Below are 52482 nucleotides of genomic sequence, written 5' to 3'. Positions count from 1 at the left end.
CCCGGGCCCCAGGGGGGGTGGGGGGGGGCGGGGGGCGTTGGCCCGCTGCTGGCCTGGCCCCCCGCCTGGAGGAGCTGTGGGTGCGCGGCGGCAGCGGCCTGGAGTTCCCCGCCACCCGGCACGAGGCGCTGCGCAGGCTGGTCGTGCAGGCCGGCGGCCTGCCCGGGGTGCTCGCCTCGGACCTGCCCGCCCTGGAACACCTGGAACTGTGGTTCGGCGTCGAGGACTACGGCGGCACCACCGAGGTGGGCGACCTCGCCCCCCTCCTGGAGGGGAAGGCCTTCCCGAACCTGCGCAGCCTGGGGCTGCGCAACGCGGAGTGGGGCGACGACCTGGTCCGCCGCCTGGCCGACGCGCCCGTCACGCAGCGGGTGAAGGTGCTGGACCTGTCCGGCCACGTGCTCACCGAGCCGGGCGGCGAGGTGCTCGCCGCCGCCCCCGCCTTCCGCGGACTCGACCGCCTGGTCATGCGCTACCACTTCGTCCCCGAACCCGTCCTGGAGCGGATCCGCCAGGCGCTGTCCGGAGTCGCCCTCGACCTGGACGACCCCCAGGAACCCGACCACGACCTCGACGACGACGGCGCCGAGGTCCCCGTCTACTTCCCCGAGGTCACCGAATGAGCACCCCGCCCCTCGCCGTCGTCGCCGTTCCCGGCAGCCGCAGGCTGCGCCTGTTCACCGAGGCGGTGCGCGCCGCCGGACTGCCCGACCCGGTGCTCCTGCCCTGGCCGGAACTGGCCGCCGGGCACGTGCGGGTGCCCCCCGGCGCGCTGGTGCGCGTCGACTCCCCCGGGGAGGACCCCGAGACGGCGCGGCTGCTCAGCGGCCTCGACCAGGCCCCCGACCCCTACCGGGTGGAGGGCCGTGCGGCCTTCCACGCGGGCCTGCGCGCCGCCCTGGACCGGCTCGCCGAAACCGTGGCCGAAACCCCGGGAGCCCGGCTGCTCCAGGACCCCGACGACCTCGCCGTCATGTGCGACAAGCGGCGCTGCCACGCCCGGCTCGCCGCCGCCGGGGTCCCGGTGCCGCCCGCCCTGGACGGGCCGGTCGGCGACTACGCGGAGCTGCGCGCACGCATGGCCGAACGCGGCTGGGCCCGGGTGTTCGTCAAACCCGTGCACGGCTCCTCCGCCTCCGGGGTGGTGGCGCTGGCCGCCCGCCCCGACCGGGTGCACGCGGTCACCTCCGCCCACCTGGTGCGCACCCCCGCCGGGGTGGAGCTGTACAACAGCCTGCGCATCTGCACCTACACCGACGAGGCGGACGTGGCCGTGCTCGTCGACACGCTGTGCGCCGAAGGGGTGCACGTGGAACGCTGGCTGCCCAAGGCCGGACTGCACAACCGCACCATCGACCTGCGGGTGCTGGTCGTGGCGGGCCGCGCCACCCACGTGGTGGTGCGCGCCTCGAAGTCGCCCATGACCAACCTGCACCTGGGCAACGCCCGCGGCGACCTCGCCGCCCTGCGCGACCGGATGGGCGAGGCCGCCTGGCAGCGCGCGATGCGCACCGCCGAGGCCGCCGCCGCGTGCTTCCCCCGCACCCTGCACGCGGGGGTGGACCTGCTGGTCTCCCCCGACTGGCGCAGCAACGCGGTGTGCGAGGTCAACGCCTTCGGCGACCTGCTGCCCGGCATCCTGCACGAGGGCCGCGACACCTATGCCGAACAGGTCGACGCGGTGTACTCGGGCAGGTTCACCCCGGCCGGGCCGCCGGGCCGGACGACCGGCGGCAGGGCAGCAGAGGAGGCGGCGGTGGGCACGGACTGATCCACGCCCCGCCCCGTCCGGGGGCAGGCCACCCCCTACTGAGGAACCGCGAAGAAGAGTCTGCTCGCTGTCAAGTCCCCACGGCAAGCAGACCCGCACCCCCTGTGGACAACTCCGCGCGGCCCGCGCCCCGGCCGCACACCTCGCCGGGAGTGCGGCCCGCCCCGCGGGCGGACGGCGGCCCGGCCGCACCCGCCCGGACACCCCCAGACCCCGGCCCGCCCAGGGCCGCCCGACTCCCCACGGAGCAGCCGATGGACTCCCGACCCGACATGAACGAGGTGGTCGGCACCCACGACATCCTGCTGGTCACCCTCGACACCCTCCGCTACGACGTGGCGGCGCGCCTGCTCGCCGAGGGGCGCACCCCCAACCTCGCCGCGGTCCTGCCCGAGACGGGATGGGAGCGGCGGCACGCCCCCGCCAGCTTCACCTACCCCTCCCACCTGGCGATGCTCGCCGGCTTCCTGCCCACCCCGGCCGCCCCCGGCCCCCACCCCCGGCTGTTCGCGGCGGACTTCCCCGGCAGCGCCACCACCGACGAGCGGACCTGGACCTTCGACGCCCCCGATCTGCCCACCGCCCTCGCCCGCATCGGCTACCACACCGCGTGCGTGGGCGGCACCGGCTTCTTCAACCGGCTCTCCGCGCTCGGCTCGGTGCTCCCCGACCTGTTCGCCGAGAGCCACTGGGAGCCCTCCTTCGGCGTCGCCGACCCCGCCTCCTTCGAACACCAGGTGGCGCGCGCGGTCGACGTCATCGCGGCCACCCCCGCCGACCAGCCGCTGTTCCTGCTGGTGAACGTGTCCGCGCTGCACCAGCCCAACTGGTTCTACCTGCCCGGTGCCACCCGCGCCGACGGCGACTCCCCCGCCAGCCACGCCGCCGCCCTGGAGTACGTGGACCGGCACATCCCCGCCCTGTTCGACGCGGCCGCCTCGCGCCGCCCCTGCTTCACCATCGTCTGCTCCGACCACGGCACCGCCTACGGCGAGGACGGCTACACCGGCCACCGCCTCGGCCACGAGACGGTGTGGACGGTTCCCTACGCGCACTTCGTCCTGCGACGCTGACCTGCGCCGCCCGAGCCCGCCCGACCACCGCACAGAAGGACCGACGGCCCGTGACCCTCCTGTACAGCCACCCCGTAGCCGCGCCGCCCGCGGACTCGCCGTACCGCTCCTACGTCTACGGCTACCCGCACAAGACCGCCTACCGGCCGCTCGCCGACCCCCCGACCCTCGCCGACGTGTGGCGCGACGAGCCCACCGACGCCCTGTTCCTGTACTTCCACATCCCGTTCTGCGAGGTGCGCTGCGGGTTCTGCAACCTGTTCACCCGCGCCACGCCGCCCGCCGAACAGGTCACCGCCTACCTGGAGGCGCTCACCCGCCAGACCGCCGCGGTCGCCGAGGCGCTCGGCGGCAGGGCCCGCTTCGCCCGCGCCGCCCTCGGCGGCGGCACCCCCACCTACCTGACCGCCGACGAGCTGCACCGCCTCTACGACCTGGCCGACAACCTCCTCGGCGCGGACCTGGCGGCCATCCCCACCTCCGTGGAGACCTCCCCGGCCACCGCCACCCCCGACCGGCTGGCGGTGCTCGCCGCGCGCGGCGCCAGCCGGATCAGCATCGGCGTGCAGAGCTTCGTCGACGCCGAGGCGCACGCCGTGGGACGGCCGCAGCGCCGCGCCGACGTGGACCGCGCCCTCGCCGCGATCCGCACCCACGCCCCCGCGGCCCGCCTCAACATCGACCTCATCTACGGCATCGCCGGACAGACCCCCGACAGTTGGCGCTACTCCCTGGACGCCGCGCTGGAGCACCGGCCCGAGGAGATCTACCTGTACCCGCTGTACGTGCGCCCGCTCACCGGGCTCGGCAAGACCGGGCGCGCCTGGGACGACCAGCGCCTCGACCTGTACCGGCGGGGCCGCGACCACCTGCTGGAGCACGGCTACCGGCAGGTGTCCATGCGCATGTTCGAACGGGCCGACGCGCCGTCCGTGGACGGCCCCGCCTACTGCTGCCAGACCGACGGCATGGTCGGCCTGGGCTGCGGGGCCCGCTCCTACACCCGCGGACTGCACTACTCCTTCGACTACGCGGTGGGCATCACGGCGGTGCGCGCCATCCTCGACGACTACGTCTCCCGCGGGCCGGGCGGCTTCGACCGCGCCGAGGTCGGGTTCCGTCTCGACGACGACGAACGCCGCCGACGCCACCTGCTGCAATCGCTGCTCCAGGCCGACGGCGTGGACCCCGGCCTGTACCGGGCGCGGTTCGGCTCCGACCCGCGCACCGACTTCCCCGCCGAGTTCGCGCTGCTCGACGAGCGCGGCTGGGTCGCCGACGGCCCCGGCCCGGTGCGGCTCACCGAGGGCGGGCTCGCCCACTCCGACGCGGTCGGGCCGCTGTTCTTCTCCGAGCGCGTCAACCGGCTGATGGCGGAGTACGACGCGCGATGAGCCTGCCGCCCACCCTGACCCTGCTGTACCGGGGGCCGCTGGCCAGTTGCGACTACGACTGCCCGTACTGCCCGTTCGCGAAGCGGCGCGACACCCCCGAGCAGTTGCGCGCCGACCGCGCCGCCCTGGCCCGCTTCGTCGACTGGGTCGCCGCCCAGGCCGAGCAGAGCCCCGGCACGCGCCTGTCCGTGCTGTTCACCCCGTGGGGCGAAGGGCTGGTGCGGTCCTGGTACCGTGCCGCGATCGTCCGGCTCAGCCACCTGCCGCACGTCGAGCGGGTCGCCATCCAGACCAACCTGAGCGGCCGCGTCGAGTGGCTGGCCGACTGCGACCGCGCCACCGCGGCGCTGTGGACCACCTTCCACCCCACCCAGACGCCCTACGACCGGTTCCTCGCCAAGTGCCGCCGCCTGCGCGACCTGGGCGTCCGGTTCAGCGTGGGGATCGTCGGACTGCCCGAGCACCTGGCCCGGGCGCGCAGGCTCCGCGCCGACCTGCCCGACGACGTCTACCTGTGGGTGAACGCCGCCGAGGGCCGCACCTACACCGACGAGGAGGCCGCCGACTGGCAGGCCCTCGACCCCCTCTTCCCCTACAGCCGCCACCCGCACCCCAGCCGGGGGCTGCCGTGCCGCACCGGCGACACCGTCGTCTCCGTCTCCGGTGACGGCACGGTGCGCCGCTGCCACTTCCTCCCCACCGAGCTGGGCAACCTGTACGACGGCTCCTTCGCCAGGCGGCTGCGGCCCCGCCCGTGCCCGGCGGCGACGTGCGACTGCCACATCGGCTACGTCCACCTGGAGCCCCTCGGCCTGTACGAGGTGTTCCGCGGCGGGGTGCTGGAGCGCATCCCCGCGGGCTGGGGGAGCGGCGGGGCGCGCTAGCCGGCCGCGGGGCGCTCCACCGCCACGCCCAGCGCCGCGATCACCTCCAGCAACCGGTCCCGCAGCACCTGGCCGCGTTCGCTGAACACCCGCTGGGTGGCGGCGTACTCGGCCTTGCCCTCGGGGGTCTCGACGCACACCGGGGCGTACCCGTGCGCGGACAGGTCGTAGGGGGAGGCGCGCATGTCCAGCTCCCGCACGTCGCGCGCCAGCTCGAAGCAGTCCAGCAGCAGCTCGCCGGGGACGGCGGGGGAGAGCTTGTAGGCCCACTTGTAGCAGTCCATGGTGGCGTGCAGGCAGCCCGGCTGGTCGAGGGCGATCTGGGTGTCGCGGGTGGGCTGGAGCTGGTTGAGCGGGCGCGCCTCGGGGGTGAAGAAGCGGAACGCGTCGAAGTGCGAGCAGCGGATGCGGTGCGACTCCACCACCCGGTCCGTGGCCTCCGCGCCCAGCCGCAGCGGAAGCGCGTGCCGCCGCTCCTCGGGGGACTGCCGGTAGACCATCGCCCACTCGTGCAGTCCGAAGCAGCCGAAGTTCGCGCTGCGCGCCCGGACGGCCGACAGCAGGTCGGCGACGAACCGCAGCGCGCGCCCCCGGTCGGCGACGAAGGCCGCGACGTCCAGCTCCACGCCGGTGTGCGGCGTGCCCGAGGCGTCGGGGACCGTGACCGTGCGGTACCAGCGGCGGAACTCGGCGCGCGCCGACTCGCCCAGCAGCACCACCCCCGGACCCGGGTGCCAGCGGCGCAACTGGGCGGGGCGGTAGCTGTAGTAGGTGAACAGGAAACTCTCCACCGGCCGCGCGGCGGGGCGCTGGGCGCTGCGGACGAACTCCTCGGCGCGTTCGGCGTGCCGGGCGGCGCGCTCCCGCCACTCCTGTTCGGTGAGGACGGTGCGGGTCGCGGGGATCGGGGAAGGGGCGACGCTGTCCATGACAGCTCCAGGGTAGGACGTCGCGAACGCCGGATGTGTCCGGGGCTCGACGGGAGCGGCCACGGCCCCAGGTGGTGTGATCTGCGCCACTTGCTTTTTCGGGGAGGTGGCGCGAAGAAATCCGACAAACCGCGGAAGGCGACCGGAAAAAAGGGAGAAAAGCGTCGGGGTGCGGGACGGGGAAAGCCCGGGGAAAGCACCCCTGCCGCGATTTCTCGCCCCGGACGGGGACGGAGTTTCCTACTCTCGGTCGGGTGACGGAACGACAGTATGGGCAGTGGCGGGTCGCTGCGGCCCGGAACACGAGGACAGCGGGACGGGAACGGGAGTCGCACCGGGGGGCGTGGTCCGGCTACGTCACCCTTCCCTTCGTCGGCGTCCTCGTTCTCGGCCTGTTCGCGTTCTCGGTCGCCCTGTTCCCGCCCCAGCGGCCCAACCGCGACGCGGCCGCCCCCGCGCCCGCGGACACCCCCGCGGAGACCACCGGGAAAGCGGTCCGCAAAGAAGCCGATCTGGCCGCAAGAAAAGAAGAAACAGCGAAAACCGCAGGTGAGGGGGAGGCGGCCGAGTACCGGGAGAAGGAGAACACGGCGGAGGAAATCACCGCGGTGGTCCACTTCTCCCACAACGGCACCGAACTCACCTATGAGGGAATCGTCGAACTGCAACGTTTCGCCGAGGAGGCCGCCCAGGCCGACGTCGCCTGGGTGCGCGTCGACGGATACGGCGACAGCACCGGGAGCCCCGAGGCGAACCTGCGGGTCTCGCTGCAACGCGCCGAGGAGGTGGTGGCCTTCATCCAGGAGCAGATGCCGACCGAGGGGGTCGCCTTCATCACCGCGGGGCACGGCTCCGCCGACCCGGTGGCCGACAACAGCACCGTGGAGGGGCGCGCCCGCAACCGCCGCATCGAGGCGACAGCCGGTGTCGGGGCGCCCGCGGCCGACCTGCCCGGCCGCGCCCTCCCGCCCACGGCGGCGCACGGCGGAGCCGACGTGACCGCTCCGCACAGCGGAGGAGCGCTGCCCCCGGGCGGCCACTGACGCCCCCCGGCGGGCGGGCACCCCGCGCCGCCGGAGCGCGGCCCCGGCCGGGGCGGGCTCAGTTGGTGCTGTGCACCGGCAGGTGGCGACCCAGGTACCCGATGTAGATCCGGTTGGTCCGCCCCGGCCCCAGGTCCGGGTAGTAGTACAGGCGCGGGCAGATCCCGTACTCGGTGTCCAGCTTGATGTGCGCGAACATCGGGACCTCCCCGTCGGGGTGCACCTCGACGGGGACCCGGAAGACCCGCTTGCCGCTGAACTTCGCCCGGTTCTGCACGGTGTCGCTCTCGTGGGCGGCCATCCGCTTCACCGGGATGGTGGCATAGCCCTCGGGCTGTTCCCGCAGGTAGTCGTGGAGCGTCCGGCCGTTGCCGGGATGCGTCAACTGGTAGCGCACGTAGTCGTTGAGGGCCCGCAGCGCCTCCCACGCCTTGGTCGCCCACAGCCGCTCCTTCCGGTTGCCGCTGAGCTCCCGCACGTCGTCGAGCGAGTCGTCCATCGTCACGCACAGGTAGGGGAAGGGCACCCCGTCGGTCATGCGCTCCAGCAGCTCCTCGAAGTCGTTGGGCGGCTGCTCGCTCGGCACCACGGGAGGGCGCGCGGCGGCCAGCGCGTACTGGCCGAGGCCGCGCAACTGGTCGCGCAGCCAGGCGACCTCGTGGCGGGCCGCGCGCGCCTCCTCCAGGCAGCGGTCCCGCTCCTCCACGGTCTCGGCCAGCTCGGCGATCAGGTGCTCGCGCTCCTTCTCCAGTTCGGCGATGCGCGCATTGCGCCGTTTGATCTCGGCGGTCAGCTCGGCGGTGCGGTCCGGGTCGGGAGGGGGCACGGCGGGGCGCCGGGCGGCGGTGGCGGACTCGGTGCGGTAGACGACCGTCGAACCGGAGCAGGGGACCGGCACCGCGGGGGAGGCCGACAGGTCCGCCTCCTCCTCGTTCAGCAGCGCGTCCAGGGATCTCAGCTCCCCGGGGAGCGGGGCGTCCAGGATCACCTCGCGCACCGACTGCGCCAGCGCCCGGCCCACCCGCGGGCGGATCATGCCGCCGGTGCGGGCGGCGTCCATGCTGCGCGTGCTGAGCCGGGGATGCCGGCGGTGGTCGTCGGGGTCGGTCAGCCGCACCCCGGGACGGAAGGTGCGCGCCCCGCCCACGGGGATGTCGAAGTCCTCGGGCAGCCGCGCGGCCACCCGCTCCTGGGCGGCCCGGTCCAGCACGTACCCGGAGTACATGCCGCACGCGAACTTGAGCACCTGCCCCATGGCGGCCCGCCACCCGACAACGGTGAGGTCGGCGGGCGCCCCTGTGGCGATCACCGCCATGCGCCGGGAGTCGTCGCGGATCGCCGCCAGCAGCGCGTCCACCGCCTGCTCGTCGCGGCCCCGGACGATCACCGGGGCCGCGGTGAGCACCGCCGCGCCGTCGAGGCACCGCGCCGTGTTCAGGAACAGCCGCACCAGCTTGGGGCGGACCACCTCGATCCGGTCCAGCACGTCCTCCTCCCCGGGCGGGATCGCGACCATGTCGATCCACACGGTCCGGTCGGAGGCGCGCCCGGGGTCGGACACGGCGGTCAGCACGGTCTGCCAGACGGTCCCGCTCCGCTCGTGCACGGACTCGGTCCGAAGCCGCAGGAAGCGGACGTTCTCGTCGGGGTTCTCGTGCCGGACCACCTTCACGGTGTAGTGGTGGTCCAGCGCGTGGTGCCCCGACCGGCTCACGTCCACGGTCCTGCCGCCGAACTTGTGCGCGAGCCAGCTCGAGAAGGTGTCGAGGCTCAGTTCGACGGCGTCGCACGGCGGCGAGACGGTGAAGATGGTGCGGTAGACGAGCGGCAAGCGGTGTTCTCCAGATCGGTCCTCGCGGGCTGCGGTCCGGCGTCGGCCGGACCCGGTCTCTGACAGAGCTCGGGTGGGGCGACGCTGCCCCGAGCACGCGAAGCGGCGGGGGAGGAACCGACGCGCGCCCTGACACCACTGTGGCCGACCGACGCCGGATACGCCACCAGCCGCGGCCGACTGTGGACAACCCCCGGCGGAGACGGCGGACAGCAAACGGGGGATTTCGGCATCCGCCACTATGGAGCGGAGAACCGTGTCGTTGGGCCCGAATGGATGAGGAACCGGACGCGGCGGCGCAGTAGCGTCACGGACATGTCCAAACGTCCGTTCTGGCTGGCCGGGTCCGCTACCACCGGCGACAGAGAACTCACCGTCACCAACCCCTACACGGGCCGGACCGTGGCCACCGTCGCGGTTCCCACCCCCGAGCAGATCGAGCAGGCGGTCGCCGCCGCCCACGGCGTCCTCGACGAGGCCGCGGCGCTGCCCGCGCACGTCCGCGCCGAGGCCCTCGCCCACGTGGCCCGCCGACTCAAGGAGCGCTCCGAGGAGATCGCCCAGACCATCACCGCGGAGAGCGGCAAGCCGATCCAGTGGGCGCGCATCGAGGCGGGACGGGCGGTCTCCGTGTTCACCTGGGCGGCCGAGGAGGTCCGCCGCGACAGCGGACGGATGCAGCGGCTGGACACCGACCCGGGAGGAGTGGGCCGGGTCGCGCTGATCCGCCGCGTGCCCAAGGGCGCGGTGCTGGCGATCTCCCCGTTCAACTTCCCCCTCAACCTGGTCGCGCACAAGGTCGCCCCGGCGATCGCGGTGGGCGCCCCCATCGTGGTCAAGCCCGCCCCCGCCACCCCCCTGTCCGCGCTGGTCCTCGGCGAGATCCTGGCCGAGACCGACCTGCCCGCCGGGATGTTCTCGGTGCTGCCCATGCCCAACGAGCTGGCGCAGCCGCTGATCACCGACGAGCGGCTGCCGGTCATCTCCTTCACCGGCGGCCAGTTCGGCTGGGAGCTGCGCAGACTGGCCCCGAACAAGCACGTCACCCTGGAGCTGGGCGGCAACGCCGCGGCCGTGGTGCTGGCCGACGCCGACCTGGACTGGGCGGCCCGGCGCATCGCCCTGTTCGGCAACAACCAGGCCGGCCAGGTCTGCATCGGCGTGCAGCGGGTCGTCGTCGAGGACGCCGTCTACGACGAGTTCGCCGCCAAGCTGGTGCAGTACGTCGAGGAGCTGGTCACCGGCGATCCCGCGGACGAGGCCACCCAGGTGGGTCCGCTGATCAACGAGGCCGCCGCGATCCGGGTCGAGCAGTGGGTGAACGAGGCCGTCGAGGGCGGCGCCACCCTGCTCACCGGCGGCACCCGCGACGGCGTCAACGTCGCCCCGACCGTGCTGGCCGACGTGCCCGACGACGCCAAGGTGGTGTGCGAGGAGGTGTTCGGCCCCGTCCTGGTGCTGCGCCGGGTCAGCGATGTGGACGCGGCGTTCGCCGAGGTCAACAATAGTGACTACGGCCTTCAGGCGGGCGTGTTCACCCGCGACCTGCACACGGCCTTCCGCGCGCACCGAGAACTGAAGGTGGGCGGCGTCATCATCGGCGACGTTCCCTCCTACCGCGCCGACCAGATGCCCTACGGCGGCATCAAGAAGTCCGGCGTCGGCAAGGAGGGCGTCCGCTCGGCGATGGACGACCTCACCGACGAGCGGGTACTGGTCCTCACCGGAGTGCTCTGACCAGTACCTTCACCGCGGCTTCGGGTCCGGTCTCCGGTCCCGGACACCAGAGCCGCGGATCGGCTCCGTCCCGGCGGCGGCTGGGCGCCCGACGCCGGGACGGAGCACGCCACGCCCCAGGCCCGGGGCGAGCGGGGCGTGGGGGCTTCGCCCGACCACTGCAGCCCGGGACGCGCCGCACGCTTCAGGGGAGGCCGAACGGCAGCGCCGCCAGGAGCAGCGGCACGGGAAGTGCAGACGTCGGCGGGGTGTGTGATCCTCCGGGCCCCGGGAAAACGGCCCGCAGGAGGCCAGGACCAGCACCGCGGTGCTGGTCGGCACCCCTGTCACGACCGCGTCCTCGAGACCGCTACGTCCGACAGCGGCATCGACGGTCCAGCGTCAACAGAAGTCGAAGCCGTCGGCTCGAGCTCCTACCGTGGTGGGGCGGTCCCCGTCTGCTCCTCGCCCGGGGCACGGAGGTCGGTTGTGCTCCCTAGGACCGTCCAGCAGCCGTGGCGCGCCACTCGTCGTCGAGGATCGAGTGGACCACGGAGTCGCGCCAGGCCCCTCGTGTCCACAGGTGTCGGCGGATACGTCCTTCCTCGATCATTCCGGCGCGGAGCATGACCCGCCGCGAAAGCTCGTTGTCAGGAGAACGGGCACCCCAGACGCGCTTCAGTTCGAGGGTGTCGAAGGCGAGGCGGAGCAGAAGGCCCACCATTTCTGAACCGAGACCCCTGCCCCACAGGTCAGCACGGAGCGCAAAGCCGATTTGCGCGCTGTGCGGCCGTTCGTCGACAGCTAGGCGCGCGGCCCCCACGACCCGGTCATCGTCGGCCGCTACGGCGAGCATGTACACGGTCCGCGGATCAGCCTCGGCGTCTCTGATCGCGCCTTGCACTATGGCATTACACTGCTCGGCTGTCCGTGGGGTGAAGGAAAGGTGTCGGACGGTCTCCTCGTCCCCGTACACCCGCAGCAGGTCTTCGACATCGGAAGAACGGAACTCCCGCAACCGAAGGCGGTCACTGGACATATCGATACGCACACTCTGAGCTTAACGTCCTGAAGCTAGGGATGAAGCGGAGTGTTGACTGTACAGCTCGATCTCGCGCTTTAGCTGTGACACAGAGTTGTTGCTCTTAGTGTTTCGAAGAGTGCCGTGAATACGCATCACACTGGCGACAATGCCAGCCGTGCGCTGCTCAACCGGAAGTTCTAGAACAGGGATGAGTGCCTCGTGGGCTCCCTCGATCTCCCCTTGACTGATCCGCGCGAAACTCAGATCGGCTCGTGCGCCTGCCTCGTCCCCGTAAGCCCAGTCGTCGGAATTTTTCTCTGCAGCTTCCTCGTAGGCTCGTACTGCGGTAAGCGCAGTTTGCTCCATCTCTATCTCATTTCCGGGAAGCCAGACCAAGGTCTCGGCTTCATAGTAAAGCCGCCGGCAGTCTGTGAATCGCATCAGTCCGCCCAGCCTGTCCAGGTCACTTTCCTGTGTCTGGTCTCGAAGTGTGGTTACAACCGACAATTCTTTTAAGGCCCGTTCCCGGTCGCCCAGTGATGCCCAGGTGCGCGCGCTCTGAGCTGCAAGCCAGACAGTGGCGCTCCCGGCGCTTCCCGCCGGGATACTCTGTGCAAGTTCGATGTAACGTGCTGCTTCAGTATTCCAGCTTGCCCAGTAGGCGGTTAATGATTGCTGTACGCGAATTCTGAGACGTAGGCCGTTGTGCTCGGCGTTGTCTGCGCAAATATAGGCAGTGCGGGCTTGTTTCATTGCAGACTTCGGATCGCCGATGTCGTGGCTTGCTTTCGCGAGCATGAAACAGATTATTCCGCCAAGTAGGTAGAGATCCCGGGTCTGGCTGGGACGTTGGCGTCCTTCGAGGAGAGTGAACACAACATTCTGGGCCTCGATTAAATCATCGAGAAGCCGAGAAAGTGCCACCCTGGGATAGAGAGAGCACAATCGTTCGGCCTCTTCGAAGAGCTGTTGAACTGTCTCGCTGCCAACGTTTCCTCCTTCGGCGATAGAACCGAATTTCAGTGCGCGTTGCGCTGCTGTCTCCATTTTGCTTTTCGGTGTTACAAGGTTGTCTGGAGCCCAGCTGTCCGTCTCGAGTTCTCGAGACAGGGGAGGTTGTGTCGGAGTGTTGCCTGAGAGACTCGCTCGAAGAAGGACATCTCGCTCAGAAGGGTCGAGATTTTCTAACCCCTCCGGGCAGAGAAGACGCAACGGTGATGTTCCGTACAGCGACGCCAGAGCGATGATCTGAGCTGCTTTCGGAGAACGACCACCAACCTGCGGCCACAGTTCCAGTCTGCTCAGAGATGCCTGATCGAGAAACAGGCCCGGGGAGTGCTCGCGGTACCGATCGGCAGCTTCTGCCTGACTCCAACCATGCAACCTTCGGTAGGCGGCCAAGCGGGAACAGCCGCATCGGTAGCGGATCTCATCAGCGATGTCGTCGTCACTTCTCCCCTGCTTACGCATGCGTTCGCGGAGCTGAGTGATCTGCCGTTTTGTCCATCCCATCCGTGGATCTCCTCCAAGAACCCGGTACCACGATCTCCCAGAGTCGGCAGAGACGCAACAGCGGAGCCGGGTAGCGGAGTGCCTAAGTGACATAGAAATCCTGGTCACCGTCCATAAAGCCAGATCAGAAAGATTTCCATGACATAAGAAGCATGTCGCTGGACCTGGTGACTGGGGGACGTCGAAGGTGTTCTATTGGATCGGAAAGGGATCCCTTGCAGTCGCCGTGAGGGAGAACAGTCCGACTTAAAAGGAGCAAAGAGTGGAGAACGACTCTTTTGGGGAGTATGAGCCTCCAGTTGTTCTGGTGGGCCTCGAGCAGGAGCAGCTCGCTGGAAGCGTGCCTGAAGACCTGAGTCCACACGTGCACACAGTCCAGAACAGTTGATCTGAGTAGAACAGAGGTCCGCAGAGCTCCTGTTCTGCGGACCTCAGGAGGGAAGAATGCGTTACAACACACTTGGAATACAGGTGACCAATTCCTGCAACATGGAGTGTGCTCACTGCATCACGAACTCCTCCCCAAGAGCTCGCGGAGATCTTCCCTGGGAAAAGATCGATGCCGCTGTCCGTAGCTCTGCTCCGTACATCGATGGGGTGTGCGTCACTGGCGGTGAACCTTGGCTGCGCCGTGACACCACGCTGAAGACCATTCGTCTCGCACACAGTCTCGGCTTGGTTGTCTCCATGATCAGCAACGGCTACTGGGCACGTACCGAAGAGGAAGCCCGAAGAGTCTTCTCAGAGCTCAAAGAGGCCGGGCTCGATAGACTTGCAATTTCGTTTGACAGCTACCACAAAATTCATGAGCGTCTGACTAATATTCATATGCTGGATCGTCTTCTTGCTTGTGGCAGCGATGCTGGAATTCGGCTCCAGGTGCAGTACTGTGGAAATAGTGAAAATAAAATTTATGAACAATTGAGGAAGATTGTAGATGTCCATCAGGTGCCGTTGCTCTCCTCCAGGGTCCTTCCTTTTGGGAGAGGGCGTAACTTGGCGGTCATGCGTAACCCCAGCATTGATAACGTACCCGGTGATGCCTGCGGAGTCGTGGTTCGCCCGGTTCTGACTCCTGAAGGTGACCTCTACACCTGTTGCGGTCCTGCCAGGGGAGCCTCTCCGAATTCTCCCCTACGTCTGTCGATCACCTCTTCTGCACAGGTGGGTGAGGCATTAAGGTCAGCGGCTTCCAATCCGCTCCTCAATTTGCTTCACATTCAGGGGCCGCGTGCTCTCTACGACCGACTGTCTCCCAAAACGCAACAACGAGTCGCAGAGCGACTCCTGGACGAGTCCTTCTGTTCGCTCTGTCGAGCTATCACAGATGACGCGGATGCGGTGGCTGAACTTGAGGAGAAATTGGCAGATAATCGATTCTTCCTCTTGGCGGCAACGGGATTTATGCAGATCCGATCATCTCAGCAGAAGAAAGAAACGACATGACGGCACTGGTGGCGCTTGCTGGCTCCTGGCCAGAAGGTGCGCTGAACACGATGCAGGACGCTCTCGCTTACCGGGCTTCCCAGTGGGATCAGCGGAGTCTGGATGGTATTACCGCTGCTGGAGGCAGGAATGTCACTTTTGAAGGGAGCTTGCTTCTGCCCTTCGAAAAGGGAGACGGTTTTGCGATCATCGATGCCCCAGAGTGGTTGCGTAGGCGTCTTTCTCCGCCTTGTGCGGCGATGTTGTCTGCTAGCGCCGATGCTACGAGGTGGTTGGCAAATCTGACAGGAGACGCTCACGCGGTCGTGGTTCTTCCCGGCCGCACTCTTGTCGCCTATCGGGGACCGCTATCGGCACGTCCCCTGTTCTACGCAACTGGTCCCGATGGTCAGGTGGCTGTTGCAACCTGTTCTGACGCGCTCACCTGTCTACTTCCGGCGAAGGTGGACATCGCCGGCCTGGCTGCTTATCTCGTCCCCCAGCTGTGTGATCCACACGGCAGTCCTTGGCGAGGAGTGCGACGCCTGCCCCCTGGACACAGCCTGGTATGGAGCAACGGGGAGACCAACTGCTTCCCGTTGACCCGCCTCAGACCTCAGGACGTCACTGGAGCAGATGATGAACAACTTGTCGGGATGTTTCGAGAAGCTCTTTTCACCGCTGTGGAGAGATGCTCAGGGGCTTCTGATGCATTGTTGCTCAGCGGTGGTATCGACTCTTCCAGTTTGGCTGGAGTGTACGCGGCCACAGGGCTGCAACCGGTACGTGCCTACGGTCTGACTTACACCGAGGCGCTACCAGCATGCGATGAGCGCTCCTATGCTCGCGATGTGGCGATGGAAACCGGATTACTCTTCGAGGAGCTGCCAGCTGACAAACTGCTGCCACTGTCAGCGTCCTATCCGGTGAGACACGAGCCTGAGGCCTGGCCTTATGCCGGACGGAACTGGGCGATGCTCAATCATATTGCCCACAGTTCCGCTTCGCCGACCACAGTCATCGCTGGAGAAGGCGGAGACGAGCTGTTGCTCGGGCAGGTCTTTGCCATAGCAGACCGGATCGCTTTGGGGGATACCAGCGGGTGGCGAGAAATCGATACTTTTCCTCGTCCCAATCGGGTACGCCGTGTTGTCAATCATCTTCTGGCAGGGGACTACGACGCTCCCCGAGCGCGTCTGGAACGTGCTCTGAAAGATATACCGCCGTGGTTCACCCAAGAGTGGATGGATAAAGCGGACCTTCTGAGTAAGCTCATCGACGGCTACCCTGTTCTGGGGGAAGCCGGAGGAATGACGAAAGTTTATTCACAGAGCTTGTTTGCGGAAGCCGGGGCAGCTGGCCGAGCTCAATGTGGAGGATGGTGGGAGGACGCTGGCCGCCGGGCAGGAGTCACGATCGTCTATCCCTTCTTCGATCCGGATCTCGCCTCAATTACCTGGGCACTGCCCCCTCACATGTTTCGGAATAACGGACTGGAGAAGGTGATTCTCCGTCGGGCGCTGGACATGTTTCTGCCTTCTTCTGTCATTTCCAGAGCAGACAAAGCTGAGGCCTTGATGATTCTAAACTCTGGTCTCCAAGACAATCAGAGCAGGCTTCGCTCAATCGGTAAGGACAGTCCACTTATCGACCTGGGAATCCTCGACCCAGTTCGCTACAAGTCGGCCTTGATCCGATATCAGAATGGTGATCGCCGTCACGCTCCTGCTCTGTGGGCTCTCCACTCTGTTGATGATTGGCTTCGTGCACATGAAAGGCACCTTCCATGATTCCGACCTCACGTCCTTGTCTTGTTCCGTCCAGGATTCAGCACACCGGACAGTATGCGATCGTCGTTCCTGAAAACATGGACGTGCGTGTACTGGTGATCAACCCAACTGCGGCCGAAGTGCTGAAGCTGTGCGACGGAACAGTTACCGTAGCGGGAATCGTCGATCGTGTGGCCAGTCAACACAACGTTCCACGCGCTCAGGTGTACGAGGACGTGGTGGCCTTCCTGGTCAGTGTCGACCGTCAAGGGTTGCTCGATTCAGGGCTCTCCCAGGAGGACACACTCCTGTCGCACGGTGGCAGCCACTGAACGTGCTGTTGGAGGACGCAACGGCGGATAGGATCAGCTCTGTGACTGACGCGCATGACACCAATAACGACAATCTTCCTGAACAGGTACGAGTCCGGCGGCAGAAGCTGGAGAGGCTGCGTGAGAAGGGAATCGACCCCTTCCCCGCCACCTTCCCCCGGACTGTTCTGATCAAGGACGTGCGCGACAAACACGCCGACCTGGCACCGGATACGCATACCGGAGAAAAGGTCTCCATCGCGGGTCGAGTGATGCTCTACCGAACCGGTGGAAAACTGTGCTTCGCAACGCTGCGGGACGGGACCGGCGACCTCCAGGTCATGCTCTCGCTGGACAAGGTCGGCCAGGACAGCCTCGACTCCTGGAAGGCGGACGTCGATCTCGGCGACCACGTCGGTGTGGAGGGCGAGGTGATCACCTCCCGCCGCGGTGAGCTGTCGGTCCTCGTCGACTCCTGGACGCTGACCGCCAAGTGCCTGCGCCCGCTGCCCGACAAGCACAAGGGGCTGACCGACCCCGAGGCGCGGGTCCGGCAGCGCTACGTGGACCTCATCGTCAACCCCGAGGCGCAGAGGATGGTGCGCAGCAGGGTACGCATGGTGCGTGCGCTCCGCACGGAACTGGAGATGCGGGGGTTCGTCGAGGTCGAAACCCCCATGTTGCAGACGGTGCACGGAGGCGCGACGGCCCGGCCGTTCACCACGCGCATCAACGCCTACGGCATGGACCTGTACCTCCGGATCGCCCCCGAGCTCTTCCTCAAGAGACTCGTGGTCGGCGGCCTGGAGAAGGTCTTCGAGATCAACCGGAACTTCCGCAACGAGGGCGCGGACTCCACGCACAACCCCGAGTTCACCATGCTGGAGTTCTACCGGGCCTACGCCGACTACAACGACGGCGCGGAACTCACCCGGGAGCTGGTCCAGGGGGCCGCCCGGGCGGTGTTCGGCTCCACCGTGGTCCGGCGTCCTGACGGGGAGTGGGACCTGGGCGGCGAATGGCCGCACATCACCCTGTACGGGTCGGTGTCCGAGGCGCTCGGCGAGGAGGTCACCGTCCGCACTCCGGTGGAGCGCGTCCGCCGGCTCGCCGACGCCCGGGGGGTCGAGTGGAACCCGGCGTGGGGGCCGGGCAAGCTCGTGGAGCACCTGTTCGAGGAGCTGGTCCAGCCCGCCCTGGTCCAGCCCACGTTCGTCCGGGACTTCCCCGTGGAGACCAGCCCGCTGACCCGCCAGCACCGCGACGAGCCGCTGCTCACCGAGAAGTGGGACCTGATCGGGTTCGGCATGGAGCTGGGCACCGGGTTCTCGGAGCTGATCGACCCGGTCGAGCAGCGGCGCCGCCTCACCGAGCAGTCGCTGCTGGCCGCCGGGGGCGACCCCGAGGCGATGCAGTTGGACGAGGACTTCCTGCGCGCCCTGGAGTACGGGATGCCGCCCACCGCCGGAGTGGGGATCGGGATCGACCGGCTGCTGATGGCCTTCACCGGCAAGGGGATCAGGGAGACCATCCTCTTCCCGCTGGTCAAACCGGCCGGAAACTGACGGGCAGCGGGCGGGCCCCGGGACCTGGCTTCCCGGGGCCCGCCGGTGACCGCGGCCCGGGGCGGCGGGAGGCCGGAGCAGGTCCCCCGGGCGCGGTCGTCCGGTTACAGGGTCTGTGCGGCCTGGTAGACCCGCCGGGCCTCCTCGCCGAGCCGGGGGCCGTACTGGACGTCCGGGTTGTCGGCGTACTTGAAGCTGATCAGCGAGGTGATCGTGCCGATCCCGGTGGAGGGGTCGAAGTTCGCGAACCACGGGCCGCCGCTGGAGCCCTGGGTCATCGCGCAGTCCATCCCGGAGCCGTGCGTGCCGTTGCGGTCGGGGTGGGTGGGGCCGGCGCAGTAGTAGAGGTGGCGGCCCGAGTAGGGCGACGAGGAGGGGTAGCCGAAGGCGTAGACCCGCGGGGCGATGTGCCCGTCGAAGGAGACCTGCTGGCTGCCGGTGCGGTCGGCGACGTGCCGCCCCAGGAGGTCGGTGTTGAGCACCACCAGGCCGAAGTCGTAGCTGTCGTCGCCCTGGCGGGACCACTTCGGCGAGACGAGCATGTCCCGGGCGGAGTAGCGGCCGTAGGGCTCGCGTCCGTCGGTGTAGCCGGGGACGAAGATCCAGTTCTCCGCCCACGAGCCGGTCTTGTCCTTGAGGCAGTGGCCCGCGGTGAGCACGGTGTCCCGGTTCTCGGCGTCGATCACCGAGGCCGTACAGGTGTAGTCCACGCCGTCGAGGGTCAGGTACACCCGTCCGGTGGTGGCCGCGACCAGGCCGCCGCCGGTCCAGCGGCGGACCGAGCCGGAGCCGCGGCCCGCGTCGGCGCTCTCGGGGGAGCGGGGGGAGGCGAACAGCGGCACGTCCAGCTCCCCGATCCCCCGGGAGAGGGGGGTGGCCGAGGCCATGCGCTCGGTCGTCCAGTACTCCAGGACGGAGCGCCGCTGCTGCGGGGTGGTGGCGGCCGACTGGCGGACCACGTGGGGGGAGGAGGCGGTGGCCGTCCCCTCCGGGGCGGACGGTTCGACGGCCGATGCCGGAGACGCTCCGAGCACGGCGAGCGTGAAAGAGGCGAGGATCGAGTAGACGATGGACCGATTCATGCCCCCGGATCATGCCACACTCTCCGTATTGGTGTGACTCCTTTCAGTTATTTCCCCTGGGTGGCTGAGGGGAGTCCCGGACAAAAGGGGAGCGGCCTCCCCGGTGCACGGGGAGGCCGCGATCAGGCGGGGTGTCAGGCGGTCGGGATCCGCAGCCAGGACGGGGAGGCGGCGGGGGAGCTCACCGTGACGGTGGCGCCCACCCCGTTCTCGCTGCCGTAGCGCAGGTCCTGGCCGTCGACGACCAGGGCCAGGCGGTGGCCGGAGGGGACGCGCCAGACCACCGGCTCCAGCGCGATCTCCACCGTCTGGGCCTTGCCCGGGGTCGCCCCGCGCAGGGTGTAGGGCTTGTGCGTGACGAGCGCCCCCGTGCCGGTGGAGTCCACCGCGTACAGGTAGACGAACAGGGAGGCGTCGGAGCGGTTGGGGGTCACGGTCAGGCGGACGCGCGGCGTTCCGCTCACCGTGACGCCGTTGAGCGCCGGGCCGGTCCACACGCCCGCGTAGACCCGGCTGACCAGCGGCAGCGAGACCCCGGTGGGGATGTCGGCGAACTGCTGGACGGCGCCGCTGAGCATCAGCGCCCCGCTGTTGGCGGCGGTGCCGAGCGCGGTGCGGATCTGGTAGCTCCACCCGGTGGCGGGCTCGGCGGCCAGGCCGCCGGTGGTCCGCCAGTTGGTCCAGGTGGCGGCGGGCTTGGTCAGGTGGTAGACGGTCTGCGACGCCGTCACCGACGGCCAGTCGGGGTAGCCGGTCCACGTCCCGCCGCCGCTGTTCGGCTTCACCTGCACGGGGGGTTCGGCGTCGATGCCGTTGTCGACGCCGCGCAGGTGGTGGTCGAACCAGCGGGTCAGGGACTCCCAGGTCTCGTCGGGCAGACCGAAGGCGCCGAACGCCTCCTGGGTGGCGTGGTCGCCGGGGGCCAGCATCAGCCGCTTGGGACCCCGCAGCGCGGTGTAGAAGTCGGTCATCTGGCTGGGCGGGAAGATCCCGTCGTTCCAGGCGTGCGCGATCATGACCGCGGTGCCGTTGGCGTTGAGGGCCTCGACCCTGGTCGCCGGGGATCGTGCGGGGGCGGCGTCCAGGGCGGGCTGGACGTCGCCCCTGCGGTAGCCCCGCTCCATCTCTTGCAGGGTGCTCCCCGGGCGGCCGGTCAGGTGGGCGGAGGAGAGCAGCAGTTCGATGGCCTGGGTGCTGAGGGTCTGGTTGGGGTAGACGGAGGCGGCCAGGTCGGCCCAGCCGCTCATCGCGCCCACGGCCCGGACCCGGTCGTCCTCGGCCGCGGTGAGCAGGCTGATGCCCGCGCCGTAGGAGATGCCCGCCATGCCGATGCGCTCGGGGTCGGCGTCGGTGTTGGCGAGCGCCCAGTCGATGACCGCGCGGGCGTCGGCGACGTCCCGGGGGCCGGCGACCTCGATCGTGCCGCCGGACTCGTTGAAGCCGCGGGAGGTGTAGCTGACCACCTGGTAGCCGGACTCCCGGGCGAGCTTCCAGGCGGCTCCCACGTACAGCAGCTTGTTGGTGGCCCACGCGGAGGGCATGACCAGCAGCGGGTGGGGGCCGGGGGTGCCGGTGGGGGTGATGACGAGCGCGCTCAGCTTCACGCCGTCGTCGACGGTGATGCTGACCCGCCGGGTGGTGGAGCCGACGGAGGCATGGGCGGGGGGTGACAGCAGTGTTGCGGTGAGTAGCGTGACCAGTGCAGCGCCGATGACTGCGGACAGTCGTCTCATGGGACCTCGTTCCGGAATGAGCGGGAGTGACGGCTGGTCGGCCGTCGCATCCCGGTGGGGCCACGGGGGTTCCCGGCGGGGAGCCCTTGCTACTGTGAGGTAAGTTACTTTGGCGTTAAGTTAAGGCAGGGATAAGCGGTTTGTAAAGACTCTTCTGTGAAGCGGGTCACTTTTCCTGCGGCGGCTGTCGCGGGCGCCCGAGGGGCCGGAAAGGGCCGCGGCCCCCGTTGCGCGCATCCGGGCCGAACGAAGCGGGCGCTACGCCACAATGGGGACGTGACCACTGCTGCTCAGCCCCACGAGGCGTTCGTCCCGCCGCCCGCACCCTCCGACCAGGCCCCGCGCGAGGTGGTGATCCTCGGCTCGACCGGCTCGATCGGCACCCAGGCGATCGACGTGGTCCGCCAGGCGCCGCGCCGCTTCGACGTGGTCGGCCTGGCCGCCGGGGGAGGACGCCTGGACCTGCTGGTCGACCAGGTCTGCGAGCTCGACGTCCAGGCGGTCGCGGTCGCCGACCCCGCCAAGGCCCCCGAACTGCGCGACCGGCTCGCCGAACGCGGCAGCGCCGCCAAGGTGCTGGTCGGCCCCGAGGGCGTCGCCGAACTCGCCGCCTGGGAGTGCGACGTCGTCCTCAACGGCATCACCGGGGCCCTGGGCCTGGAGTCCACCCTCGCCGCGCTGCGCGCCGGACGGCTGCTCGCGCTGGCCAACAAGGAGTCGCTGATCGTCGGCGGCCCCCTGGTCCGCGAGATCGCCGCCCCCGGGCAGATCGTGCCGGTGGACTCCGAGCACCACGCGATCGCCCAGTGCTTCCCCCGCCTGCCCCCCGACCGGCTCACCAGCCTGGCGCAGGGCGCCGTCGCCGCCCGCCGCGACCAGGTGCGCCGCCTCGTCGTCACCGCCAGCGGCGGCCCGTTCCGCGGCCGCTCCGCCGCCGAACTCGCCGACGTCACCCCCGCCGAGGCGCTCGCCCACCCCACCTGGAGCATGGGGCCGGTCATCACCGTCAACTCCGCGACCCTGGTCAACAAGGGCCTGGAGGTCATCGAGGCGCACCTGCTCTTCGACATCCCCTTCGACCGGATCGAGGTCGTCGTCCACCCGCAGTCGGTCGTCCACTCGATGGTGGAGTACACGGACGGTTCCACCATCGCCCAGGCGAGCCCGCCCAGCATGCGCATCCCCATCGCCCACGGCATCGCCTGGCCGGACCGGGTCGCCGACGCCGCGCCCGCGGTCGACTGGACCCGCGCCCAGCAGTGGACCTTCGAGCCGCTGGACCATGAGGCGTTCCCCGCGGTGCGTCTGGCCTGCGAGGTCGGCGCGGCGGGCGGCACCGCCCCGGCCGTCTACAACGCCGTCAACGAGGAGGCCGTCGCCGCCTTCCTCGAGGGACGCCTCGCATTCCCGGCGATCCTGGACACCGTTGCGCGGGTAGTCTCTGAGCACCGGGGAGAGGCCCCAGGAACCACGCCTCGGCTGGAGGACGTCTACGAGGCCGACGGGTGGGCTCGGCGCCGGGCCGGCGAGCTCATCTCCCGACAGGGGTGAGGAGACCTACATGGTGGCGCTGCTGACCGCGCTGGGGATCGTCGTCATGGTCCTCGGCCTGCTGTTCTCGATCGCCTGGCATGAACTGGGGCACATGGTGCCGGCCAAGCTGTTCGGCATCCGCTGCACCCAGTACATGGTGGGCTTCGGCAAGACGCTGTGGTCCTTCCGCCGCGGCGACACCGAGTACGGCATCAAGGCGATCCCGCTGGGCGGGTACGTGCGCATGGTCGGCATGATCCCGCCCGCCAAGGAGCGCCCCGACCCCGGCAAGCCCATGTCGCGGTGGCGCGCCATGATCGAGGACGCCCGCGAGGCGTCCTTCGTGGAACTGGAGCCCGGGGACGAGGACCGGCAGTTCTACCAGCGCCCGCCGTGGAAGCGGCTCATCGTCATGGTCGGCGGGCCGTTCATGAACCTGGTCCTGGCGGTCGTGCTGTTCGCCGTGCTCCTCATGGGCATCGGCGTCTACCGGCCCACCACCGTGGTCGGCGCGGTGCACAAGTGCGTGGTGCCCGCCACCGCCTCCACCGCCACCTGCCCCGAGGACGCCGAACCCTCCCCCGCCGCCCAGGCCGGGCTGCGCCCCGGGGACCGGATCGTCGCGGTCAACGGGCAGCCCACCCCCGAGTGGGAGGACGTGCAGGCCGCCATCCGCGCCCACGTCGGCCCCGGCACCCTCCAGGTCGTCCGGGACGGCCAGGAGCTGACGCTCACCGCCGACTTCATCGAGAACCAGGTGGTCAAGCGGGACGAGGACGGCAACACCGTGCTGCGGACCGACGAGGACGGCAACCCGGTCCTCGACGAGGAGGGGCGGCAGATCCCCGAGACGGTCACCGCCGGCTTCCTCGGGTTCGTGCCCCAGGAGCAGCGCCAGACCCTCAGCGCCGCCGAGACCGCGACCTTCTTCGGCGACACCATGGTCTCCGTCGGCAAGGCCATCGTCACCCTCCCGGCGAAGATCCCCGACGTGTTCGCGGCGGCGTTCCTCGGCGCCGAGCGGGCCCCCGACTCCCCGGTCGGCGTCGTGGGGGCCTCCCGGATCAGCGGCGAGATCCTCGCCATGCCCGCGCCGGTCCTGGACCGCGTCGCGATGATGATCAACCTGCTGGCCGGGATCAACCTCTTCCTGTTCGCCTTCAACATGCTGCCGATCCTGCCGCTGGACGGCGGGCACATCGTCGGCGCGCTGTGGGAGTCGCTGCGCCGCAACACCGCCCGGCTCTTCCGGCGCCCCGACCCCGGGCCCTTCGACGTGGCCCAGCTCATGCCGGTGGCCTACGTCATGGTCGCCTGCTTCCTCGGCTTCAGCCTGATCCTGCTGGTCGCCGACATCGTCAACCCGGTCCGGCTGATCTACTGACCGCCACCTGCGGCGACCCGGCGGTGACCCTCCGGTGAACGTGCGCGGACGGCCCGCAGCGGCCGTCCGCAACCCCTCCGGAGGTGGCGGGAACCGCCTCCCGCTCCGGGTAGCCTTGTGGCACACGAAACCAACGGCGAGGTCTTTCCCCCCGTTCTGCGCCGCGGAGCCCGTCTGCGCCGCGGCAGTTCCCCCGGTAACCAGTAAGTCGAGCGATGCCGTCGGTCGTCCCGGCGGCCAGCGAGGTGAAATCGCGTGTCCGTCGATCTCGGAATGCCCGTTGCTCCTCCGCAGCCGCTGGCGCCGCGCCGCAAGTCGCGGCAGATCATGGTCGGCACCGTGCCCGTGGGCGGGGACGCTCCCGTGTCGGTGCAGTCGATGACCACCACCGTGACCGCCGACGTCAACGCCACGCTGCAACAGATCGCGGAGCTGACCGCCGCGGGCTGCCAGATCGTGCGGGTCGCGGTGCCCAGCGCCGACGACGCCGACGCGCTGCCGATCATCGCCAAGAAGTCGAAGATCCCGGTGATCGCCGACATCCACTTCCAGCCCAAGTACGTGTTCGCCGCGATCGACGCGGGCTGCGCGGCCGTGCGGGTCAACCCGGGCAACATCAAGAAGTTCGACGACAAGGTCGGCGAGATCGCCAAGGCCGCCAGCGAGGCCGGGATCCCGATCCGCATCGGCGTCAACGCCGGGTCGCTGGACAAGCGCCTGCTCGCCAAGTACGGCAAGGCCACCCCCGAGGCGCTGGTGGAGTCGGCGCTGTGGGAGTGCTCCCTGTTCGAGGAGTACGGCTTCCGCGACATCAAGATCTCGGTCAAGCACCACGACCCCGTCGTCATGATCCAGGCCTACCGGCTGCTCGCCGAGCGCTGCGACTACCCGCTGCACCTGGGCGTCACCGAGGCGGGGCCGGCCTTCCAGGGGACCGTCAAGTCCGCGGTCGCGTTCGGCGCGCTGCTGGCCGAGGGCATCGGCGACACCATCCGCGTCTCGCTGTCGGCGCCGCCCGTCGAGGAGGTCAAGGTCGGCACCCAGATCCTGGAGGCCCTCGGCCTGCGCCAGCGCGGCCTGGAGATCGTCTCCTGCCCCAGTTGCGGGCGCGCCCAGGTCGACGTCTACACGCTCGCCAACCGGGTCACCGCGGGCCTGGAGGGCCTGGACGTGCCGCTGCGCGTGGCCGTCATGGGCTGCGTGGTCAACGGCCCCGGCGAGGCCCGGGAGGCCGACCTGGGCGTGGCCTCCGGCAACGGCAAGGGCCAGATCTTCGTCAAGGGCGAGGTCATCAAGACCGTGCCGGAGTCGCAGATCGTGGAGACCCTCATCGAGGAGGCCATGCGCATCGCCGAGGAGATGCGCGCGGCGGGCGTGCCCTCCGGGCAGCCCAGCGTCGACGTGGCGGGCTGAGCCCGCGCGACCCGGCCCGCGGGCCGCCGCACCCCGGCCGGGGCGGCGGCCCTTTTGCCGCCCACAGCCCGACGGTTTCTGTCGCCGACCGAAAACAGAGCGTGAGTGTCGCTTCCCGGCTCCGCGGCCCGGCCTCGGCAGAATTCCCCTGAACTGCTGGTTGTGGGGAAGGCGGAGCGGATGCGGCATGCGGCGGCCAAGGCGGCCGGGACGGTTGCGGCGGGAGTTCTGGTGGCCTGCGGGGCCGTCGTCCCGGCCGCGGCGGGCGGGACACTGCGGTGGACCGAGTGCGCGGACCTGGCGGCGGAGGAGGGGCTCGGCCTGGAGTGCGCCGAGGTGCGGGTGCCCATGATCCACGAGGACGGCCTGGAACCGGGGGGAACGGTCGTCCTCGCGCTGTCGCGGGTCCCCGCGGCCGGGCAGCGCCAGGGCACCCTGCTGGTCAACCCGGGGGGACCGGGCAGCCCTGGGCGCGAGTGGGCGGCCGTGGTCGCCGAACGGCTGCCCCCGGACCTGCGCGCCTCCTACGACGTGGTGGGCTTCGATCCGCGCGGCACGGGGGCCTCCACCCCCGCCGTCGCCTGCGACCCCGGCTACTTCGAGCCGGTGCGCCCCGACACGGTCCCCGCCGACGAGCAGGCCGAGCAGGTGCTGCTGGAGCGGGCCGCCGCCTACGCCCGCGCCTGCGAGGAGCACACCGGCGAGCTGCTGCGCCACGTGACCACCGTGGACCACGCCGCCGACATGGAGCACATCCGGCTCGCCCTCGGCGTGGAGCGGATCGACTACCTCGGCTACTCCTACGGCACCTACCTGGGCGCCGTCTACGCCACCCGCTACCCCGACCGGGTGCGCCGCCTCGTCCTGGACAGCGTCGTCCACCCCGGCCTGCCCTGGTACGAGGGGAACCTGGCGCAGAACAGGAGCCTGGACGCCGCGGCCCGCAACTTCTTCTCCTGGACCGCCCGCCACCACGACGTCTACGGCCTGGGCACGACCGGCGAGCAGGTCGCGGAGCACTACTACGCCACCCGCGAGGAGCTGGCCGCGCAGCCGGCCGCGGGCACGGTCGGCCCCGCCGAGCTGGAGGAGGCCTTCATCCTCGCCGCCTACGCCAGCGCCGTCTGGCCGCCGCTGGCCCAGGCCCTGTCCGACCGGGTCGTCGGCGGCACGGACGCCACGCTGCTCGCCGTGTACCGCCGGTTCGGCGAGGACCCCGACAACGACCGGACCTTCGGCTCCTACCTGGCCACCGAGTGCACCGACTCGCCGTGGCCCGCCGACTGGGAGACCTGGCGCGCCGACACGGTCAAGACGCACGCCGAGGCCCCCTTCGTCACCTGGAACAACACCTGGTACAACGCTCCGTGCCGGACCTGGCCGGTCCCGGCCCGCCCCTGGTTCCAGGTGGACGGCACCGCGGTGGGCGGCGTGCTGCTCGTCCACGCCACCGAGGACGGGCCGACACCGCTGGCCGGGGCCTACGCGATGCGCGACCGTTTCCCGGGCGCCCGGCTCGTCGTCGAGGACGGCGGGGTGGACCACGGGGTCACGCTCAGCGGCAACCCGTGCGTGGACCGGGTCTTCGCCGACTACCTGCGGTACGGGACCCTGCCCGCGGCCGGAGGCGGGGCCGACGGCGCGGACCTGACCTGCGGCGCGCGGCCCCAGCCCGATCCGCGCCCGGCAGCGGGGGACGGGGGCGGTGAGCACGCTGGACGCGCCGCGCCGCGGCCGCCCGGCGGGTCCGCGAAAGCGACGGTTTGTGCGTTTCCACCACCGGTGCTGCGGCTACGATTGCCCTAAAGCGGTGGCCGATCCCGCCCCTGGAAGCTCGCAGGTGAGGTGATACGGATGCTGCGGACCTCGCCGATACGGGTGCTCGGGGAACGAGACCACGCGGAGGTGCACGCGCTCCTCGACCAGGACCCGGTCGGCAACGTGTTCGTCGCCTCCCGGCTGCGTGCCGTGGGCCTGGACCCCGGGCAGCTCGGCGCGGAGCTGTGGGGCTACGTCGAGCACGGCTCCATCACCGCGCTGTGCTACGCGGGCGCGAACCTCATCCCGATCAACGCCAACGCCGACGCGGTCCGGCACTTCGCCAGCCGGGCCCGCTGGCAGGGGCGGCGCTGCTCCTCCATCGTGGGGCCGATCCCGGCCGTGACCGACCTGTGGCGCCGCCTGCGCCCCTACTGGGGACCGGCCCGGGCCATCCGGGCCAGGCAGCCCGTCATGGCCACCTCGCAGGAGCCGCCGGTGCCCGCCGATCCGCTGGTGCGCCGGGTGCGGCCGGAGGAGCTGGGCATCCTGCTGCCCGCCAGCATCGCCATGTTCACCGAGGAGGTGGGGGTGCCGCCGGACTCGGGCGACGGCGGCGCGCTGTACCGGGCCCGGGTCGAGGAGCTGATCCGGCTGGGGCGGGCCTTCGCCCGGATCGAGGACGGGCGGGTCGTGTTCAAGGCCGAGATCGGTGCGGTCACCCCGCACGCCTGCCAGGTGCAGGGGGTGTGGGTGCACCCGGACCTGCGCGGCCGGGGCTACTCGGTGGGGGGCATGGCGGCCGTGGTGCGCTACGCGCTCGCCGAGATCGCGCCCACGGTCACCCTCTACGTCAACGACTTCAACACCCCGGCTCGCGCCGCCTACCGCAGGGTGGGCTTCCGCGAGATCGACGAGGTGATGTCGATCCTGTTCTGAGGGCCCGGCGGAGAAGAGGACCGGGGCGGGGAGGTCCGTCCACCTCCGCCCCGTCCCGGGGCCGTCCCCGCCCGCCCGCGGGGGCCGGGGCGGGAGCAGTCCGCCGCCCGGCTGCTCCCGCCCGGTACGGCGGCCGGTCCTCGGGGCGTCTGCCTTCGGCGGCGCCCGTGCCGTTGCCGATCCGGACCGTGCGATGCGGCGTTCCAGGAACTCCTCGGCCTCGGCGAGGGCGGCCCGCGGACGCCGGTCGCGCCGGTGGCCACGACCCCGGCCGCGCGCGGGCCGAAGCCCGTTCCGGCGAGTTCGCCGACCAGGTCGCACGGGGCCGCGTGACGGGACGGGGACACCCCGGTTCGAGCAGGAGAAGTTCTTTTCTAATCATAAGAACTGTTGGCATTTTTGGGGTGCGGCCGCCGGGGGAAGTCGGGAACCGCTTGGTGGTGCGGTGTGTCTGCCGTTTCGGATATCTCCTGCGGCATCGACAAAGACAGGAAAACACGATTGTCCCGAACGGGACAGCCGATGCGAAGTCCGACTAATTGGAGCAAGGTTCTATAAGTATGGAAAATGTGATTGATGCCGCATATCCTGGTAGGCCCGAGGGAGGTGGCTCAGGCGGCCCCGGCTGGTATCCTTCGCGGCTCTGGCGCCCGCCTTGACATGACTCAGACCGACAGGCGCGGTAAGACAAAGAAGTCCACATCGCTCACCGGTTTTCTCGCCGCCACGGTTCTCTCGTCCCTCTTCATCGCCCTGTGGCAGGAGTTCATCGGTCAGACCCTCGGAGCGCTGCTGGGAGACCTCCTGTGGATCAGCGCGATCCTCCTCCTGCTGGGATCGCTCATCCTGCTGATCGCCCACGCACAGCGCGGCGCCCCCTACGAGCCGCTCCGCCTGATCGTCAGGATGCTGCCGAACTCACCGGTCACCGGCTACGTCCTCACCGTGGTCGCGGGCCTGAGCGCCGCGGTCCTGATCGCGCCCCTCGTCTGGCCGGTGCTGAGCCCGTCCTGCCCCCTGCCCACCCAGCTCATCGTGGTCACCGCAGCCGACAGCGAGGCGGTGCTGCGGGAGGCCGCCGACGTCTACGAGACCGAGCGCCGCGAGGAGAACGGCGGCTGCCGGCCGGTCGACGTCCTGGTCTACGCCGCGGGGACGACGGAGACGGTGCGCCAGACGCTGGCCAACGGCTGGGAACTGCCCGCGAACACCACCGAGATGGGCGCCGGGCCGCCCGGACGCAGTTATCTGGTCGACCGTTCCCTGGGCGCCAGACCCCACTACTGGATTCCTGAATCCACCGTCGAATTTCTCGAATTGGTGCCGCCGGAGGACGGGCGCGTCAACAGCAACGGGAAACTCGGCGACGCGGGTCTCGACTATCTCGGCCCCACCCGCATGACCCCGCTCGTGTGGGCGGTTCCCGACGCATTCCCGCCCGACGTCGAACCGGGGATTCTCCCCGACGGTCCCGACCTGGAATGGGCGCGTCCGGGATTGCGGTGGACCTCGGTGGGGCGGCTGCACGGCGCCCACCAGGCCCGCCTCCTCGCCGAGAGCGGCCGCGCGGCCGAGCAGGTGCAGGCGGAGGCCCGCTTCCTCGGCGAGGAGGGGGCCGACAGCAGCCTGGCGCTGCTGTGCCGGGTCGGGAAGTGGGCCGACACGGTGGCACTGGTCAGCGAGGCCGCGGTCTACCAGGCCCGCAGCGCCCTCGACAGCGCCTCCCCCGACTGCCCCGAGGGGATGCGGACCGACCTGTCCCCCCGCTACGGCCCCGGCCTGCCCTTTCTCGACCACCCGCTGGTCCGGGTGCTCTGGGAGGACGAGGAGCCCTCGGACCTCACGGCGGAGCGCCAGGAGTTCGAGCGGTTCCTCCTCGACCTCGCCGAGGACGAGGACGCCTACGCCGCCGACGGGGTCTACGCCGGGTACCGCTCCGTGACGGGGCAGGGCCGGGCCGCGGAGGCCATGGCCGCCGAGCACGACGCCGCGCACGGGCCGCAGGTCTCCGAGTGGGCGGCCCGGTTCGACCCCGTCCAGTGGTGGGAGTGGGCGCTCCAGGCCGACGAGGCGCACCGGGAGGCGAGCGAGCCCGCGACGATCCTGCTCGCGTTCGACCGGTCCACCTCCATGGCCTCGGTGCCGCAGCAGTTCGACGCCGCGCGCACGGCCGCGACCACGATCATCGGCGACCTGCGCGCCCAGGACCGCTTCGGGCTGTGGTCCTACCCGGCAGGCGACAGCGGCCGGGAGGCCACCGCCGCGACCACGCTCGTGTCGACCACCCACCGCGACAACCTCCCCGAAGAGCTCATCGCCACCGTGGAGGGCCTCGCCCCGACGCACCGCCCGACCCCGCTGCGGGAGGTCATCCGCGCGGGCGTGCTCGCCCTGGAGGAGGACGCGGCCCCCGGCGCAATGCTGGTCGTCGTCACCGACGGGGTGCGCATCCAGGACGACCGCGGGCTCAGCCAGGAGGAGCTGGACCGGGTGCTGGACGGGACGGACGTGCGGGTGCGGATCATCGCGGTCGGCGGCGGCGCACAGCAGGCGGCCGACCAGGCCGCCTGCGAGGTGGGCATCCTGCCCCAGCTCACCGGGCACCCGCGCGTCGAGTGCCGCGACGCCGACCGGGGCAGGGCGGACGAGAGCGCGCGCGGCGTGGTCGAGGAGGCGCGCGGTGGGAGGTGACCGGTTGTTCCGGAGGACGGCCGTCGCCGCGGCGGCACTGTGCCTGGCGGCGGCCTGCACGGCGCCCGGGGCGGACGAGGAGCGCACCATCTACGTGGCGACCGGCCAGGACGTCAGCGGCAACGACCTCTACCTGAACCTCATCCAGGAGTGGAACGCCGCGCAGGGGCCGGACGGCTACCGCGCCTACCTCGTGGTCCTGCCCGGCAGCGCCGACCAGCAGTACGCCGAGATGGTGCGCGACGTCCAGAGCGGCGACCCCGAGTACGACGTCATCAACATCGACAACCAGTTCACCGCCATGTTCGCCGAGGCCGGATGGATCAGGGAGATCGGCCCCGGCTGGGCGGAGGCCGCCGGGGTGGCCCCGGACGGGGACTCCGACAGCGTCCTCACCCAGGTCTTCCAGGAGAAGCCGAGCCAGTCGGTGACCTACCGGAACCGGGTCTACGCGGTCCCCTTCACCGCGGACGTGGGCATGCTCTACTACCGCAGGGACCTGGTGGGCCAGGAGCCGCTGACCGCGGGCCGCAGCCTGAGCGGGATCCTCGCCGAACTCGCCGAGGCCACCGAGGACGCCGACGTCGAGCACCTCTACATCGGGCAGTTCGCCCGGTACGAGGGGTTCACCGTCAACACCATGGAGATCGTCGCGGGGGAGGGCGGCAGCCTGGTCCTCCCCGGCGAGCAGCGCCTCGCCGACATCCACCGCAACAGCGTCGAGTACCAGGCGCTGAACCTCATCGCCGAGGGGTTCGCGGACGGGACCTTCCACCCCGCCTCGCTGGAGGGCACCGAGGAGGAGACCTACGTCCGCTTCCTCAGCGGTGAGGCGGTGGCGATGCGCAACTGGCCCATCTGGTACCGGCGGCTGCTCATCGCGTCCACGGAGCAGGACTCCGGGCACGCCCCCGAGTACACGGTGGAGGCGCTGCCCGGAGCCCTGCTGGGCGGGCAGAGCCTCGCCCTGAGCAGCGGGAGCACGAACGAGGAGGCCGCGCTCGACCTCATCGGCTTCCTCACCGGCGCCCGCCAGCAGCAGGTGCTGTACTACTGCGGCGGGTACGCGCCGACCCGGCAGGACGTCTACGTGGACAAGCTGTCCCCCGAGGACGCCGCGCGGCTGTGCGCCGGGTACGGCGTCACCGGGGAGGACGCCTGGCACGCCGAGGCCGGCCACTTCCTGGACACCGTCCGGCTGGCGGTGGACGACGCCCAGGTCCGGCCGGTGACCCCCTACTACTCGCAGTTCAGCGAGGAGCTGTCCACCGGGCTGCACCCGCTGTTCGCCTCGGCGCAGCGCGGCGCCGTGCCGCTGGACACCGACCGGTTGGAGCAGATCCGCACCGCCGCCGACAACGCGCTGTACGGACGGTGATCAGCCCGCGGCCCGAGACGCGGCCAGGGCCGCGGGCCCCATGACGAACTCCGGGTCGACCTGGGCCGCCAGGTCGACCCCGGTCGCCGCGTTGGCCCACCGCTCGGCGTTGCGCAGGTGGAACTCCACGTTCTGGCGGGTGAACCGCTCCCAGTCCTGCTCGGTGGCGTCGACGACGTCGCGCATCCAGGCCAGCGCCTTGAGGTTGTCCTCCTCCAGTTCGGTGAAGTCCGGGTGGCGCCCCTTCTCCATGGCGCGGACGAACTCCGAGTGGGACACGCACACGCTGAGCGCGTCGCCCACGTGCTCGCGCAGGAACTCCACGTCCTCGGGACCCTGCACCTTGTTGCCGACCACCTTGATGGTGACGTCGTGGTCGCGCGCGTACTCGGCGTACTGGCGGTAGACGCCGACGCCGCGCAGGGTCGGCTCGGCGACCAGGAAGGTGACGTCGAACCGGGTGAACATGCCGGAGGCGAAGGAGTCGGCCCCGGCGGTCATGTCCACCACGACGTACTCGCGGGGGCCGTCCACCATGTGGTTCAGGTACATCTCCACCGCGCCCACCTTGGAGTGGTAGCAGGCCACCCCCAGGTCGTCCTCGCTGAACGGCCCGGTGAGCATGAGCAGCACCCCGTCGACGTGGTGGCCGAAGCGCCGGTGCACCGGGTTGTCCTCGGAGAAGTCGAGCAGCCGGGAGCCCCGGCCGGGCGGGGTGGTCTTGACCATCTGGTCCGCCGAGGCGATGCGCGGGTTGGAGCCGCGCAGCAGCTCCTTGATCTCGGCGAGGTGCCCGCCCAGGGCGGGGACCCCGGCGAGGTCGGCGGGCCGGGCGCCCAGGGCGGGGCCGAGGTGCTGGTTGATGTCGGCGTCGACGGCCACCACGGGGGCGCCGCAGGAGGCGAGGTAGCGGGCGAACAGCGCGGACAGGGTGGTCTTGCCGCTGCCGCCCTTGCCGACGAACGCGATCTTCATGGGTGCTCTCCCTGGTGTGACGTTGTGCGGAACGGGGGGTGGGGACAGGACCTCCCGAAACGGTACTGACAACGATTATCGTTTCTGCCTTCGCTCTTGGAAAGCCATGAGGTCACGATTGGATCGCGCGTCGGACAAGGAATGGTGGAGGCCTTGGCCCCCTCTTGGCGGTGTTGCCGGAACGTTGCAGCTCAGCAGGGGTAGCCGTGCCCCGGACGTGGAATCCTTTGTGCTGTCTCTGTGGGACACGTGACCGTGTTTTGCGGGGCTGCCGTGTCCGGGTAGCCGTCGGTGTGCTGTCCTGTTGTTGAGTTCCGCAGTGACGGTTCCGTGGGCGTGCGATCCTGGCGGTCCCACCGAAGAGCGATGGGAGTGACATGGGGACGACCGATTCGCAGGAGGTGCGCACCTTCGAAGCCGCTGACGCCTGCGACGCGCCCGTGGTCGACTCCGTCGAACTCGCCGCCCCCGCCACCGACCACACGGTGTGGAGCTGCGTGGGGAACCTCACCGCGGTCCGCTCCATCCGCTCCCGGGTCCGCGAGTTCCTGGGCCGGGCGGGATGCCCCGAGTCCGTCCAGGACGACGCCGAGCTCGCCGTCAGCGAACTGGCCACCAACGCCCTGCTCCACTCCCGCTCCGGTCAGACCGGCGGGGTGATGACCCTGTTCATCCGGATCGACGCCGACGGCGTACGCGTGGCAGTGGTCGACCAGGGCCGCAAGGACCCCCTGGAGAGCGACGTGATCCACCGGGAGGACCGGCACGAGTACGGCCGCGGCAAGCTCATCGTCGAGGACTGCTCCTCCCGCAACGGCGAGTACTGGACCGAGACCACCCATGTCGCCTGGTTCGAGATCGACCTCCCCTGAGTGCGGGGACACAGCCGGAGCCGCGGCCAGCCCAACGCGGCTCCGGCTGTGTCATGCGGAGGGAAGACCGGTCGGGGAGAGCGGCGGCTCGACGGCCCGGGGGGGCCGGGGAACCGCACCGGCGGGGCCCGCGCCCCCCATGGAGAGCACCGAGGCGCCGTTCCACAGCGCCACCGAGGCCAACACGCAGCGGTCGAACTCGCTCATGCCGCTCTCCAGGACCACCGTGTCGCCGCGGGAGAGCCGCAGGCGGGCGTCGAGGACGCGGAAGTGCTCGACGAGCTCCCGGTGGGGGCGGCGCACGGTGCGCGGCGGGGCGCCGGAGACGGCCGTGTAGTCCAGCAGTCCGCTGTCGAACAGGCAGCGTTGCGCGGGATCGTAGCCGCTGCTGCGCGGCGCGGGGCGCAGCAGTTCGGCGAAGGGAGTGGTCTCGGGGGCGCCGCCGAAGGACACCACCTGGCGCACCCGGGAGCGGTCGGCCAGCTCCACCGCCAGGGGCGCCAGCTCGCCGGTGGTCAGCAGCATCCGGGCCTCGGTGTCGACCAGGACCCGGATCAGGGTGTCGATGTCGGAGGTCAGCTCCAGCGGCAGCGCGACGCAGCCCACCGCCATCGCGGTGTAGACGGAGACGAGGCGGGCGGTGCACACCGGTGCGAGGACCGCGACCACGTCGTTGGGGTGCAGCCCGCGCCGGCTCAGCCCGGCGGCGGCACGGTGGACGATGGTGGCGAACTCGGCGCCGCTCATGCGCGGGCCCCGGTGGTCGGCGACCGAACCGGAGTCCCCGAAACGCCGGAGCCGGTCGAGCAGGCCACCGGTCAGCGAACCGTTCGGGACCGGACCGCGCGGCAGGTGCGCGGCGGGCGTGTCGGCTGAGCACGGCAACTGCTCGGCCCTCATGTCTCCCACCCTCCCCAGGGGTCCTCCCGGTGGCCGGGTCCGGGTTCGTCGCGCCCCCTCCACGTGACGAACCCGGACGCCTGCGGCCGGTGCCGCGGGGCGTTTCCCCTCAAGAACGACCCGCGGCAGCACGAGCCCCGGCGCGGCCGCGGCCGTCTGCCCCCTCCGCACCGCGTGTCTCCGCAGTGCGGCCTGCGGCGGAACGGACGGCCGGGAGCGCCGGAATGGCGCGCCCACGGCGCGTGCGTGCGGACCGCGGTGCTCTGCGGGCAGCGACCGCACATAGGTGAGACTACCCCCATCGGGCCTGACTGCACATGCGTTCTCGCGTGCATATGCATATGTAGATTCTTGGCGGACGGGGTGTGTAGTCGGCTTTTCCGCAGTTCAGAGCGGAATGAGCGGTGCGGTACAGAATACCTTCGGCAGCCGTTCCGGGGAAAGGGAGCAGGTCGGTGGCGGCCGTCACCGGTTGATCCACGCGGCGATCTGCGTCCGGGAGTTGAAACCCAGCTTGGTGTTGATGTTGGCCACGTGCCGGGCCACCGTCGCCGGGCTGATGAACAACTGCTCCGCGATCGACCGGTTGCTCATGCCCTGACCGATCAACTGGGCCACCTCGCGCTCCCGCGGGGTCAGCACCGCCGGGGCCGCGTCGACCGGTGCGGGGTGGGACGACGACCGCCCGGCCGCCGCCAGCCGCAGCGCCAGCCGGACCGCCCGGTCGGCCTCCATGCGGCGGCCCTCCTCCCACAGCCGCGCGAACGCCCCGGCCCGCAGCGGCCACGGGGTCCCCGACGCGGGCTGCCCCAGGCGCTCCCGGATCCGCTCCGCCGCACCCGCCAGCCGGGTCGCCTCCTCCGCCTGCCCCTGTGCCGCGGCGACCGTGGCGACGGCGAGCAGCCCCCGGGCCGTCCCCAGCCGCTGGCCGGTGTTGTGGCACAGGGTCAGGCTCTCCCGCAGGCACTCGTAGGCCTCGGCGACCTTCCCCTGCCGGGCCAGGACCCGGCCCACCCCGGCCAGGCAGCGCGCCAGCTCCGGGGCACCGCCGACGGCCCGCTGGATCTCCAGGGCCTCCCGGAAGCACCGCTCGGCGCCGGTGAGGTCGCCGCTGGCCTCCGCCACCCGCCCCTGGCCGATGAGGGTGAGGCCCACCCCCCACCGGTGGTCGATGGCGCGCAGCAGCGTCAGCGCCTCCTCGTAGCGGGTCCGGGCCTCCGCCAGGCGCCCCCGCCGCGCGGCCAGCGCCCCCTGGGTGCTGCGGGCGATGCCCTCGTTCCACGGGTCGTCCGTCGCCCGGGTCAGTGCGACCGACTCGGCGAGCCGCTCCCCGGCCCGCTCCAGGTTCCCGGCGCGGATGTCGCTCATCGCCAGGATGTTCAGGGCCAGCGCCACCGAGGCGTGGTCCCCGGCCTCCCGGCACAGCCGCAGCCCCTCCTCGCCGACGCGCACCGTGGACGCCTGGTCGCTGCGGTCCCAGGCCAGTTCCGCCCGGCGCACCATCGCCTGTCCCCGCAGCGCCTCGTCGGGGCAGCCCATCTCCAGGAAGCGGTCGGTCCAGTGCGCGCCCTCCGACAGCAGCCCGTTGACCATCCAGTACGGGCGCAGCGCCACGCACAGCCGCAGCCCCTCGACGGCGTCCCCCCGCTCCGCCGACCAGTTGAGCGCGGCCCGCATGTTGTCCCGGTCGGCGCAGACCCGCTGGAAGGCGGAGAGCCGCTCGGACCAGGAGACCTCGGGCCCGGCCACGGCCCGGTGCGCCAGGTCCTCGGCCAGTGCCAGCATCTGCTCGCGGTGCCGCAGCCGCAGCCGCTCCTCCTCCCCGCTCTCCGCCAGCCGGACCGAGGCGTAGTGCCGGATGGTGTCGAGCATCCGGTACCGCATCCGGCCCTCGACCTCGCCGACCACGGTGACCAGCGAGCGGTCCACCAGCGAGACGAGCAGGTCGAGCAGCGAGGAGGCGGGCAGGGCCTCGTCGGCGCAGACCGCCTCGGCCAGCTCCAGGTCCCAGTCGGAGAACACCGACAGCCGGCGCAGCAGCGTCTGCTCCTGCTCGTCCAGCATGTCGTGGCTCCAGTCGATGACCGCGCGCAGCGTCCGCTGGCGGGCCGGTGCGCTCCGGTCGCCGTAGGTCAGCACCGTGAACCGGTCGTTGAGCCGCTCGGCGATCTGGGAGACCGACAGCAGCCGCACCCGGGCCGCCGCCAGTTCGATGCCCAGCGGGATCCCGTCCAGGCGGCGGCAGATCTCCGCGACGGAGTCCAGCCGCTCCGGGGTCATGGTGAAGTCGTGGGCGTGGGCGCGGGCGCGGTCCACGAACAACTGGACCGACTCGGCGCTGAGCGGGTCGCCCTCTCCCGGTTCGGGCACGGCCAGCGGCGGCACCCGCCACACGGTCTCACTGGGGATGCGCAGGGGCTCGCGGGTGGTGACCAGGAAGGAGACGCCGGGGCAGCGGGCGAGGAGCTGCTCGACCACGGTCGCGACGTCGGCGACCGCGTGCTCGCAGTTGTCCAGGACCAGCAGCAGGCGGCGGGAGCGCAGCACGTCGGCCAGCGCCCGCTCGGGGGAGCGCTCGCCGTCGCCCCGGGCGCCCAGGACGGTCGCGATCCGCCCGACGACCTCCTCGCGGTCGGTCGCCTCGGCCATCTCGCACAGCCACACCCCGTCGCGGAAGTAGTCGGTGGCCTGTGCGGCGGCACGCAGCGCCAGCCGGGTCTTGCCGATCCCCCCCACTCCGCACAGCGTGACGACCCGGTGGTTGCGCAGCAGGCGGAGGATGGTGTCGAGGTCGCGTTCACGACCGACGAACCTGTTCAGCTCCAGAGGCAGATTCTGCCGTGCCTGTGCCGTATTCGCAGCCATGGACTCCATGGGGTCAGGCGGTCGGGAACGCGGCGTCCTGCCCGGGGAGAGCGCGCGTTGCGGGGAACGGACCGAAACAGGGAGGAAAGTGCATCACGTTCTGTCTTAGTAGCTGTTTCCGCCCGACGCAACCAGAACGAATGTTTTTGCTGTTCGAAATGGCGATATCGGAAATGCGCGGCCGGGTCAGGAGGGGCGGGCGGAGGCGGCCGGTGAGTGCGGGTCCCCGTCGGCCCAGGGCTCCCCGTCGGCCGGTGCGAGCCGGGACGGCAGTTCGGCCCGGGTGGAAATGCCCAGTTTCGCGAAGACATTGGCGATATGCCGCGCCACCGTCGCCTGGCTGATCACCAGGCGGGCGGCGATCTCCCGGTTGGACAGCCCCGCCCTCGCCAGTTCGGCGACCTGGCGTTCCCGCGAGGTCAGCTCGCGCACGTCGTCCAGCGGCGGGTCGTCCAGGGCGGCGGACAGCGCCTCCTCCAGGGGCAGCGTGAGGGCCCGGGTCCACGCCGCGGTCGCGGACGCGGCCCCCCACCGCTGCACCACGTACTCGCGCAGCATCCGGTTGCCGGCCGAGGGCGCGTTCGCCCGCTGGCGCAGCGCCTCGGCCTGCGCGCCCAGCAGCACCACCCGGTCGGTCATCCCCTCCGAGGCCGCGAACCGGGCCAGGTCCTCCAGAGAACGGGCCAGGGCCAGCCGCCGCCCCGACAGGCCGCTGCGGCGGACGGCCTCGCTCAGGTGCTCCCACGCCTTGAGCCGCTCGCCGCGCCGCGCCGCCAGGTGGCCCAGGACGGCCAGGCAGCGTGCGGTGCCCAGCGCGGAGCCCAGCTCCAGGAACAGGGAGAGCGCGCGGTCCAGGTGCTGCTCCGCCTGGTCGTAGTCGCCCCCCCGGAGGGCGAGGGTGCTCAGCGCCTCGTGGCAGCGGGCCGCGTTCCAGCCGCAGCCCGTCTCCTCGCTCAGCTCCAGCGCCTCCGACAGCCGGCGGCGGGCCTCGGCGCGGTCTCCGGCGGCGTCGGCCAGTCGGCCGCACAGCTCCATGGCGTGCGCCTCCAGCAGGCGGTTGCCCAGGCGCCGCGCGAGCTCCAGGGCCCCGGCGGCGTGGTCCGCGCCCGCGGAGAACTCCCGCGTGCGCAGCGCGAGGTTGGCCAGCGCGGTCAGCGCGTCGGCCCGGACCGCGTCGTCGGCGGCCTCGGCCAGCCGCAGGCCCTCGGCGAGCCGTTCCCGGACGACGTGGGGGCCGTCCAGGTCCAGGGTCAGCTCCCCGTGCAGCACCAGGGCGCGCGCCCGCAGCTCCGGGGGAAGGTCGTCGGAGGCCGCGTCGAGCAGGGCGGTCAGGAAGGCGGCCCCCTCCGCGCAGCGGTTGAACGTCAGCCAGTAGGCCCGCAGCATCACGCAGATGCGCAGTCCCGGCTCGGCCATGCCGTGGGAGGCGGCCCAGCGCAGGAAGGAGCGGAGGTTGTCCAGGCTGCGCTCCACCCGGCTCAGCAGCTTCATCCGCTCCCGCCACGGCAGGGCCGAGCCCATGGCCGCGTTGAACGCGCTCGCCCAGTACAGCCCGTACTCCAGGGTCCGCCGGTGGTAGGTCTCGGCCTCGCCGGCGGCGCTCAGCTCCTCGGCCGCGTAAGCCCGGATGGTGTCGAGGATCCGGTAGTAGGCGATGCCCTCGAACTCCCCCTCCAGCACGATCAGCGACTTGTCCAGCAGGGAGCCGTGCAGTTGCAGCAGCTCGTCGCCGAAGTCCGCGGTGAAGAGGCCCTCGGCCATGTCCAGCGACCAGCACGCGAAGATCGACAGGCGCCGCAGCAGGGCCTTCTCCGCGTCGGTGAGCAGGGCGTGGCTCCACTCCACCACCGCGCGCATGGTGCGCTGCCGCTCGGGCAGCCGCTGGTCGGTGCTGTTGAGCAGGGTGAAGCGGTCGTCGAGGCGCTCCAGGATCTGCTCGACCGACAGCACGCGCACCCGGGCCGCCGCCAGTTCGATGGCGAGGGGGACGCCGTCCAGCATGCGGCAGATCCGGACGACGGTGTCGATGGTGTCGGGGGTGACCGTGAAGCCGGGCCGCGCCTGTCTGGCCCGCGTCACGAACAGGCGGACCGCGGTGGAGCGCATCGCCTCGCGCACGCTCAGCCTCCCGGACACGGCCGCGGAGCAGGAGTCGTCCGCGGGGAGCTCCCGCGCGGCGGGGGGGAGCTCCAGCGGGGGCACCCGCCAGACGTTCTCCCCCGGGATGCGCAGCGGCTCCCGGCTGGTGGCGAGCAGCCGCAGCCGGGGGCAGGTGCTCAGCAGGGCGCGGCACAGCTCGGCCAGGGGGGCCACGATGCGCTCGCAGGTGTCCAGGACCAGCAGCAGGTCGCAGGAGCGCAGCGCCAGCAGCACCGCCTCCCGCAGCGGCTGGCCGCGGCCGACCTCGATGCCCAGCCGGTTGGCCAGCGAGTACAGCACGTGGTCGCCGGTGGTGGCCGTGCTCAGGTCGACGAAGAGCGTCCCGTCGGCGAACCGGTCGTGCTCCCGTTCGGCGACCCGCAGCGCCAGCCGCGTCTTGCCGATGCCCCCCGCACCGGTGAGGGTGACCAGCCGCACGGTCCGCAGCAGGTGGCCGAGGTCGGCGGCGTCGCGCTCCCGGCCGATGAGCGGAGTGCGGGGGGCGGGCAGGTGGTGTCGTGGCGCTGGCATGGTCTCGTCTCTGCAACCGTGGTGTCGTCCCCTTGCGGCTCCGCTTCCCCGGCGGACGTCCCGCGGAGCCGCAAGAGAGGAGGAAGCAGGAGGGCACGGTGTCGGACGCGACCGCTGACGGCCGTGTGCGGTCCGGCGTGGCCTACCCGTTCCAGGCGGCGGGGTCCGCCTCGACCTGCTCTCCGGTGGTCAGGTTCTTGACTTCGTGCGGCCGGCCCTCCTCGAACGGCGGGAACCAGACGAAGGGGATGTCCTTCTTGGCGGCGTACTGGATCTGCTTACCGATCTTGGCGGCCTGGTGGTAGACCTCGGTGTTGAAGCCGCGGGCGCGCAGTTGCGCCGCGACCGCCAGCGCGGCGCCGCGCCGTTCGTCGCTGGGCAGCACCACGAGCACGTCGGTCGGGCAGAACCGGCCGCCGCTGATCCGCCCCTCGGCCACCAGTTTGGCGAAGATCCGCGTCAGGCCGACGGAGATGCCCACGCCCGGCAGGGAGCGGCGGATGAACTGCCCGGCGAGGTTCTCGTAGCGGCCGCCCGCGCAGATGCTCCCGTAGCCGGGGTCGTCGTCGAACGCGGCCTCGTAGACGGTGCCGGTGTAGTAGTCCAGGCCCCGGGCCACGGACAGGTCCGCCACGACGCTGCCCGACGGCAGGTCCGACAGCTCGTCCAGCACCTGCCCCAGCTCGTCCAGGCCGCTGGAGAGCGTCTCGTTGCCCACGCCCAGCTTGGCGACCTCGTCGACCACCGAGGCGTCGGCGCCGCGGATGCGGGCCAGGTCCAGGCAGGCCGTGGCCTGGTCGCGGCTGAGGCCGACCCGGTCGACGAGGAGGTCGCGCACCGCGTCCGCGCCGATCTTGTGCAGCTTGTCCACCGCGCGGATCACCGCGATCGGGTCGGTGACGCCCAGGCCCTCGTAGAAGCCCTGGAGCACCTTGCGGTTGTTGATGCTGAGCGTCCAGGCGGGCAGGTCCAGCCCGGCGAGCACCTCGTGCACGATGCGCGGCAGTTCGGCGTCGAAGTGCAGCGGGATGCGGTCGACGTTGATGACGTCGATGTCGCACTGGGTGAACTCGCGGAACCGCCCCTCCTGGGGGCGCTCCCCGCGCCACACGCGCTGGATCTGGTAGCGCTTGAACGGGAAGACGAGGTCGTTGAAGTGCTGCGCCACGTAGCGGGCGAACGGCACGGTCAGGTCGAAGTGCAGGCCCAGCCGCGCGTCGCTGTCGTCGTCGGCGTCGGCCTGGAGCCGGTGCAGGGTGTAGACCTCCTGGGAGGTCTCGCCCTTGGACATCAGCACGTCCAGCGCCTCCACCGACGGGGTCTCCACCGAGGAGAACCCGTAGCGCTCGAAACCGCTGCGGATATGGTCCAGCCAGCGCAGCTCCACGGACCGGATGCGGGGGGTCCACTCGGGGAATCCGCTGATGGGTGTGGGCCGGATGATGCGCTGTTCGGACATGGGTGCGGTTGGCTCCTTAGCCAGGGACCGTTGGGCGTACGGCCCAATCGTAGGCCCTGGGCGGGGGAGGGCCGCACGGCTCCCTCCGCCGGTCCGCGGGGGAGGCGCGGACGGGAGAGCGCCGGGTGCGGCGGGGAAGGGTTTCGGAACGCGCCGCCGGGGCGCGTGCGGCGCTTCCGCAGAGCGCTATTTCCGGGCGGGCGGGGCGGCGGAAACGGACCGGGGCCTGCTCCGGGAGCGGCGGAATCAGGGGGACGGGGAGAGCCGCCCGGGCGGCCGCGGAATCCGCGGAAAATAACGGCGCCAAAAACTCGTACAGGTGATCAAAATGGGTGCTGGACAGGGATGATTCGGAAAAATCTCCCGTTTGCGAGTCGGTTCTTTCTTCTTTCTTGACCTTCTGGGACAGGAAAGTGTAGCCTTAGTTTCGGAGATGGCGAGAGGCGGTGACTTGTCCCCCCTCGTGAGTTTTCCCTCCAAAACCCACGATGTCGCTGCCCTGTCTTCCAGGTCCCCGGAGCGCCCTGTTTCGGGGGCATTGTCCTGCGGTCGTCATTTTCTTTCCGGAGGAAAACGGGGAATCCTGTTTCACCCCTGTCGCCGCTTTCGGGAAATCTGTTCCCGCGCCGCAGCGGCGGGGCGGACGCGGCCGCGCCCCGGCGGGCGCCGCGGGCGGCTGAGGCCGGCACCGCAGGTGTGCGCCCCGTCTCACCGTGCAGTCGAATCGGCGGAGAACGCCGCGGGTGGGTGGAGACGGTGCTAGGTTCCCTTCTGATGATCATGTCCGCCCGGCCGCCCCTCGGCATTCGCGGCGGACCTTTCCGGAGCGGGGCCGCGCACGCGCTCCCTCAGCGTCCCGAGGTAACGAACACGTGAACGATTCCCCGAAACTCACCACGAAGATCATCGTCGCCGGGGGCTTCGGCGTCGGCAAGACCACCTTCATCGGCGCGATCTCGGAGATCCCTCCGGTGCGCACCGAGGCGGCGATCACCAACGCCAGCATCGGGGTGGACGACCTGTCCAAGACCCCCGACAAGCGGAGCACCACGGTGGCCATGGACTTCGGACGCATCTCGCTCCCCACCGACCTGGTGCTCTACCTGTTCGGCACCCCCGGCCAGCAGCGGTTCTGGTTCATGTGGGACGACCTGGCGCGCGGCGCGCTGGGCGCCGTCGTCCTCGTGGACCCCCGCCGTCTCGAGGACTGCTTCCCCGCCATCGAGTACTTCGAGCAGCAGTACCCGCTGCCCTTCGTCATCGCGGTGAACTCCTTCGAGACCGAGGAGGACTACTACCGCTACACCGAGCAGGAGCTGCGCGAGGCGCTCGCCCTGCCCGCCGACGTGCCGATCGTGTCCACCGACGCCCGCAAGCGCGAGGCCGTGCTGCAAACCCTGATCAGTCTGGTCAAGCACGCGATGGCGGTGGAGCGCCGCCAGAGCCGCCAGCTCGTCCACTGACGCGTCCGGCGGGCCGGAGGGAGGGACCGGCAGCGCAGGAAAAAAATTCTTGTCGGCGTGCACAGAGTGACCGGAGTATAACAGCAGGTCAGGATGGGGGGTTTCGGTCCGGGGCGGGAGGGGTGACCGAAACCCGGGGTGATCCAGCTCTCATCCGGGGAACCGAAACGGCGCGAACAGCGTTACCCTGCTGTGGTGTTCGGACGAATGGCAGAGAGTGTGCGACGCCTTCTGGGCAGGCCCGGATCGGTGTCACTCCAGCCCTATACCAAGCTGCTGAAGACGATCGAGGAGCGCGAGGAGGCCCTGCGCGCGCTGAGCGACGCCGAGCTCACCGAAGCCGCGGCCGAACTCGGCAACGCCGAGCTTCCCTACGACCGCTCCGACCTCACCGAGCTGTGCGCGCTGGGCCGCGAGGCCGCCCGCCGCACGCTGGGGGAGCGTCCCTTCGACACCCAGCTCATCGGTGTCATGGCGCTGCTCGACGGACACGTCGCGGAGATGGCCACCGGTGAGGGCAAGACCCTGACCGGCGCGCTGGCCGCCGCCGGGTTCGCGCTGCGCGGCCAGCGGGTGCACGTGCTCAGCGTGAACGACTACCTGGCCCGGCGCGACGCCGAGTGGATGGGGCCGCTGTACCGGCTGCTCGGCGTCGAGGTCGGCTGGATCGGCCAGGAGTCCACCACCGAGGAGCGGCGCGCCGCCTACGCCGCCGACATCACCTACGCGTCCGTCAGCGAGCTCGGCTTCGACGTGCTGCGGGACCGGCTCGCCACCGACCCCGCCGACCTGGTGGTGCCCGAACCGAACGTGGCGATCATCGACGAGGCGGACTCGGTGCTCGTCGACGAGGCGCGGGTGCCGCTGGTGCTGGCGGGCGCCGCCGAGCCCGCCGAGTCCGACGCGGCGATGGCCGAGCTCGTGCGCAAGCTCCGGCCCGGCATCGACTACCGGGTCGACGACGACGGCCGCAACGTCCACCTCACCGACGCGGGGATCGACGCGGTCGAGAAGGCCCTGGGCGGGGTCGACCTGTACTCCGCCGAGGACACCACCCTGCTCTCCCGCGTCAACCTGGCCCTGCACGCCCACGCGCTGCTCCAGCGCGACGTGCACTACGTGGTGCGGGACGGCAAGGTGCGGCTGATCAACGAGTCGCGGGGCCGTATCGCGCTGCTGCAACGCTGGCCGGACGGGCTCCAGGCCGCCGTCGAGGCCAAGGAGCACCTGGCCGCCAGCGAGACCGGCGAGGTGCTGGACTCCATCACCGTGCAGTCGCTGGTGCTGCGCTACCCGATCCGCTGCGGCATGACCGGCACCGCGATGGCCGTCGCCGAGCAGTTGCGCGAGTTCTACGAGCTCGAGGTCGCGGTCATCCCCCCGAACAAGCCCAACATCCGGGTGGACGAGGAGGACCGGCTCTACGCCACGGCCGAGGAGAAGGAGGACGCCCTCGTCGAGAAGGTCGCCGAGGTCCACGCCACCGGCCGCCCCATCCTCATCGGCACCCAGGACGTCGCCGAGTCCGAGCGGCTGGCCAAGCGCCTGGAGCGGGCCGGGCTCGAGTGCGTCGTCCTCAACGCCAAGAACGACGCCGACGAGGCCGCGGTCATCGCAGAGGCCGGCACCTACGGCAGGATCACCGTGTCCACCCAGATGGCGGGGCGCGGCACCGACATCCGCCTGGGCGGCAGCGACATGAAGGACCGCGACCGGGTGGTGGCGACCGGCGGCCTCTACGTCATCGGCTACGGCCGCTACCCCAGCAGCCGCCTGGACGACCAGTTGCGCGGACGCGCCGGACGCCAGGGCGACCCGGGCGGCTCGGTGTTCTACGTCAGCGTCGAGGACGACCTCATCACCAACAACGTGCCCGAGGCGCGCGGCTACCGGGTCTCCTCCGCCGACGGGGAGATCACCGACCCGGCCTGGCGGCAGACCGTCAACCACGCGCAGCGCATTGCCGAGGGCCAACTGCTGGAGCTGCACCGCAACACCTGGCGGTACAACAAGCTCATCGACGTCCAGCGCAGCGTGGTGCTGGAGCACCGCCGCGCGGTGCTCCACGACAACCTGGGCAGCCGGCAGCTCGCGGTGGACTGCCCCGCCACCTACGAGGAACTGGTCGAACAGGTCGGCGAGGAGGAGGTCGCCCGCGCGGCCCGCCTGGTCACCCTCTACCACCTGGACCGGGGGTGGACCGACCACAACGCCTTCCTGGCCGACCTGCGCGAGGGCATCCACCTGCGCTTCCTGGGACGGCGCGACCCGCTGGACGAGTTCAACCGCGACGCGGTCCCCGCCTTCAAGGGCTTCCTCGACGAGGCGCGCGCCCGCGCGGCCGAGATGTTCGCGGAGCTGAAGGTCGTGGACGGCCGCCTCGACGTGGCCGGGGCCGGGGTCAAGCGGCCCTCCACCACCTGGACCTACATGGTGCAGGACCAGCCCTTCAGCACCGACTTCGAGAACATCGTCGGCCGGGTGAAGAACCTGGTCGGCCGGGACTGACCCCGCCGACCGCCCCTGCCCGACCCGGTGCGGGTCCGCGGCTCCTGCGCCGCGGACCCGCACTGTCGTGTCGGGGACGGACGTTGTGCGCCCGTCGGGCGGCGGGGGTCCCGAGAGGCGGCCGGGGCTGCGGGCCGCTGCCGGGACGCGGGACAACCACGCGCTTTCCGTATGCGTCTTGTTCAGGACCGTTGACCCTCTGGAAGTGGAAAACCCGCTGTGACTCACGAAGTCGGTACACAGGAGAAGATCACCTACGGCCGCAACGACCGGTTCGCCAACGGGCCGGTCGGAGGAGGGAGATTCTGGATCGACGAGGAGGGCAGACCCGTGGCCAGACTCGGCGGCCCCGCCGAGTGGCAGGGCCTGCTGGAGGTGCGGATCGGCGAGACGTTCATGGTGGGCGACCAGGTGTGGCGGGTCGACGACATCGTGACCCCCGAGACGCCGGACGCCTACCTGCTCGCCACCCGGATCGGCTGACCGCCGCGGCCCGGCGGACGGGGAGCTCCCGGCAGCCGGTGTACTAGGTTTCTCACCATGGGAATTCGGCACATCGCACTGTTCCGCTGGAACGAAGGCGTCACCCCGAACAGGTCGAGCGCGTGGCGGCCATGCTGGGCAGGCTGCCCGAGGCGATTCCGGAGCTGAAGAGCTACTCCTTCGGCGCAGACCTGGGCATCGCGGCGGGCAACCACGACTTCGCCGTGGTCGCCGACGTCGAGGGGGAGGAGGGCTTCCGCGCCTACCAGGAGCATCCCGACCACCAGGCGGTGCTGGCGGTCATCAGGCCGATGCTGGCCGACCGCGCCGCGGTGCAGTTCACCCTCTGACCGGCTCCCACGGGGCGCCCGCGCCGCAGAGGCGCCCCGCCAGCCGCGGCGGCCCCGGCCACACGTTCCACTGCTGAGAGTGTTTGACCGGTTGCTTGGGGTAATGTCATAGGGGTCTGGTTCGAGCTCCCGCACGCCTTCGGCGGTACCGGCCCGCACGGGCGCCGACGGCCGGGGAGCGGGCCCGCAGACAGGACGGGCACAGAGGCCGGGAAGGTGAGATGCCGCCAACACAGTCCGCGGTGGCCGACTACCGCCGCAGCGCCGCCTGCCGCCGACACCGCTGGTACGGAGCGAAGAAACACGTCAAGCGGGTCCTGGGATGGCGGGTGCCGCACCTGGCGATGCGCGCGGCGGTGCGCGTCCTGGCCCCCGGGGTGCGCGCCACCGGACGGCTCCCCGCGCCCGCCGCGCTCCGCGAGGTCACCGGCCGCGTCGACGGCGTCGAGTACGTGATGGGCGACCCCGCCCGCTGCGTCATCGCCAAGGAGCTGTACTGGGGCGGAGGCCGCCGCCCCCAGCCCGCCGACGACCTCGCGGTGCGCGTCTTCGCCGCGGCGGCCCGCCACGCGGCCACCCTGCTCGACATCGGCGCCTACACCGGGCTGTTCACCCTGGTCGGCACCGCGGTCAACCCCGCGCTGCGGGCGCACGCCTTCGAGATCGTGCCCGAGGTGTACCAGGCCCTGGTCGACAACTGCGTGCGCAACCGCGTCCTGCACCGGGTCACCCTCCACCACACCGGTGTCGGCGACCCCTCGGTCACCCTCATGATGCCCGCGCGGACGGCGGACTCGGCGCTGCCGTGCTTCTACTCCAGCCGGCTCGGTTTCCCCGACGGGGTGCCGGTCGAGACCGTCGCCCTGGACTCCCTCGCCGACCGGATTCCCCAGGGCAGGGGCGTGCTGCTCAAGGTCGACGTGGAGGGGACCGAGGCCGAGGTGTTCGAACACGGCCAGAAGTTCCTCGCCGAGCACCGCCCCGACATCCTCTGCGAGGTGCTGCCCGACGCCGACGCCGAGCGGCTGCGCTCCCTGCTGGAACCGTACGGCTACCGCTGCCACCTCGTCGGCGACCGGGCGCTGGCGGCGGCCTCCCGCCTCGTGCCGCACCCGCGGTTCCGCGACTGGTTCCTGACCACCCGCACCCCCGGTGAGCTCACCGCGCTCGGTATCGAGGTGGCGGAGGCCGCCGGGCAGTACGCCCGGCCCCGTGCCGCGGACCCGCGCCCGACAGGATGACGGGCCGTCCCGGGGGGATGGGACGGCCCGCGTCGGACTGCGGCAGAGAAACCCGCTGTGTGCGGTCAGCAGTTGCCGCCACAGGAGCAGGAGCCGCCGTTCTGGCAGCCGCACCCGCAGTTGGAGCCGCAGTTGCAGCCGCCGCGCATCTCGGTCTCGATGTGAAGCATGGTCCCTCCTCCGCACCCGGCCACAGCCTCGCGGCACCGGGGAATCGTCGTCGCCCCCAAGCCTTCCCCGGTACCGCGCCGCGCCAACCGGGGTGGCCGGTTCCGGCAAAACACCGCAAGACGGGTTTGAGAAGCGGGGCGCAGGCGCAGCCCTCGCCGCCGCTCAGGCGAAGAACCCGGACTCGGGGGCCGGGCGGCGCACCATCCGGTACAGCCACACCTGGCCCACCGCCAGGACGGGGACCATGGGCGCCGTCGCGACCGCCACCAGCACCAGGGAGCGCGGATCGGCCACGGCCGCCGACACCTGCCCCCCGACCGCGGCCAGCACCGGCAGCGACGCCATCGCCGCCGCCGACGTCGGCCGCGACCAGCGCGGACCCGACACCCCCGCGGTCACCGCCAGCACGGCCGTCACCGCGGCGGCCACGGCGAGGGCGGGCGCACCGGCCCGCACCCCGCCGTCCAGCCAGGCCGCGGCCGCCGCGACCGGCAGCACGACCAGCCCGGCCCGCGCCAGCACCCGCGTGGCGCGGGCCGCCGCCTCCGCCGACTCCGCACCGGTACGGCCGGCCACCGGCACCAGGCGCTCCGCGCCGAACGCCGCCCCCCGCAGCAGGAACAGCAGCGCCACCGCCGCCACGCACAGCGGTGTGAACAGCAGGGGCAGCGCCCCGCCGCCCAGCAGCGCGGCCAGCACCAGCCCCCAGGCCAGTGCGACCGCCCAACTGCCCGCCACGACGGCCGTGTCCCAGACCGCGTGCCAGGCCGCCGCGGCCACCCGCCCGCGCAGCCACAGCCCGGCGTCGCGCACCAGCCATCCGGCCAGCAGCAGGACGAACAGGGGCCACTGCCCGGCCACCACCTCGCCCTCGATCTGCGGGAACAGGCCCGCCGTCACGCCGACGGCGGCCACCAGCCACACCTCGCTCCCCAGGAAGTAGGGGGCGGCGGCGGAGACCACCCGGCGGCGCTCCTCGGGGGTGCGCGCCACGTACGGCGACAGCATGCCCAACCCGATGTCGCACCCGGCCAGGACGGAGTAGCCCGCCAGCAGGCCGACGAGAAGGACCACGGCAACAAGTTCCACGACAGCACTCCGAGGACGACGGCTAGTAGCTGTGGACCGGGACGGCCGCACCGCTGTCCGGCGGCGGCGCCGGAGCCAGCGGACCGCCCGCGGGACCGCGGCGGGCGAACCGCACCAGGAGCCACCCGGTGATCCCGGCCAGGACCACGAACACCCCGGTGAACAGTACGAACGACAGCAGCGCCAGCCCCGGGGAGAGCTCGGTCACCGCCTGCGCGGTGGTCAGGTGGTGCCGCACCGTCCACGGCTGGCGGTTCAGCTCCCGGTAGACCCAGCCGCCCACCCCCGCCAGCAGGGCCAGCACGGGAAGGACCGGCATCAGCCATTGCAGCCAGCGCCAGCGGTCCAGCCCGCGCAGCGGCCAGGCCAGCAGCGCCAGGGGCAGGACGAGGAAGAACACCGTCCAGACCAGGGCCATCACGGCGTTGCCGGTCTCGGCGAGCACGCGCACCAGCCCGGACCCGGCCGCCTCGATCCGTTCGATCTCGGCCGCGTCCAGCGTCGTGCCGCTGCTCGCCGGCGGGTCGAACAGCAGCGGGTACTGGGCGCCGCCCGCCGCCGCGGTCGGCAGCAGCGCGACCGAGGCCGCCAGCACGCCCCGCCGCACGCCCCGCCGGAACATCCCCTCCGGGTCGCTGCCGCGGCGCAGGTGGTAGGCGCTGACCCCGGCCGTCACCAGGCCGCCCACCAGCAGCGTGCTGGTCGCCACGTGGCCGAAGGCCAGCAGCGCCGACGGGTTGGTGACCAGGGCGACCGGGTCGGTGAGCACCGCCACGCCGCCGCGCATCTCGAACCCCACCGGGTTCTTCAGGAAGCCGTTGGAGACCAGCACCCAGAACGCCGACAGGTAGGCGGTCAGCGTCACCACACCGAAACAGGCCAGGTGCAGCCACCGGTTCATGCGGTCCCAGCCGAAGATCCACAGGCCCAGGAAGGTGGACTCGGCGAAGAACGCGGCCACCGTCTCCACCGCCAGCGGGGCGCTGACCACGTGGCCGAACACCTCGTTCAGCCCGTTCCAGTTCAGCGCCAACTGCAACTCCATCACCAGGCCGGACAGCACCCCCATGCCGTAGTTGACGACGTAGAGGCCGCCCCAGAACCGCACCGCGGCCAGACGCGCCGCGTCCCCCCGCAGCACCGCGCTGAACTGGGAGACCAGGATCAGCGCGGCCATGCCCAGGGTGAGGGCGACGAAGGTGTAGTGGATGCCCGCGGTCAGCGCGAACTGCAACCGCGCCCACAGCAGCGGATCGTCGAACATGGGAAGGCAGACTCCTCGACCGGACCGTCAGCGGGGGACAACGACGATGCTCCCCGGCCGAGGGGAGTGGGCGCATCGTCTGCGAGAAGGCGTTTCCACTACGCCGACGGGGGTGCACGGGGCGCGGCGGCTACTCCCCGGGGACTACGGGAGTACTCCGAACCCCCTCGGGGATCTCCCCGACGGGCCGCTCAGCGCATCCACCCCGGGGTCACCAGCCCTGTCTCGTAGGCGAGGACCACCAACTGCGCCCGGTCGCGCAGCCGCAGTTTCACCATCGCCCGGCTGACGTGGGTCTTGACCGTCGCCGGGCTCAGCACCAGCCGTGCTGCGATCTCCTCGTTGGACAGCCCCTCCCCGACCAGGGCCACCACCTCGCGCTCCCGGGCGGTCAGCTCGCCCAGCAGCTTCGCCGGGTCGGGGCGGCGCGGACGCCCCGCGTACTCGGCGATGATGCGGCGGGTGACGTTCGGCGACAGCAGCGCCTCGCCCCGGGCCACCACCCGCACCCCGTTCAGCAGCTCCTCCGGCTCGGTGTCCTTGACCAGGAACCCGCTGGCCCCCAGCCGCAGCGCCTCGAAGATGTACTCGTCGAGGTCGAAGGTGGTCAGGATGACCACCCGGGTCGACTCCAGGCCGGGGTGGGAGAGGATGCGCTCCGCCGCCGTCAGCCCGTCCATCACCGGCATGCGGATGTCGAGCAGCGCGACGTCGGGGTGCTGCGCGGCGGCCAGGCGGACCGCCTCGGCCCCGTCCGCGGCCTCGGCCACCACCTCGATGTCGGGGGCGCTGTTGAGCAGGGCGCCGAAACCGGCCCGGACCAGCGCCTGGTCGTCGGCGAGAAGTACCCGGATCATCGTCTCCCCCACAGTTCGGACACCGACGGGGCCGCCGGTCAGTCCGGCAGCCAGGCCCGCACCGCGAACCCGCCGCCCGGGGCGGGAGCGGCGGTCAGCTCGCCGCCCAGCGCCTCGGCGCGGTCCCGCATCCCGGCGATGCCGTTGCCGGGGGCGAACCCGTCGGCGCAGCCCCGCCCGTCGTCGGACACCCGGACGGACACCCCGTCGGGGGCGTACCCGACGGACACGGTGACCGTACCGGCTCCGGAGTGCCGCACCACGTTGGTCAGCGCCTCCTGCACGATCCGGTAGGCCGCCGCGTCCACCCCCGCGCCCAGTTGCCGCGGCGTGCCGACGACCTCCAGGCGCACCCCGATCCCGGAGGCCCGCACCCCGGCCGCCAGCTCCTCCAGCCGGTCCAGCCCTGGGGCGGGGGAGCGTGGCGCCTCCTCGTCCACCGCGCGCAGCACCCCCAGGATCGCACGCAGTTGCCGCAGGGTCTCCTGGCTGGCCTGCTTGATCGCGGCCAGCGCCTCGGCCGCGCGCTCCGGCTGGGAGTCGATCAGGTAGAGGGCGCTGCCCGCCTGCACGTTGATCAGGGAGATGTGGTGCGCGATCACGTCGTGCACCTCGCGGGCCAGCTTCAGGCGCTCCTCCGAGGCGCGGCGGCGCGCCTCCTCCTCCCGGGTGCGCTCGGCCTCCTCCGAGTGCCTGCGCGCCATGTCCCGGTACTCGCGGTGCTTGCGGATCCCCTCGCCGCCGACGAGCACCACGAGCACCCAGGCGAGCATGCCCAGCGCGTACCCCAGCCGGGGCGCGCCGAAGTGCACCGTCTCGACGACGTGGATGATGAGGTACTGGGCGAGCCCGAGCAGCCAGCCGGTGCGGCGGTACCCCAGCGAGACCACGTTGAACAGCGCCGCCGCACCCGCGACGATGACGAGGTTGTCGGGGTAGCCGAGCGGATAGTAGGCCGTGGTGGCCAGCACCGACACCACGGCCACGGGGACCGGGAACGTGCTCAGCCACAGCAGCGGCGCCACCGCCAGCACCATGAGCAGCAGTCCCCACGGCAGCAGCCTCCCGAGCGCGGCCAGGCCCTCCGGGGCGTCCGCCACGGGAAAGACGGTGGACGCGAAGGAGATCCCGGCCACCACCGCGGTGACCGCCAGGTC

Annotated in this window: 39 protein-coding genes; 24 read left to right on the top strand and 15 right to left on the bottom strand. The window is 71.1% G+C overall.

What is annotated here, in order from left to right:
* Positions 1 to 80: 80 nt before the first annotated feature.
* The 5 genes from AC529_RS01350 to AC529_RS01330 all read left to right on the top strand — a co-directional run bounded on the left by AC529_RS01350 (position 81) and on the right by AC529_RS01330 (position 5122).
* The gene (locus AC529_RS01350) at positions 81 to 623 is read left to right on the top strand and encodes a hypothetical protein (RefSeq protein WP_068753103.1); all 543 of its coding nucleotides are present in this window, start codon (positions 81 to 83) and stop codon (positions 621 to 623) included.
* A complete protein-coding gene (locus AC529_RS01345) occupies positions 620 to 1771 on the top strand; it encodes an STM4014 family protein (protein ID WP_068753102.1) in 1152 nt (383 codons plus the stop codon). The genes AC529_RS01350 and AC529_RS01345 overlap by 4 nt, the downstream gene beginning before the upstream one ends.
* 254 nt (positions 1772 to 2025) lie before the next feature.
* The gene (locus AC529_RS01340; protein ID WP_068753101.1) at positions 2026 to 2844 is read left to right on the top strand and encodes an STM4013/SEN3800 family hydrolase; all 819 of its coding nucleotides are present in this window, start codon (positions 2026 to 2028) and stop codon (positions 2842 to 2844) included.
* A 50-nt stretch (positions 2845 to 2894) separates the two neighbouring features.
* On the top strand, positions 2895 to 4238 hold the full coding sequence (locus AC529_RS01335) for an STM4012 family radical SAM protein (protein ID WP_068753100.1): 1344 nt from the start codon (positions 2895 to 2897) through the stop codon (positions 4236 to 4238).
* Entirely contained in the window at positions 4235 to 5122 is an 888-nt protein-coding gene (locus AC529_RS01330) for an STM4011 family radical SAM protein (RefSeq protein WP_068753099.1), read from the top strand. Before AC529_RS01335 ends, AC529_RS01330 begins: the two co-directional genes overlap by 4 nt.
* Here the strand turns inward: AC529_RS01330 and AC529_RS01325 are convergent.
* Positions 5119 to 6051 (bottom strand): 3-methyladenine DNA glycosylase, encoded by a 933-nt coding sequence (locus AC529_RS01325; protein ID WP_068753098.1) that lies wholly within the window; start codon positions 6049 to 6051, stop codon positions 5119 to 5121. The two genes, AC529_RS01330 and AC529_RS01325, sit on opposite strands and share 4 nt — an antisense overlap.
* A 254-nt stretch (positions 6052 to 6305) precedes the next feature.
* On the opposite strand from AC529_RS01325, the gene AC529_RS01320 reads away from it, so the two are divergent.
* On the top strand, positions 6306 to 7094 hold the full coding sequence (locus AC529_RS01320) for an OmpA family protein (protein WP_068753097.1): 789 nt from the start codon (positions 6306 to 6308) through the stop codon (positions 7092 to 7094).
* 58 nt (positions 7095 to 7152) lie between these two features.
* Here AC529_RS01320 and AC529_RS01315 read toward each other — a convergent pair whose 3' ends face one another.
* Positions 7153 to 8925, bottom strand: a complete 1773-nt coding sequence (locus AC529_RS01315) for a cytochrome P450 family protein (RefSeq protein WP_068753096.1) — start codon at positions 8923 to 8925, stop codon at positions 7153 to 7155.
* A gap of 315 nt (positions 8926 to 9240) precedes the next feature.
* Here AC529_RS01315 and AC529_RS01310 point away from each other — a divergent pair, with 315 nt between their 5' ends.
* Positions 9241 to 10662 carry an aldehyde dehydrogenase family protein gene (locus AC529_RS01310; protein ID WP_068753095.1) on the top strand — a complete coding sequence of 474 codons (1422 nt, stop codon included), beginning with the start codon at positions 9241 to 9243 and terminating at the stop codon, positions 10660 to 10662.
* A gap of 475 nt (positions 10663 to 11137) precedes the next feature.
* Here AC529_RS01310 and AC529_RS01305 read toward each other — a convergent pair whose 3' ends face one another.
* On the bottom strand, positions 11138 to 11692 hold the full coding sequence (locus tag AC529_RS01305) for a GNAT family N-acetyltransferase (RefSeq protein ID WP_232306520.1): 555 nt from the start codon (positions 11690 to 11692) through the stop codon (positions 11138 to 11140).
* A gap of 9 nt (positions 11693 to 11701) precedes the next feature.
* Positions 11702 to 13177 carry a helix-turn-helix domain-containing protein gene (locus AC529_RS19890; protein ID WP_198156256.1) on the bottom strand — a complete coding sequence of 492 codons (1476 nt, stop codon included), beginning with the start codon at positions 13175 to 13177 and terminating at the stop codon, positions 11702 to 11704.
* Positions 13178 to 13621: 444 nt separating this feature from the next.
* Here AC529_RS19890 and AC529_RS19300 point away from each other — a divergent pair, with 444 nt between their 5' ends.
* Genes AC529_RS19300 through lysX form a run of 4 tightly spaced genes read left to right on the top strand, consistent with a single transcriptional unit; the run spans position 13622 to position 18247 of the window.
* The gene (locus AC529_RS19300) at positions 13622 to 14623 is read left to right on the top strand and encodes a radical SAM protein (RefSeq protein WP_083947846.1); all 1002 of its coding nucleotides are present in this window, start codon (positions 13622 to 13624) and stop codon (positions 14621 to 14623) included.
* Positions 14620 to 16392 (top strand): asparagine synthase-related protein, encoded by a 1773-nt coding sequence (locus AC529_RS19295; RefSeq protein WP_083947845.1) that lies wholly within the window; start codon positions 14620 to 14622, stop codon positions 16390 to 16392. Before AC529_RS19300 ends, AC529_RS19295 begins: the two co-directional genes overlap by 4 nt.
* The gene (locus AC529_RS19290; protein ID WP_083947844.1) at positions 16389 to 16703 is read left to right on the top strand and encodes a PqqD family protein; all 315 of its coding nucleotides are present in this window, start codon (positions 16389 to 16391) and stop codon (positions 16701 to 16703) included. Before AC529_RS19295 ends, AC529_RS19290 begins: the two co-directional genes overlap by 4 nt.
* Positions 16704 to 16711: 8 nt before the next feature.
* Entirely contained in the window at positions 16712 to 18247 is a 1536-nt protein-coding gene (gene lysX / locus AC529_RS01295; RefSeq protein WP_083947971.1) for a bifunctional lysylphosphatidylglycerol synthetase/lysine--tRNA ligase LysX, read from the top strand.
* Between the two features lie 104 nt (positions 18248 to 18351).
* On the opposite strand, the gene AC529_RS01290 is transcribed toward lysX, so the two are convergent.
* On the bottom strand, positions 18352 to 19329 hold the full coding sequence (locus tag AC529_RS01290; RefSeq protein ID WP_068753091.1) for a trypsin-like serine peptidase: 978 nt from the start codon (positions 19327 to 19329) through the stop codon (positions 18352 to 18354).
* Between the two features lie 134 nt (positions 19330 to 19463).
* The gene (locus AC529_RS01285) at positions 19464 to 21062 is read right to left on the bottom strand and encodes a CocE/NonD family hydrolase (protein ID WP_068753090.1); all 1599 of its coding nucleotides are present in this window, start codon (positions 21060 to 21062) and stop codon (positions 19464 to 19466) included.
* 351 nt (positions 21063 to 21413) lie between these two features.
* On the opposite strand from AC529_RS01285, the gene dxr reads away from it, so the two are divergent.
* The 7 genes from dxr (at position 21414) to AC529_RS01250 (ending at position 32158) form a co-directional block, all read left to right on the top strand.
* Positions 21414 to 22613, top strand: a complete 1200-nt coding sequence (gene dxr, locus AC529_RS01280; RefSeq protein ID WP_068754370.1) for a 1-deoxy-D-xylulose-5-phosphate reductoisomerase — start codon at positions 21414 to 21416, stop codon at positions 22611 to 22613.
* Positions 22614 to 22623: 10 nt separating this feature from the next.
* Complete coding sequence (locus AC529_RS01275; RefSeq protein ID WP_068753089.1) at positions 22624 to 23979, top strand: M50 family metallopeptidase; 1356 nt, start codon at positions 22624 to 22626, stop codon at positions 23977 to 23979.
* Positions 23980 to 24234: 255 nt separating this feature from the next.
* Positions 24235 to 25392 carry a flavodoxin-dependent (E)-4-hydroxy-3-methylbut-2-enyl-diphosphate synthase gene (ispG, locus tag AC529_RS01270; protein ID WP_068753088.1) on the top strand — a complete coding sequence of 386 codons (1158 nt, stop codon included), beginning with the start codon at positions 24235 to 24237 and terminating at the stop codon, positions 25390 to 25392.
* A 180-nt stretch (positions 25393 to 25572) separates the two neighbouring features.
* Positions 25573 to 27198 (top strand): alpha/beta hydrolase, encoded by a 1626-nt coding sequence (locus tag AC529_RS01265; RefSeq protein ID WP_083947843.1) that lies wholly within the window; start codon positions 25573 to 25575, stop codon positions 27196 to 27198.
* A 48-nt stretch (positions 27199 to 27246) separates the two neighbouring features.
* Positions 27247 to 28089, top strand: coding sequence for a GNAT family N-acetyltransferase (locus AC529_RS01260; protein ID WP_068753087.1), 843 nt, complete (start codon positions 27247 to 27249; stop codon positions 28087 to 28089).
* 660 nt (positions 28090 to 28749) lie between these two features.
* Positions 28750 to 30780, top strand: a complete 2031-nt coding sequence (locus tag AC529_RS01255; RefSeq protein ID WP_068753086.1) for a vWA domain-containing protein — start codon at positions 28750 to 28752, stop codon at positions 30778 to 30780.
* A gap of 4 nt (positions 30781 to 30784) precedes the next feature.
* On the top strand, positions 30785 to 32158 hold the full coding sequence (locus tag AC529_RS01250; RefSeq protein WP_068754368.1) for an extracellular solute-binding protein: 1374 nt from the start codon (positions 30785 to 30787) through the stop codon (positions 32156 to 32158).
* Here the strand turns inward: AC529_RS01250 and AC529_RS01245 are convergent, their stop codons facing one another.
* Positions 32159 to 33133, bottom strand: coding sequence for an ATP-binding protein (locus tag AC529_RS01245; RefSeq protein ID WP_068753085.1), 975 nt, complete (start codon positions 33131 to 33133; stop codon positions 32159 to 32161).
* Positions 33134 to 33510: 377 nt separating this feature from the next.
* Between AC529_RS01245 and AC529_RS01240 the strand changes: the two genes are divergently transcribed.
* A complete protein-coding gene (locus tag AC529_RS01240) occupies positions 33511 to 34005 on the top strand; it encodes an ATP-binding protein (protein ID WP_068753084.1) in 495 nt (164 codons plus the stop codon).
* A 51-nt stretch (positions 34006 to 34056) separates the two neighbouring features.
* Here the strand turns inward: AC529_RS01240 and AC529_RS01235 are convergent, their stop codons facing one another.
* From AC529_RS01235 to hisS, 4 genes are all read right to left on the bottom strand, one after another.
* Entirely contained in the window at positions 34057 to 34905 is an 849-nt protein-coding gene (locus AC529_RS01235; protein WP_068753083.1) for an AMP-binding protein, read from the bottom strand.
* Between the two features lie 465 nt (positions 34906 to 35370).
* Complete coding sequence (locus AC529_RS01230) at positions 35371 to 37770, bottom strand: LuxR C-terminal-related transcriptional regulator (protein WP_068754366.1); 2400 nt, start codon at positions 37768 to 37770, stop codon at positions 35371 to 35373.
* A gap of 186 nt (positions 37771 to 37956) precedes the next feature.
* Entirely contained in the window at positions 37957 to 40440 is a 2484-nt protein-coding gene (locus AC529_RS01225) for an ATP-binding protein (RefSeq protein ID WP_068753082.1), read from the bottom strand.
* Between the two features lie 142 nt (positions 40441 to 40582).
* A complete protein-coding gene (gene hisS / locus AC529_RS01220) occupies positions 40583 to 41899 on the bottom strand; it encodes a histidine--tRNA ligase (protein WP_068753081.1) in 1317 nt (438 codons plus the stop codon).
* A gap of 872 nt (positions 41900 to 42771) precedes the next feature.
* Here hisS and AC529_RS01215 point away from each other — a divergent pair.
* From AC529_RS01215 to AC529_RS01195, 5 genes are all read left to right on the top strand, one after another.
* Positions 42772 to 43362: a GTP-binding protein gene (locus tag AC529_RS01215; RefSeq protein ID WP_068753080.1), complete on the top strand. Its 591-nt coding sequence runs from the start codon at positions 42772 to 42774 to the stop codon at positions 43360 to 43362.
* A 207-nt stretch (positions 43363 to 43569) separates the two neighbouring features.
* A complete protein-coding gene (secA2, locus tag AC529_RS01210; RefSeq protein ID WP_068754364.1) occupies positions 43570 to 45870 on the top strand; it encodes an accessory Sec system translocase SecA2 in 2301 nt (766 codons plus the stop codon).
* Positions 45871 to 46089: 219 nt separating this feature from the next.
* Positions 46090 to 46353 (top strand): DUF6406 domain-containing protein, encoded by a 264-nt coding sequence (locus AC529_RS01205; protein WP_068753079.1) that lies wholly within the window; start codon positions 46090 to 46092, stop codon positions 46351 to 46353.
* A gap of 131 nt (positions 46354 to 46484) precedes the next feature.
* On the top strand, positions 46485 to 46703 hold the full coding sequence (locus AC529_RS01200) for a Dabb family protein (RefSeq protein ID WP_083947969.1): 219 nt from the start codon (positions 46485 to 46487) through the stop codon (positions 46701 to 46703).
* Positions 46704 to 46924: 221 nt separating this feature from the next.
* Entirely contained in the window at positions 46925 to 47944 is a 1020-nt protein-coding gene (locus tag AC529_RS01195; RefSeq protein ID WP_068753078.1) for an FkbM family methyltransferase, read from the top strand.
* Between the two features lie 333 nt (positions 47945 to 48277).
* Here AC529_RS01195 and AC529_RS01190 read toward each other — a convergent pair whose 3' ends face one another.
* The 4 genes from AC529_RS01190 to AC529_RS21135 form a co-directional block, all read right to left on the bottom strand.
* The gene (locus tag AC529_RS01190; RefSeq protein WP_068753077.1) at positions 48278 to 49204 is read right to left on the bottom strand and encodes a cytochrome d ubiquinol oxidase subunit II; all 927 of its coding nucleotides are present in this window, start codon (positions 49202 to 49204) and stop codon (positions 48278 to 48280) included.
* A 22-nt stretch (positions 49205 to 49226) separates the two neighbouring features.
* Positions 49227 to 50468: a cytochrome ubiquinol oxidase subunit I gene (locus AC529_RS01185; RefSeq protein WP_068753076.1), complete on the bottom strand. Its 1242-nt coding sequence runs from the start codon at positions 50466 to 50468 to the stop codon at positions 49227 to 49229.
* A gap of 191 nt (positions 50469 to 50659) precedes the next feature.
* Positions 50660 to 51325 (bottom strand): response regulator, encoded by a 666-nt coding sequence (locus tag AC529_RS01180; protein WP_068753075.1) that lies wholly within the window; start codon positions 51323 to 51325, stop codon positions 50660 to 50662.
* Between the two features lie 38 nt (positions 51326 to 51363).
* Positions 51364 to 52479, bottom strand: a complete 1116-nt coding sequence (locus tag AC529_RS21135; RefSeq protein ID WP_068754362.1) for a sensor histidine kinase — start codon at positions 52477 to 52479, stop codon at positions 51364 to 51366.
* Between the last annotated feature and the right edge of the window lie 3 nt (positions 52480 to 52482).

It is taken from the genome of Thermobifida cellulosilytica TB100 (genome assembly GCF_001517975.1).
Taxonomy (GTDB): Bacteria; Actinomycetota; Actinomycetes; order Streptosporangiales; family Streptosporangiaceae; genus Thermobifida; species Thermobifida cellulosilytica.
Note: the sequence above shows the minus strand (reverse complement) of the source record. Positions and strands in the feature narration are given on the sequence as shown.

Excerpts from the sequence above, each read along its gene's own strand:
- AC529_RS19890 (WP_198156256.1), bottom strand. The coding sequence starts at position 13,177 with ATGGGATGGACAAAACGGCAGATCACTCAGCTCCGCGAACGCATGCGT.
- AC529_RS01195 (WP_068753078.1), top strand. The coding sequence starts at position 46,925 with ATGCCGCCAACACAGTCCGCGGTGGCCGACTACCGCCGCAGCGCCGCC.
- AC529_RS01330 (WP_068753099.1), top strand. The coding sequence starts at position 4,235 with ATGAGCCTGCCGCCCACCCTGACCCTGCTGTACCGGGGGCCGCTGGCC.
- secA2 (WP_068754364.1), top strand. The coding sequence starts at position 43,570 with ATGGCAGAGAGTGTGCGACGCCTTCTGGGCAGGCCCGGATCGGTGTCA.
- AC529_RS19300 (WP_083947846.1), top strand. The coding sequence starts at position 13,622 with ATGCGTTACAACACACTTGGAATACAGGTGACCAATTCCTGCAACATG.
- AC529_RS01260 (WP_068753087.1), top strand. The coding sequence starts at position 27,247 with ATGCTGCGGACCTCGCCGATACGGGTGCTCGGGGAACGAGACCACGCG.
- hisS (WP_068753081.1), bottom strand. The coding sequence starts at position 41,899 with ATGTCCGAACAGCGCATCATCCGGCCCACACCCATCAGCGGATTCCCC.
- AC529_RS01230 (WP_068754366.1), bottom strand. The coding sequence starts at position 37,770 with ATGGCTGCGAATACGGCACAGGCACGGCAGAATCTGCCTCTGGAGCTG.
- AC529_RS19295 (WP_083947845.1), top strand. The coding sequence starts at position 14,620 with ATGACGGCACTGGTGGCGCTTGCTGGCTCCTGGCCAGAAGGTGCGCTG.
- AC529_RS01235 (WP_068753083.1), bottom strand. The coding sequence starts at position 34,905 with ATGAGGGCCGAGCAGTTGCCGTGCTCAGCCGACACGCCCGCCGCGCAC.
- AC529_RS01345 (WP_068753102.1), top strand. The coding sequence starts at position 620 with ATGAGCACCCCGCCCCTCGCCGTCGTCGCCGTTCCCGGCAGCCGCAGG.
- AC529_RS01180 (WP_068753075.1), bottom strand. The coding sequence starts at position 51,325 with ATGATCCGGGTACTTCTCGCCGACGACCAGGCGCTGGTCCGGGCCGGT.
- AC529_RS01310 (WP_068753095.1), top strand. The coding sequence starts at position 9,241 with ATGTCCAAACGTCCGTTCTGGCTGGCCGGGTCCGCTACCACCGGCGAC.
- AC529_RS01185 (WP_068753076.1), bottom strand. The coding sequence starts at position 50,468 with ATGTTCGACGATCCGCTGCTGTGGGCGCGGTTGCAGTTCGCGCTGACC.
- AC529_RS01245 (WP_068753085.1), bottom strand. The coding sequence starts at position 33,133 with ATGAAGATCGCGTTCGTCGGCAAGGGCGGCAGCGGCAAGACCACCCTG.
- AC529_RS19290 (WP_083947844.1), top strand. The coding sequence starts at position 16,389 with ATGATTCCGACCTCACGTCCTTGTCTTGTTCCGTCCAGGATTCAGCAC.
- AC529_RS01255 (WP_068753086.1), top strand. The coding sequence starts at position 28,750 with ATGACTCAGACCGACAGGCGCGGTAAGACAAAGAAGTCCACATCGCTC.
- AC529_RS01200 (WP_083947969.1), top strand. The coding sequence starts at position 46,485 with ATGCTGGGCAGGCTGCCCGAGGCGATTCCGGAGCTGAAGAGCTACTCC.
- AC529_RS01285 (WP_068753090.1), bottom strand. The coding sequence starts at position 21,062 with ATGAGACGACTGTCCGCAGTCATCGGCGCTGCACTGGTCACGCTACTC.
- AC529_RS01290 (WP_068753091.1), bottom strand. The coding sequence starts at position 19,329 with ATGAATCGGTCCATCGTCTACTCGATCCTCGCCTCTTTCACGCTCGCC.
- AC529_RS01325 (WP_068753098.1), bottom strand. The coding sequence starts at position 6,051 with ATGGACAGCGTCGCCCCTTCCCCGATCCCCGCGACCCGCACCGTCCTC.
- AC529_RS01225 (WP_068753082.1), bottom strand. The coding sequence starts at position 40,440 with ATGCCAGCGCCACGACACCACCTGCCCGCCCCCCGCACTCCGCTCATC.
- AC529_RS01340 (WP_068753101.1), top strand. The coding sequence starts at position 2,026 with ATGGACTCCCGACCCGACATGAACGAGGTGGTCGGCACCCACGACATC.
- AC529_RS01265 (WP_083947843.1), top strand. The coding sequence starts at position 25,573 with ATGCGGCATGCGGCGGCCAAGGCGGCCGGGACGGTTGCGGCGGGAGTT.
- AC529_RS01275 (WP_068753089.1), top strand. The coding sequence starts at position 22,624 with ATGGTGGCGCTGCTGACCGCGCTGGGGATCGTCGTCATGGTCCTCGGC.
- AC529_RS01240 (WP_068753084.1), top strand. The coding sequence starts at position 33,511 with ATGGGGACGACCGATTCGCAGGAGGTGCGCACCTTCGAAGCCGCTGAC.